Here is a 57,671-nt window from a genome sequence, read left to right as displayed (position 1 = left end):
GAGCCGACCGAGCAGGAGGCCGCGGACCTGCTGGAGATGCGGATGCTCCTGGAGCCGCTGGCCGCCGCGCGCGCCGCCCGGCGGCGCACCGACGCGCACCTCAAGGTGCTGCGCGGACTGGTCAGGCTGGGTCAGGAGCGGGCCAGGCGGGGCCAGGGAGAGGATCTGCGGTCCCTGGGAGGCTGGTTCCACGAGACGCTCGCCCAGGCCTCCGGCAGCCCCGGACTGATCGCGCTGCTCACGCAGATGCGGCACAAGATCGCGTGGATGTACGTGGTGGAGGCGCCGACCCGGCCGGTGGAGTCCTGGGCCGAGCACGGGGCGGTCGTGGACGCGGTGGCGCGCGGCGACGCCGAACGGGCCCGGGCGCTGACCGCGATGCACGCCGACCGGGCGGCGGGGGCGCACCGGCTGCGGCTCCGCCCGGCGGTGAGCACTTCGCAACCTGCCGTAAACATGTCGAGCGGCCGGCATTAACAGGAGCCGTATACAAAGGATGGGATCGCGCGAATTCGCTGTGCGGTGGCCGATCGATCCGTATCGGGGTCGATTTCACGTGCAGAATTCCGATGCGGCCGAATTCGGTGTGCGTCGGCTCCGGGCAGGCCCCTTCCCCGCCCGGCGGAATTTCTCCGGTGTCCGTTTCCCGTAGGGCGCCCGTCCGGTGGCGACCTTCGGTGGCGAAGCCGGATCGAGCCCGCCCGGCCACCCGTCGCGGTGGCGGCGGCAGGGCGGGGGCCCGCGCCGGGCCGCACCCCGGTGGGAATCCGCGGGGCGGAAGCCGGTCTCCGGCGTCGCCCGGGCGGACGGTCGTGCCGGGCGGGCCCTGTCGGGCCGAGCGGCAGAGCATGCGGGAGGGTCGCGCGGAACCCGCACGGCCCGGGCGGCGCCGGCCCGCACGCGAACGGCGACGCCGGCCGCGGTCCTTGCGGGAACGGCGCCGGCCGGAGGGGGTTCCCGCAGACCCGTCCCCGCCCTGGCGCGGCCTGCTGCGCGCAACGACGAAGCCGCGACCCCCGGACCGGGGGCCGCGGCTTCGCGCGTGAGGTCGAACCCGAAGGGTCAGACGGTCTCGGGGAGCTCCTCGAGACCCTCGGCGACCAGCTTCGCGAGGCGGTCGAGCGCGGCGTCCGCACCCTCGGCCTCGGAGGCGAGGACGATCTCCTCGCCGCCCTGGGCGCCCAGGCCCAGGACCGCCAGCATGGAGGCGGCGTTGACGGGGTCGCCGCCGGACTTCGCGATGGTCACCGGGACGCCGGAAGCGGTCGTCGCACGGACGAAGATCGAGGCGGGACGAGCGTGCAGGCCCTCGGCCCACCCGACGTTGACGCGGCGCTCTGCCATGGTGATGCCCTTCAGGTTCTTACGGTTGTCTAGACCAGTCTCTCACGACGTCCGGAATGCTCGGACCTACCATCGGCCTGAATTTTCCGCCGTTCGACCTCACCCAGCTTGCCCTGATATGACCCGTCCTGCCTCATCCGCCGCGCGAGGGCTGTACGGCCTGATCCGGCCGTAAGGTAGGCCCATGACCATCGAGTCGGACCCCTCCTACCCGGCCCACTGGGAAGCCGACGTCGTCCTCCGTGACGGCGGCACGGCCCGGATCAGGCCCATCACCACCGAGGACGCGGGCCGGCTCGTCAGCTTCTACGAGCAGGTGTCCGACGAGTCGAAGTACTACCGCTTCTTCGCCCCCTACCCCCGGCTCTCCGACCGCGACGTGCGCCGCTTCACGCACCACGACTACGTGGACCGGGTCGGCCTCGCCGCGACCATCGGCGGGGAGTTCATCGCCACCGTGCGCTACGACCGCATCGACGCCGCCGGCCGGCCCGCCTCCGGACCCGCCGACGAGGCCGAGGTCGCCTTCCTCGTCCAGGACGCCCATCAGGGCCGCGGGGTCGCCTCCACGCTCCTCGAACACATCGGCGCGGTGGCCCGGGAGCGCGGCATCCGGCGGTTCGCCGCCGAGGTGCTGCCCGCCAACACCAAGATGATCAAAGTCTTCACGGACGCCGGCTACCAGCAGAAGCGCAGCTTCGAGGACGGCTCCGTCCGCCTCACCCTCGACCTCGAACCCACCGCCGAGTCCCTCGCCGTGCAGCGCGCCCGCGAACAGCGCGCCGAGGCCCACTCGGTGCAGCGGCTGCTCGCCCCCGGCTCGGTGGCCGTCGTCGGAGTCAGCCGCTCCGGCGCGGGCGTGGGCGCGGCCGCACTGCGCAACCTGCGCGACAGCGGCTTCCACGGCCACCTCTACGCGGTCAACGAGGCCGTCACCCGTGACCTCCTCGACGGAGTGCGGGCCTATCGCACCATCGATGCCATCGGCGCCCCGGTCGACCTCGCCGTGATCGCGGTCCCGGCCGACCGGGTACCCGACGCGGTGGCGGCCTGCGGCGAGCACGGGGTGCAGGGGCTCGTCGTCCTGTCCGCCGGCTACGGGGAGAGCGGCCCGGCCGGACTCGCCCGCCAGCGCGAACTGGTCCGGCAGGTGCGCTCGTACGGCATGCGGCTGATCGGGCCGAACGCCTACGGGGTGATCAACACCGCGCCCGAGGTGGAACTCAACGCCTCCCTCACCCCCGCACCGATGCCCACGCGCGGCCGGATCGGCCTGTTCACGCAGTCCGGGGCGATCGGCATCGCCCTGCTCTCCGCGCTGCTCCGGCGCGGCGAAGGCCTGTCCTCCTTCGTCTCCGCGGGCAACCGCGCCGACGTGTCCGGGAACGACATCCTGCAGTACTGGTACGACGACGAGGCGACCGACGTCGCCCTGCTCTACCTCGAAACCCTCGGCAACCCGCGGAAGTTCACCCGCCTCGCCCGCCGCACGGCGGCCGTCAAGCCCGTGGTCGTCGCCAAGGGCGGCCGGCACAGCCCGGCCGGGCACGTCGTCCCCGGCACCCGACTGCCGGAGGCCACCGTCTCGGCCCTGCTGCGCCAGGCCGGTGTCATCCGCGTCGACACGGTCACCGAGCTGGTGGACGTCGGCCTCCTGCTGGCGGCGCAGCCGCTGCCCGCCGGGCCCCGTGTCGCGATCCTCGGCAACTCCGAATCCCTCGGGATCCTCACCTACGACGCCTGCCTCACCCAGGGCCTGCGCCCCCTGCCGCCCCTGGACCTGACGACGGCGGCCGCGCCGGCGGACTTCCGCACCGCCCTCACGGACGCGCTGCGCTCCGAGGACTGCGACGCGGTCGTGGTCACGGCCATCCCGTGGGTGAGCGAGGACGCGCCGGCGGACGATCTGGCCGGTGCGCTGCGCGAAGCGGTGGCGGCGTCCCCGGGCAAGCCCGTCGCGGTGGTGCACGTCGAGCTCGGCGAGCTCGCCCTGGCCCTGTCCGCCGTGCGCGGGGTCCCGTACACCGCGTCGTCCCGGAACTGGGGCCCCGCTCCCGACCGGACGCCCCAGGCGCCGGCCGGGCCGCTGTCCGCGGCCGGGGACAGCATCCCCAGCTACCCCGCCGCCGAACGCGCGGTCAAGGCCGTCGCCGAAGCCGTCCGGTACGGGCAGTGGCGCCGGGCCGCCGCCGAGGACGACGGGCGGGTCCCCGAGTTCGAGGACATCGACGAGGCCGGGACCGCCGACCGGCTGACCCGGCTGCTCGCCGACGTCGACCCCGGCGCCGCGGCGACCCTGACCGACGAGGACGCCCGCGAGCTGCTCGCGGGCTACGGGATCCGCGTCCTGCCCACCCTCCCTGCGCCCAGCGCCGACGCGGCGGTCCGCGCCGCCGGCGTCCTGGGCTACCCGGTGGCGCTCAAGACCACCGCCCCGCACCTGCGTCACCGCGCGGACCTGGGCGGCGTACGCCTCGACCACACGAACGAGGCCGAGCTGCGGCGCTCGTACGAGGAGCTCACCGAGGCGCTGGGCAAGCCGGCCGAGCTCCAGCCCGTGGTGCAGGCCATGGTGCCGCGCGGGGTCGACACCGTCGTCCGCTCCGTCATCGACCCCGCCGCGGGCGCCGTCCTCTCCTTCGGGCTCGCCGGCGTCGCCTCCGAGCTGCTCGGCGACACCGCGCACCGGCTGGTCCCGGCCACCGACCGGGACGCCGCCGGGCTGATCCGGTCCATCCGGACCGCACCCCTCCTGTTCGGCTGGCGAGGCAGCGACCCCGTGGACACCCCCGCCCTGGAGGAACTGCTGCTGCGACTGTCCCGCCTCGTGGACGACCACCCCGAGGTGATCGGCGTCGCGCTGGAGCCCGTCGTGGTCGCCGCCGAGGGCGTGTCCGTGCTCAGCGCCACCGTCCGGGTCGCCCACCCGCCGGCCCGCGGCGATCTCGGCCCGCGGACCCTCCCCAGTTACTGAGCGGGTACGGCGCGGCCTGAGGGCCCCGTACGGGCCTTAGGATGGACCTCATGGCGAAATCCGGTACGACGACCCAGGGGCTGCGCACGGCGATCGAGCGCAGCGGCTACTACCCGGCCCTCGTGGCCGAGGCCGTGGAGGCCGCGGTGGGCGGCGAGCCGATCTCGTCGTACCTGGTCCACCAGGAGACGACCTTCGACTCCAACGAGGTGCGCCGGCACGTCACCGTGCTGGTCCTGACGGGCAACCGCTTCATCGTCAGCCACACCGACGAGCAGGCCGCCGACGCCGGGTCCCCCTCCCCGTACGCGACCACCTCCACCGAGTCGGTCAAGCTGTCCAGCATCTCCTCCGTGGTGCTCAGCCGCGTCGTCGCCAACCCGGAGAGCTACACCCCCGGCACCCTGCCCCGCGAGGTCGTCCTGACCATCGGCTGGGGCGCGGTCTCCCGGATCGACCTGGAGCCGGCCGCCTGCGGCGACCCGAACTGCGACTCCGACCACGGCTACACCGGCAACTCCACCGCCGACGACCTCAGCCTGCGGGTCAGCGAGGCCGGCGACGGCCCGGAGGCGGTGCGCCAGACCCTGGTCTTCGCGCAGGCACTCTCCGAAGCCACAGCGGCGACGTCCGCCACCCCCGCCCGCTGATGGCGTACTCCGCGGCACAGGAGTGGCCCGAGCCGGAGCTGCTGGACCTGGCGGGCGCCCCCGTCCCGGAGTACGGCGCCGGGTCGCTCGCCGACCTGCTGCCCACGCTCGTGGCCGGCCAGGGCGTCCCCGGTTTCACCGCGGCGATCACCGAGCTGACCCCGGCCGACCGGAACTGCGTGTTCCTGGTCGACGGCATGGGCTGGGAGCAGATCAAGGCCCACCCGGACGAGGCCCCGTACCTCACCTCCCTGCTCGGCAGCTCGCGCGGCGGCACCGGCCGCCCGATCACCGCGGGCTTCCCGGCGACCACGGCCACCTCGCTCGCCTCCGTGGGCACCGGCCTGCCGCCGGCCCGCCACGGCCTGCCCGGCTACGCCGTCCGCAACCCCGCCACCGGGGAACTGATGAACCAGCTCCGCTGGCACCCGTGGACCGCGCCGAAGCCCTGGCAGCCGTACCCGACCGTCTTCCAGCAGGCCGACAAGGCCGGGGTGGCGACCGCCCAGGTGTCCTCGCCCGCCTTCCAGAGCACCCCGCTCACCAAGATCGCGCTGAGCGGTGGCACCTTCCTCGGCCGGATGACCGGCGAGGAACGGATGGACCTGGCGGCCGAGCGCCTCGCCTCCGGCGACCGCTCGCTCGTCTACACCTACTACAGCGAGCTCGACGGGGCCGGCCACCGGCACGGTGTGGACTCCGACGCCTGGCGCGGCCAGCTGATGTACGTGGACCGGCTCGTCCAGCGGCTCGCCGAGCAGCTGCCGCCGCGCACCGCCCTGTACGTGACCGCGGACCACGGCATGGTCGACGTCCCCTTCGACGAGGACTCCCGGATCGACTTCGACGAGGACTGGGAGCTGAGCGCCGGCGTCGCCCTGCTGGGTGGCGAGGGGCGGGCCCGGCACGTGTACGCGGTGCCGGGTGCGCAGGCCGACGTGCTGACCGTGTGGCGTGAGGTGCTCGGCGACCGTTTCTGGGTCGCCAGCCGCGAAGAGGCCCTGGAACTGGGCTGGTTCGGCACGCCGGGGGAGTGCGACGAGCGCGTCCTCGGGCGCATCGGCGACGTGGTGGCGGCCGCCCAGGCCGACGTCGCGATCACCGCCTCGCGCAACGAGCCGAACGAATCCGCCCTCACCGGGATGCACGGCTCGATGACCGCGGCGGAACAGTTCGTCCCGCTGCTCGAAATCCGCACCTGACCCTCGCCCCGCACCCCGTACCCCGTACCCACCGCCCCACCACCTGCCCACGACCCGAAAGGTCCGTACTTCCCATGCCCGAGCTGGTGTTCTTCTCCGGAACGATGGACTGCGGAAAGAGCACGTTGGCGCTCCAGATCGCGCACAACCGCGATGCGCGGGGTCTGCAGGGCGTGATCTTCACCCGTGACGACCGGGCGGGCGAGGGCAAGCTGTCCTCGAGGCTCGGTCTGGTGACGGAGGCGGTGGAGGCGCCGGAGGGCATGGACCTGTACGCGTACGTGGTCGCCCAGCTCTCGAAGGGCGGCAAGGCGGACTACGTGATCGTGGACGAGGCCCAGTTCCTGGAGCCCGATCAGATCGACCAGCTCGCCAGGATCGTCGACGACCTGGACATGGACGTCTTCGCCTTCGGTATCACCACCGACTTCCGTACGAAGCTCTTCCCGGGCTCGCAGCGGCTGATCGAGCTGGCGGACCGCCTGGAGCAGCTCCAGGTCGAGGCCCTGTGCTGGTGCGGAGCCCGCGCGACGCACAACGCCCGTACGGTGGGCGGGGAGATGGTCGTCGAGGGGGCGCAGGTCGTGGTCGGCGACGTGAACCGCCCGGCGGAGGAGATCGGCTACGAGGTCCTGTGCCGCCGCCACCACCGCCGCCGGATGACGAGCGCCGCCTCGCGGGCGGGGTCGCTGTCGCCGGACGTGCTGCCCGTCGCTTCCAGCTGACTGCTGGTCCGGGAGCCCCTCACCGGACCGGTGAGGGGCTCCCGACACGCCCGCCCGGGCGAGGGCCGGTGAGGGTTACACCGCGGCCCGGCGGAAGCGGCTCAGGCTCGCCCAGACCGTGCCGACCAGCAGCACCGCGAACCACATGGCCACGACCAGGTGCGGGTGCTCGCCCGGGAAGCTCGTGCTCTGCGCCGTGGGGTTGCCCCACAGGTGGCGGCAGGAGTCGGCCACCGCGCTGATCGGGTTCCACTCGACGACCGGGCGCAGCCAGCCGGGCATGGCAGCGGCCGGGAAGACCGCGTTCGACAGGAAGGTGCACACGACCAGGATCAGGGCGCCGATCGAGTCGATGGACTCGATGTTCTTGACCATCATCCCGAGCGTGATGCCGACCCAGACCATCAGGAAGATGAACCCGCCGGCCACGGCGAAACCGGCCGCGACGGAGAGCGGGTCGCCGTGCGGACGCCAGCCGATGCCGAGGCCCACCAGCGTGATCACCGCGAGGACCCCGAGGCCGACCAGCAGGTCGCCCAGCGCATGCGCCACCAGAACCGCGGCCCGCGAGATGGGCAGCGACCGGAAGCGGTCCATCAGACCCGCCCGCAGGTCCATGGCGATGCTGATCGCGGTAGGTCCGATGCCGGCCAGCGCGACCTGCACCGCGATGCCCGCCATCAGGTACTCCTGGTAGTCACCCCCCTGGGGCGCCACGATCGCTTCCTTGAAGAGGTAGCCCACCGCCAGCAGCATCACCAGCGGATTGAGCACGATCCCGACGAGCCGTCCGGGAGTGCGGCGCAGATGGCGCAGCCGCCTGCCCGCCAACGCGAACGTCTCCGTGAGGGGGTGTCCCTTCGTGACCGCGGCGACGGGCGCGGGGGCCGGGGCCGGGGCCTGGGCCGGTTCGGGAGCGGGGTCCGGGCCGGGTGAGGCCGCCGCGGGCGGATGTGTGACCAGTGTGCTCATGGGCGGGTTCCCTCGGGTGGGCCGGTCGGTCCGCAGCAGCTCCGCGTCGACGATCGCACCGACCTTCGCCTGCGGTTCCGGATGCATCAGATATTCGTGGGCGTAGGGGAGTTCATGGACCCGCACGGTTCCGGTGACGTGTCCGTCCCAGCGGCCGGCCGCGGTCACCACGTCCGCCGCGGATCGTTGCGAGGTCGCGACGAACAGCGTCATGTCGCCGTCGAAGCGGCCGGGTTCGAAGCGCTCGGCGAGTTCCACGTGGTGGCGCATCACCGTCACCAGGCGTTCGACGTCCTGCTCGGTCAGCGAGCCGAAGGCGCCGCCGTGGCGCCGCAGGACCCCGGCCACCGCTTCCGGGTCCAGGGCCTCACCGGCCTCCCGCGCCTGTTCCTCCCCGAGGTACTCCAGGAACCGGCCGAGCAGCTCGCGGCGGTCGGGCAGCGGCCCGTCGAGCGTGCGGTCGTACGGGAAGGCGTCCAGGTTGGCGAGGAAGGCGACCTCGTCGCCGTCGGCCCGTAGCCGTACGGCCAGTTCGTGCGCGAGCAGTCCGCCGAAGGACCAGCCCAGCAGGTGGTACGGGCCCTCGGGCTGCGCCTCCCGGATGCGCGCCAGGTACGACTCGGCCTGCGCCTCGACGCTCGGCGCCGGCTCGGCCCCGCTCACCTGCGGCGCCTGGAGCCCGATGATCGGCCTGCGTTCGTCGACGTACCCGGCCAGCCCGAGGTAGGGCAGGCTCGTGCCCAGCCCGCCGTGCACGCAGAACAGCGGCGGCAGCGAGCCGGTGGGCCGGATCGCGAGCACGGGTGCGAACGGGTCCTGCGGATCCTCGCCGAGCGCGCCGGTCCGCAGCTGGCGGGCCAGGTGCTCGGCGCCCGTCGTGCGCCCGTCGACCAGGGCGGCGAGCGCGGCGGCCGTCCGCCGGGTGAACACCTCGGCCACGGTGAGGTCCAGCCCGCTCTTCGCGGCCCGGGCCACCACCTGGACGGTGCCGATGCTGTTGCCGCCGAGGGAGAAGAAGTCGTCGTCGGCGCCGACCGCGTCGAGCCCGAGTACGTCGGCGAACGCCCGGACCAGGGCCTTCTCGGTCTCGGTGACGGCCTCACGGCCCGCCGGCTTGCGACGGTCGGGCGCGGGCAGCGCCTGCCGGTCGATCTTGCCGTTCACGGTCACCGGCAGTTCGGGCAGCGTGACCAGCGCGGACGGCACCATGTAGTCGGGCAGCCGCTGGGCGAGCATCCCGCGTACCTCGCCGTCCTCGGCGGTGGCGCCGGGGACGGTCACCAGATAGGCCACGAGGGTCTGGACGCCCGGCCGGTCCTCCCGGGCGACGACCACGGCCTGCGCGATCCGCGGATGCTCCAGCAGTACGCTCTCGATCTCGCCGAGCTCGATGCGGAAGCCGCGGACCTTGACCTGCTGGTCGGAGCGGCCGAGGTAGTCGAGGTTGCCGTCCCCGCGCCAGCGCACGAGGTCGCCGGTCCGGTACATACGGGAGCCGGCCGGTCCGTACGGGTCGGCGACGAACCGCTCGGCGCTCACGCCGGGCCGGTCGACATAGCCGATGGCGAGGCCCGTGCCGCCCACGTAGAGCTCACCGACGACGCCCGCCGGGACGGGGGCCAGGTTCGCGTCGAGGACGTAGACGCGGTGGCCGGCGATGGGCCGGCCGATCGGCGGGCGGCCGCCGGTGATCCGGTCGCTGGCCGTGGTGACCACGGTGTTCTCGGTCGGACCGTAGAGGTTGTGCAGCCGGGTGACCGGCGACCAGCGCTCGACGAGCTCCGGGGTCATGGCCGCCCCGCCGACCGTCATCACCAGCCCTTCGGGCAGGCGCGTCCCCTCCGGGAAGGCGTCCATGACCACGGGCGGCAGCAGGGCGATGGTGATCCGGTGCCGGGTGATGAACTCGGCCAGCGGCAGACCGGCCCTCCGGTCGTCCGGGACCTGTACCAGGGTGCCGCCGACGAGCAGGGAGACGCACAGCTCCCACACGGCCGCGTCGAAGCTGAAGGTGGCGAACTGCAGGGCCCGCGTGTCGGGGCCGACGCCGAACCGCTCCCGGTGGTCGGCCGCGAGCGCCGTCGCGGTGCCGTGCGAGACCAGCACGCCCTTGGGCAGGCCCGTGGAACCCGAGGTGTAGATGAGGTAGGCGGGATCCCGTGAGGTCAGCGGGCGGACGCGCTCGGCGTCGCCGAGCCCGGCCGCGGAGCGGCCCGCGATCAGCGTCCGGGTGCCCGGGTCGTCCAGCACGAGCCGCCGGGCCCCGCCGGAGGTCTCCGGCGGCAGGGCTCCGGAGCCGAGCACCGCGGCCGAGGTGACCAGCAGGTGCGCCCCGGAGTCGGTCAGCATGTGGGTGATGCGGTCGACGGGGTAGGCCGGGTCGACGGGCAGGTACGCGGCGCCGGACTTCAGCACCGCCAACACGCAGACCACCAGCTCGGGCGACCGGGGCAGCACCAGGGCCACGAAGCGCCCCGGACCCGCCCCGCGGGCCACGAGTTCGTGGGCGAGCCGGTTGGCGCGCTCGTCCAGCTCCCGGTAGTCGAGGGTGACTTCCTCCGAGACGAGGGCGGGATGCCCGGCCCGGCGGGCGGCCCAGGATTCGAAGAGACCGGGCATGGTGTCGTCGGACTCCACGGCGGTACGGGAACCCGTGCTCCAATCGTCCAGCAGCCGGCTCCGCTCCTGCGCGTCGAGCACGTCCAGGCGGCTGAGCGGCGCGGCGGGGGTGGTGACGGCCGCTTCGAGCAGACGCAGGAAGGAGGTGACCAGCAGCTGCGCGGTGGTGCGCCGGTACAGGTCCGTCGCGAACTCCAGGCGTCCCGCCAGGCCTTCGCCGGGGCCGCCTTCGGTGAACTCGAAGACGAGGTCGAACTTGGCCGCCGTGGAACCGGATTCGACGAACTCGGACTCCAGGCCGGGAAGCTCGAACTCCGGCCGGGCGGTGTTCTGGAAGGCCAGCATCACCTGGAACAGGGGCTGCCGCGACAGCGACCGGACCGGGCTCAGCGCGTCCACCAGCCGCTCGAAGGGCAGGTCCTGGTGTTGGAACGCGCCCAGGTCGGCCTCGCGGACGCGGTGCAGCAGTTGCTGGAAGGTGGGGTCACCGCTGATGTCGGTGCGCAGGACGAGGGTGTTGACGAAGAAGCCGACCAGGTCGTGCAGCGCCTCGTCGGTGCGGCCCGCGATGGGCGAACCGAGCGGGATGTCGGTGCCGGCGCCCAGCTTGCCGAGGGTGGCGGCGAGGGCGGCCTGGACGACCATGAACGGGCTGACGCCCGAGACGCGGGCCAGCCGGACGATCCGCTCGTGGAGCCCGGCGGGGACGGTGAACGGCACGACGTCGCCCGCGTAGCTCGCGATCGGCGGCCTCGGGTGGTCGCTCGGCAGGGCCAGTTCCTCCGGAAGGCCGCGCAGCGCCTCGGTCCAGTACGCCAGCTGCCGGCCGAGCAGGCTGTCCGGGTCGTCCTCGGAGCCCAGCACCCGCTCCTGCCAGAGGGAGAAGTCGGCGTACTGGACGGGTGGTGCGGCCCGGTCCGGGATCTCGCCCGCGGTCCGGGCGCGGTAGGCGCGGGCGACGTCCTCGGCCAGCACCGGGACGGACCAGCCGTCGAAGGCGATGTGGTGCACGACCAGCAGCAGCACGTGGTCCCGCTCGCCGAGCGAGAAGAGCCGGGCGCGCAGCGGCAGGTCGCGGGTCAGGTCGAAGGGGTGGTCGGCCTCGGCGTCGAGCAGCGCGCCCAGCGCCTTCTCACCGCCCGGTACCGGAACGGCGTCCAGCGCCGGCCGTGCCTCGTCCGCCTCCCGTACGACCTGGCCCGGCTCCTCGCCGATGGCCGGGAAGACGGTCCGCAGCACCTCGTGGCGCTCGCTCACGTCACCCAGCGCGTCCCGCAGGGCATCGCGGTCGAGCTCACCGCGCAGCCGGACCGCCAGGGAGATGTGGTAGCCGCCGGCCTCGGGGGCCAGCCGGTTGAGGAACCACATACGGCGCTGCTGGTGCGACAGCGGCAGGAAGCCGGGCCGGGGCCCGGCACGCAGCGGGGTGCGGGCGGCGGGCGAGGTGATCAGGTGGGCCGCGAGCGCCGCCGGGGTCGGGCACTCGAACAGGGCCCGCACGGACAGGTCGGCTCCCAAGGCCCCGCGCACCCGGCTCACCAGCCGGGTGGCCAGCAGGGAGTGCCCGCCGAGGGCGAAGAAGTCGTCGCCCACGCCGACTTCGGGCAGTCCCAGGACGTCGGCGAACAGCTCGCGCAGGATGTCCTCGGCGGGGCCGTCGGCCTCCCGGCCCACGGCCCGCTCGACCTCGGGCGCGGGCAGCGCCTTGCGGTCGACCTTCCCGCTGGGGGTCAGCGGGAAGGTGTCGAGCAGCACGCACACCGAGGGGACCATGTACTCGGGAAGGGCGCCCCTGACCTTTTCCCGGACGGCCGCGCCGTCCAGGGCCGGCGCGCTCCCGTCGGCGTCCGCCTCCGGTACCAGGTAGGCGACGAGCCGGGTGTCACCGGGGCCGACCTCGCGGGCGGCGACCACGGCCCGGGCGACCTCGGGGAGTTCGGTCAGCACGGTCTCGATCTCGCCGAGCTCGATGCGGTAGCCGCGCACCTTCACCTGGTGGTCGACCCGGCCGATGTAGTCGAGCTGCCCGTCGGAGCCCCAGCGGACTAGGTCACCCGTACGGTACATCCGGGTTCCGGCGGGTCCGTAGGGGTCGGCGACGAACCGTTCCGACGTCAGCGAGGCACGGCCCAGATAGCCGTGGGCCAGGCCGGTGCCGGCGATGTACAGCTCGCCGACGACTCCGCGCGAGACCGGCCGCAGAGCCTGGTCCAGGACGTACACCTGGGTGTTCGCGATGGGCCGGCCGATGGACGGGGCGCCCGGGCGGGTGCCGTCGAGGACGGAGGCGGTGGACCAGATGGTGGTCTCGGTGGGGCCGTACACGTTGAGGACGGTGCCGGCGGCCTCCACCAGAGCGGCGGCCAGCGGCTCGCCGAGAGCCTCGCCGCCGGTCAGCAGGCGAAGGCCCGCCAGGCATGCGGGGGCGGTGGCCACCAGCGCCTGCCAGTGGCTCGGCGTGGCCTGTACGACGGTGGCGCCACCCGCGGTGATGGCCGCCGCGAGAGCCGCCGGGTCCTGGACGGTGGCCCGGTCCGCGAGGACGAGGCCGGCGCCGGTGAGCAGCGGTACGAACAGCTCCAGCATGGCGATGTCGAACCCGAAGGTCGTGACGGCGAGGAAGCGGTCCCGCTCGGTGACGGCCACGCGGCGGGCCATGTCGTCGACGAGGTTGACGAAGGCGCCGTGCGGGACGACGACCCCCTTGGGGCGGCCTGTCGAACCGGAGGTGTAGATCACGTACGCCGGGAGGTCCGGGCTCAGGCTTCCGCCGCGTTCGGCGTCGGAGATCGGTCCGGCGGGCTGCCCGAGCAGCTCGGCCGCGGTGTCCGCGTCGTCGAGCAGCACGGTGGCACCCGTCCACCGCAGGGCCTTCGCCGTGTCCGCGGTGCTCAGCAGCACGGTGGGTGCCGCGTCGTCGAGCATGAGGCCGATGCGCTCGGCGGGATGACCGGGATCGACGGCCAGGTAGGCGGCGCCGGTCTTGAGCACGGCCAGCGCGGCGACCACCAGGTCGGCGGAGCGCGGCAGGGCGAGCGCCACCAGGCGGCCGGTCCGGGTGCCACGGCTGATCAGCAGACGGGCGAGGCGGTCGGCGCGGTCCTCCAGGGCGGCTGCCGTCAGGAAGTCGTCCGCGTACTCCACGGCGACCCGGCCGGGATCCGCCGCGGCGCGCCGGGCGATCAGCGCCGGGAGCAGCCCGGCCGGCGCGGGCGAGGCGGTCCGGTTGTAGGTCCGCAGGACCAGCTCCCGTTCCGCCGGCTCGATCAGTTCGAGCCGGCCGAGCGGGAGGTCCGCGGCGGCCGGCACCCGGGTGAGCAGGCCGGCGAGGCGGCGGACCAGCAGGTCGGCCTCCTCGGGCCCGAAGAGGTCCGGACGGTACTGGACCGTCAGCTCCAGTTCGACCCCGGGCAGCGCGACCAGGCCGAGAGGGAACTCGGTGGCGTTGCGGATCTCGGAGCGGCGCAGCACCAGGCCGGTCAGGGCGGTGAAGGCGGCGGCGTCGGTCCTGGGGTAGTTCTGGAACATCACGGCGGTGTCGAACAGGCCGCCCACACCGACGAGTTCCTGTACCTCGGCCAGGCCGAGGTGGCGGTGGGGGAGGAGCTCGCTCTGCCGGTCCTGGAAGCCGGCGAGCAACTCGGCCACGGTGCGGGAGGGGTCCAGGCGGACCCGGGCGGGCAGCGTGTTGGCGAACATGCCGACCATCGCCTCGACGCCGGGCAGTTCGGCCGGGCGCCCGGAGTCGACCATGCCGAACACCACGTCGGTGCGGCCGGTCAGGTGGCCGACGAGCATGCCCCAGCAGCCCTGGACCACCGTGCCCAGGGTCAGCTCGCGGGAGCGGGCCCATTCGGTGAGGCGCGCGGTCTCCTCGGGACCGAGGGCGGTGCTCACCGACCGGGGGAGCGACGGGGTGCCGGACGGGTCCGGCAGGGCGACATGGGTGGGCTCGTCCACCCCGGCCAGGGCGGAGCGCCATGCCTCGCGGGCCGCGTCCCGGTCCTGCCGCCCGAGCCAGGCGAGGTAGTCGCGGTAGTGCGGCGCGGGAAGGGAACCGGAGGCCGCCTCCCCGGTCGCGTACCGGGTGAACAGGTCGTCCAGCATGATCGGCATCGACCAGCCGTCGAGGACGATGTGGTGGACCGTCAGCAGCAGCCGGAAGCGGTGGCCGCCCAGGCGGACGAGGGTGCAGCGCAGCAGCGGCGGCCGATCGAGACGGAAGGGACGGACCCGGTCCGCCTCGGTGGTGCGCGCCAGCTCGGCCGCCTGTTCGGCCGCCTGCTCGTCCCCGGCGAGGGCGGAGAGGTCCACGATCTCCCACGGCACGTCGACGCCGTGCGGGACGACCTGGACCGGTTCGCCGTTGCGGCGGGTCCGGAAGCACGCCCGCAGACCGGCGTGGTCCTCCAGCAGCCCGCCCACCGCGGCCCGCATCCGGTCCTCGTCCAGAGGTCCGTCCAGATCGGCCACCAACTGCAGCACATGGAGGTCGAGGCCCTGTTCCACGAAGTCCGCGTGGAACAGGAAGCCCTGTTGCAGCGGTGCGAGCGGCAGGAACTCGCTCTTCCGCGAGGATTTCACCGTGTGCTCTCTCATGACTCCAGCTCAGTGTCGAGTTCGTCCATCTCGTCGTCGCTCAGGGCCAGGAGCGGCGCCTGCGGGTCGGCGGCGGCGGGCCGGTGCGCCGGTACGCCGGCCCGGTCGGCGGCGGCGACGACGGCCGCGAGGGCGAGGGGGGTCCGGTGCCCGAAGACGTCCCGGGGAGTGATCGTGATGCCGTGGGCGCGGGCCCGGCCCACGACCCGGATGGAGCTGATGGAGTCCCCGCCGAGGGCGAAGAAGTTGTCGTCGATACCGACGGACCCGACTCCGAGCACCTCGGCGAACACCGAGCACAGCGCCCGCTCGACCGGATCGCGGCCCTCCCGACGGGTCCCGGAGGCCGCCGTGTCGGCCGCTCCGGCCGGGTGGGGAAGAGCCTTGCGGTCCACCTTCCCGTGGGCCGTCAGCGGCAGGACGGGCAGGAAGACCCAGGCGGACGGGACCATGTACGCCGGCAGCACTTCCGCGAGCGCGGCCCGGGTTCCCTCGAGGTCCTCGGCGCCCGGTGCCACGACGTAGGCGACGAGACGGGTGGCCCGGGACGGGTCCGTGAGCGTGACCACCACGGCGTCGGACACCTGCGGCAGCGTGCGCAGGGCCGCCTCGATCTCACCGAGCTCGATCCGATGGCCCCGCACCTTGACCTGGTGGTCGCGACGCTCCACGAACTCCAGCTGCCCGTCCGGCCGACGCACCACGCGGTCGCCGGTGCGGTACATCCGGGCGCCCGGGACCCCGCTGAAGGGATCGGCGACGAAGGAGGCGAAGGTCTTGCCCGGGCTGGCGAGGTAGCCGCGGCCGACGCCGGCCCCACCGACGTACAGCTCGCCGACGGTGCCCGCCGGTACCGGGCGGAGCTCGTCACCCAGGACATGCAGGAAGGTGTTGCGGACGGCCCCGCCGATCGGTACGCGGGCACCGGGCCGGTCCTCGGCGCGGAGCACCGCATGGGTCACATCGTCCGAGCACTCGGTGGGGCCGTACGCGTTGACCAGCGGGACCGCGGGGAAGTGGCTCCACCAGCGGTCGCACAGATCGGCGGGGAGCGCCTCCCCGGTGACCACCAGACGCCGCAGACGCCCGGGGACGGCGGCGGGGCCCGTCGCGTCCCACGTGTCGAGGGCGGCACGGAGCAGGGACGGAACGACCTCCAGGATCGAGACGTCCTCCGCCGAGACGACGCCGAACAGCGCGTCCGGGTCGGCGGCGACCTCGCGCGGGACCACCCGGACGGTGGCGCCGACGACGAGCGGGGCCAGCATCTGCCAGACCGACACGTCGAAGGTGACGGGGGCGTTCTGCACGACCCGGTCGCCGGCGCCCAGCGCGAGGTCCTCGACCTTGGCCAGGAGGTGGTTCTCCATGCCGCGGCGGTGGACCATGGCGCCCTTGGGCTTGCCCGTGGACCCCGACGTGAAGATCACGTAGCCGAGGTCGTCCGGCAGGCCGAGAGGCTGTGCCGGAGCGTCCGGGGCCTGCGGTGACCGCCCGGTCTCCTCGTACCCGACGGCCGTCTCCAGGATGCTCAGGCCGTCCCCGGCCAGGTCCAGCACCTCGGCGGCCAGGTTCGCGCAGCCCGGGCCCACCAACAGGCACCGGGCCCCGGAGTCCGCGACCAGGGAGGCGATGCGGGCCACCGGAGCGCCGACGTCCAGCGGGACCCAGGCCGCTCCGGCCTGCAGGATCCCCAGCACCGAGCCGACGAAGGCCGTGCCCGGCTCGGCCAGCACCGCGACGAGGGAGCCGGGGCCCACTCCGGCCGAGGTCAGCCGCCCGGCCAGCTCGTCCGACCAGCGGACGAGGGAGGCGTAGGAGAACTCGTGCTCCCCGTCCGCGACGGCGACGGCGGTGGGGGAGATCCGCGCGAACTCGCGTACCCGTTCCACCACACCGCCGGGGATGCCGACGTCGCCGGCGCTCGCGGTGTCGTTCCACTTGCGCAGCAGCGCGCTCTCGTCCTCGGTCAGGACATCCAGCCGGGCCAGGGCCCGGTCCGGTGCGGCGGCGAGGTCCAGGAGCAGCGCGCGGAAGCGCCGCGCGAGCGTCGCCACCTCGTCACGCGTCAGGAGGTCGGGCGCGTGGTCGAAGCGGACCTCGAACTCCCGGCCGGGCAGGACGACCATGCTGAGCGGGTAGTGGCGGGCGTCGCGGGCCGTGACGTCCGCGATCCGCAGACTTCCACGGCCGGCCGGGACACCGCCGGCCACCTCGTCCATGGGGAAGTTCTCGAAGACGAGGGCGGTGTCGAAGGGTTCACCGTAGGCGGCCAGTGCCGGACTGCCGCCGAGCATCTCGGCGAGCCCGAGGTGGTCGAAGTCGCGCAGGGCGGACTGCGTGTCCTGCAGGCGCAGCAGGAACGGGCCGACGGGCTCGGCCGGGTCGAGGACCACCCGTACCGGCAGCGTGTTGAGGAAGGGGCCGACGATGCTCTCCACGCCGGGCAGGGCGGCCGGCCGGGTGGACACGGTCGAGCCGAACAACACGTCGGAGCGGCCGGTGAGCCGGCCGAGCAGCACGGCCCAACCGCCCTGGAAGAGCGTGTTGGTGGTCAGGCCCTGGCGCGCGGCGAAGCCGGAGAGCACGGCGGTCTCCTCGGCGGTCAGCCGCAGCGACACGGACTCCGGCGGGGCCGGCCGCCGGTCGGGGGCCGCCCCGCACAGCAGGGTCGGCTCCTCCAGTCCGGCGAGCGAGGCGGCCCACGCCGCCTTGGCCGCGTCGCGGTCCTGGCCGGCGAGCCAGGCGAGGTACGTACGGAAGGGAACGGCGGGCGGCAGGCCCTCGGCGGCGCCCTCGCCCTCGTAGCAGGCGAGCAGTTCGCGTACCAGGACGGGCATGGACCAGCCGTCCACCAGGATGTGGTGCAGGGTCCAGACGAGGCGGTGACGCTCCTCGTCCAGCCGCACGAGGGACCAGCGCATCAGCGGCGGGCGGGTCATGTCGAAGCGTTCGAGCCGGTCGTGGTCGGCGAGCCGGTCCACTTCGTCCCGCTGCTCGGCGGCTGCGAGCCCGGACAGGTCCACGCGGCGCAGCGGTACCCGGACTCCCGCGCGCAGGACGGAGACCGGATCGCCCGAGTCCCGGTGGTGGAAGGCTCCGCCGAGGCCGGGATGCCGGTCCAGGAGGGCCGCCAGCGCACGCTCCAGGGCGTCCGTGTCCACCGGGCCGATCAGGTCGGCCGCGACCTGCAGGGTGTACAGGTCGGTCGCCCGCTCGTCGAACTCCGCCTGGAACAGCATGCCGCGCTGCATCGCCGTGAGCGGCAGCACGTCCGTGACCGCGGTGTGCTCCGGAGCCTGCCCGGCGTGCTCGATCTCGTCGATCTCCTCCTGGCCCAGTGCCACCAGGGGCAGGTCGGAGGGCGTGTGGCCGCCGGCTCCGGGCAGGTCCAGGTGGGTCACGAGGGCGCACAGGGCCGCGAACCAGGACTCGGCGAGCTCACGGACCTCGGCCTCGTCGAGGATCTCGTCCGCCCACAGCCAGTCGGCGACCAGCCGCGGGCCGTCGGCGTGGTCCTCGGTCACCGGGGTGACCGACAGGGCGTGGCGCAGCGGGGTGTCCGGGTGGAATCCGGTGGAGATCACCGAGGAGCCGCCGGCGAGGGTCCAGGGTCCTTCCGTCCCGTCGACGCGGAACCGGCCGAGGTAGTTGAAGCCGAGGCTCGGGGTGGGCGCCGCGGCCAGCGGTCGGGCGGTGCGCGCGTTGAGGTGGCGCAGCAGGCCGTAGCCGATCCCGCGGTCCGGTACGGCGCGCAGCTGTTCCTTGACCCGCTTGACGGCGGTGGCGAGCGCCGGACCCGAGGCCCGGGCCTCCTCCCGGTCCAAGGACCCGAGGTCGAGACGGACGGGGAAGACGGTGGTGAACCAGCCGACCGTGCGGGAGAGATCGACGTCGTCGGTGATCTGTTCCCGGCCGTGTCCTTCGAGTTCGATCAGGAGGGGGCGCGCGGCGTCCGGCGCGCAGCGGCCGCGCCAGTCGGCCGCGGCCAGGGCCAGCGCGCCGAGCAGGACGTCGTTGATCTCGCCGTGGAAGGCGGCGGGAACCGTGGTCAGCAGGGCCGCGGTCCGGTCGGCGGGCAGTTCGAGCCGCAGCCGCCGGGCGGTGGCGTAGGTGTCCCGGGACGGGTCGAGCGGGCGGCTGCCGAGGACGGAGGGCTCCTCCTCGCGCTGGGCCTGCCAGTAGGGCAGTTCGGCGATCCGCCCGGACACGCGGGACTGCTCGGCGAGGGTGGCGGCCCAGCGGCGGTAGGAGGTCGCGACCGGCTCCGGGTCGGGCACGCGGCCGGCCGCGACCGCGGTCCAGGCGGCTTCCAGGTCGCCCGTCAGGATGCGCCAGGAGACGCCGTCGACGACGGCGTGGTGGGCGAGCAGCAGCAGGTGCGAGACGGGGGCGGGGCCGCCGTGGAGCAGCACGGCCTGGAGCATGACCCCGTCGGCGGGGGAGAGCCTGGTGCGGGCGGAGTCGGCCGCGGCGCAGGCCAGCCGGTCCAGCAGGGTGGGGTCGTCGGCGGCGCCGGCGGCGTCCACGGTGGTGATCAGCCGGCCGGCGGGCACCGAGCCGGGCTCGGCGGTGTGCAGGGACCAGATGCCGGGAGCGGGCTCGGTCACCGTCATACGCAGGGCGTCGTGCCGGTCGAGCAGCGCCTGCAGCGCGGGGGCGAGGGTGTCGGCGGTCATCGCGGAGGGCACCCGGAGCAGCACGTGCTGGTTGAACTGCCCGGCCGGACCGCCGATTTCACCGAGGTCCTCGGCCAGCTGGGCGATGATCGGGGTCGGTTCGACCTCACCGACGCCGTCCTCGGCGGCCGTCGGGCCGGCGGGAGCCGCCGGCCCGGCCGTAGCGGTGGAGGTCGCCACGAGGCCGGCGAGGGCGGCCGGGGTCTTGAGGGCGAAGATGTCGCGGGGGGTGAGCACGACGCCCCTGGCCCGGGCGCGGCTGACCACTTGGATGGAGCTGATGGAGTCCCCGCCCAGGGCGAAGAAGCCGTCGTCCGCGCCGACCGTGTCGAGGCCCAGGACCTGGGCGAAGACCTCGCGGAGCAGCTGCTCGGCGGGGTTGCGGGGGTGCGGGCCGCGCCGCCCGATCGGGCCGGACGGGACCGGTGCCGGTGCCGGTCCAGGAACCGGGGCCGGGGCCGGCGCGGCGCTGTCCGGCGTGGGCAGGGCGCGACGGTCGACCTTGCCGTGCGCGGTCAGCGGCAGCGCCGGAAGCGGGATCCAGCCGGTCGGGACCATGTACGAGGGCAGCAGCTCGGCCAGCGCGTCCCGGACGGCCGCCGGCTCCGCACCGGGAGCGACCAGGTAGGCCACCAGACGTGCGGTGCCGTCGGCTCCCTCGGAAGCGGTGACGGCGACATCGGTCACGTGCGGCAGGGAACGCAGCGCGGCTTCGATCTCACCCAGTTCGACACGGTGACCGCGGATCTTCACCTGGTGGTCGCGCCGTTCCAGGAACTCCAACTGCCCGTCCGGGCGCTGGACCACGTGGTCGCCGGTGCGGTACATGCGGCTGCCCGGTACGGGTGCGAACGGGTCGGCCACGAAGGTGGCGGCGGTCTTGACCGGGTCCAGGAGATAGCCGCGCCCGACGCCCTCGCCCGCGACGTGCAGCTCGCCGATGGCCCCGGGGGGCACGGGCCGCAGGTCGTCGCCGAGGACGTAGAGCCGGGTGTTGCGAACGGGGACGCCGATGGGTACGCGGACGCCGACCGGGGAGCCGGCGCGCAGGACGGCGTGCGTCACGTCGTCCGAGCATTCGGTGGGCCCGTACGCGTTGACCATCGGGACCGCCGGGTAGCGCTGCCACCAGCGCGTGCAGAGGTCCGGCGGGAGGGCCTCGCCGGTCACCACGAGCCGGCGCAGGTGCCGGGCGGCCGGCGTTGCGGGGGCGGTGTCCCAGTTGTCGAGAGCCGCCCGCAGCAGCGTGGGGACGACCTCCAGGACGGTGACGTGGTCGTCGGTGGCGGTGGCGAACAGGGCATCGGGGTCGGCGGCGACCTCGCGGGGGACCAAGTGGACGGTGCCGCCGACGGCGAGCGGGGCCAGCATCTGCCAGACCGACACGTCGAAGGTGACGGGGGCGTTCTGCACGACCCGGTCGGCGGAGGTCAGTTCCAGGTCGTCGATCTTGGCGCCGAGGTGGTTGAGCATGCCGCGGCGGTGGACCATGGCGCCCTTGGGCTTGCCCGTGGACCCCGACGTGAAGATCACGTAGGCGAGGTCGTCCGGAAGGCCGAGCGGTGCGCGCAGTCCGTCCAGCGGCACCGGGTGCGGGGTCAGGCCGCCGGGCAGCGGGTGGATCCGTACGCCACCGTCGCCGAGCTCCGCCGCCAGGCCCCGCAGACCGGGCCCGACCAGGAGGTGGCCGATCCGGGCGTCGGTGATCAGGCCGTCGATGCGGGCGACCGGCGCGTGCACGTCGAGGGGGACCCAGGCCGCACCCGCGCCCAGGACGCCCAGGACGGCTCCGACGAAGGCGGCGCTCGGCTCGGCGAGGATGCCCACCAGGGTCCCGGGACCGACTCCGGCCGAGGCCAGTGTCTCGGCGAGCTCGTCCGCCCAGATCGCCAGCGAGGAGTACGAGGCCTGGGTGGTGCCGTCGGTGATCGCGAGGGCGGCGGGCGTGGACGTGGCGAACTCCCGCAGGAGTTCCACCACGCCCCCCTTCAGCGTCGCGCCGTGGGGGCCGGTGCCGGAGGCCAGGAGGGCGTCGCGCTCCTGCGCGGTGACGAGGTCGAGGCGGCCCAGCGGCGTCGCCGGAGCGGCGGCCGCCAGGCTCTGCATGAACGCCCCGAAACGGCGGAGGTGGCCCATCACCTCGGGCTCGGAGTACCGCTCGGGGTTGCCGTTCATGTGCAGTTCGAGGCTGCCGTCGGCGCCGTCCAGCACCGTGATCATGAGGTCGTCGACGATGCCCGTGGAGAGGTTGTGCAACCGGGCCTCGCAGGGACCGAGCCGGAACTCCGGTGTCTGCGGCAGCACGTTGATGAAGGGGCCGAAGGGGCGCCGGTCCGCCCGCATGCCGAGGGCGCGGCGGATGCGCTCGGCCGGGTAGCGCTGGTGGCGCAGGGAGCGGGCGACCGCCTTCGAGGTGTTGCCCAGCAGCTCGGCCACCGTGGTCGCGGGTCCGACGCGGGCCGGGAGCGGCAGGTAGTTGGCCACCATGCCGGGCACGTTGCGCGCGGTGGCGGTCAGCCGAGCCGTCATGGGGAGGGTCAGGAGCACCTCGTCACGGCCGGCGGCCTTGCCCACGTACGCCGCGGCCGCGGCGATGGCGAAGGTGGGCCAGGTCACCGCGGCGGCGGAGGCCGCGGCGCGCAGGCTCTCGGCGGTGGCCGGGTCGAGTTCATGGCTGCGGCGCAGGAAGCCGGTGCCGGGGACCGGGTCGCCGGCGGCGAGGGTGACCGGTTGTGCCGCGCCGTCGAGGTGGGCCTCCCAGAAGCGCCGGTCGCGTTCCACGGCGGACGACTCCAGATAGGCGGCCTCCTCCCGCAGGAGCAGGTCCAGCGGGGGCAGCGGGTTCCCCGGCGGCTCTTCCTCGCCCGAGCTCAGCGCTCCGTAGACCTCGCTGAGGCGCCGGTAGACCGCCAGCCGGCTGTAACCGTCGGACAGCAGGTGGTGCATGGCCAGGTAGAGCAGGGTGCGGTCCTTCGACACCCGGAACAGGGCCGTGCGGAAGAGCAGCCCGCCGGCCGGCTCGAACGGCCGGTGCAGGTCCTCGTCCATCAGCCGCAGCGCCTCGGCCACCGGATCCGGGCTCCCGCCGAGATCCAGGACCCTCAGCGGGAGCTCGTCCAGCGGCTCGATGCGCTGCACCGGCAGTCCGTCCACGTCGTAGAAGCGCGCCCGGGTGCACTCCGCCTCGTCCAGCACCATCCGCAACGCGCGCCGGAGCAGCGGCTCGTCGAGCGGTCCGCCGACATCCAGGTAGTCGGCCATGTTGTACGCGAGCCGACCGCTCGACAGCTGCTCGTCGAACCAGATGCCTTTCTGGGCCCCCGTCAGGGGCAGATCCGGAAGGGTGGGCGAAGTCATGACGGTCTCCATGAGTGCTGCGGACGAGGTGTGCCGGTGAGGACGCCCGCCCGTCGGTGCAGGACGTGCGGCGAAGGGCCCGGTGGCCGGGGCGGAGTCGGAGGCGGGTTCAGAGGTGCTCGGCCGCCACCGCCTCCTGGAGGGCCCCGGGACCGTAGAGGTCGCTCACCCACTGGTCCTGGTAGACGGTGTCCAGGTAGCGCTCGCCCAGGTCGGGGGCGATGGCCACGGCCGAGACGTCCGCCGCGAGGGGGTGCTCGCCGAGCCATGCGGTGGCCCCGCTGACGACGGTCCCGGTGGAGCCGCCGAACAGGAAGCCGCGCCGGGCCAGCTGCCGGCAGGACCGGACGGTCTCGATCTCCGGAACGATGACCACGTCGTCCACATAGGACTCGTCGAGCAGTTGGGGCTTCACGCCCGTACCGAGACCGGGGATCATGCGGGTCTGCGACGGCCCCCCGAAGGTGACCGAGCCGACGGCGTCGATCGCGACGATCCGCACGGAAGGCTTGTTCTCCCGCATGTAGCGCGCACATCCCATGAGCGTCCCGGTGGTGCCGGCGCCGACGAACAGGATGCCGAGGTCGGGGAAGGCCTTGAGGATCTCCGGGCCGGTCAGCTGGTAGTGGGCCATCCAGTTGTTGGGGTTCGCGTACTGGTTGAGCCACACGGAGTCACTCGTCTCCGCGCACAGTTCACGGACCCGCTGGATACGCGCCCCCAGCAGACCGTCCACCGGATGCGGCTCGGTGACCACGTGCACCTCGCTGCCCAGCAACTGCATCAGCTGGCGTGCGGCGAGGGTGCAGCGGGAGTCGGTGACGCAGATGAAGCGGTAACCCCGGCTGCACGCGACGATGCTCAGCGCCACGCCCAGGTTCCCCGAGGAGCTCTCCACGATGGTCGAGCCCGGGCGGAGGTCTCCCGCGCGTTCCGCGGCGGCGACCATCGCACGCGCCGCTTTGAGCTTGACGGAGCCGGCGAAATTGAATCCCTCGCACTTCAGGATCAGACGTTCGCCGACAATGGATTCAAGGTCGACATAGAGGTCGTCGGCATTGAATTCATACGGGGCAGATATGACTTGAATGGGACACTCTCCACGTCGATGTGTCCGGCGGAGGTCGTGAACCAGGCCGGCTCGCCTGCTGCTGAGATGTCTTCATCGGCCATGGGTGGTCAAATGCCCTTCCGGCGGCGGACTCCGAAAGCTTGTCAAACGCCGCTGACATTCGGTTGACCAGGCGCTGACCGTTTGTTGCGCCTTGCCCGTCGCAACCGGGCATTGCTAGCTTGTGGCCCGAAGGCCCGCCCCGACCGGGCCGGGGCCGACGGGGACCACTGGGGGAAATGACATGCGTCTGGTGCTCGCAGAGGACCAGTTCCTGCTCCGCGAGGGACTGACGCGGCTATTGGAGCTGAACGAATTCGAGATCGTGGCCGCGGTGGGTACCGGCCCCGAACTCATCAAGGCGCTCGCCGAACACGAGCCGGACGTCGCGCTCGTCGACATCCGGATGCCGCCCACGCACACCGACGAGGGACTGCGGGCCGTTCTCGACGCCAGGCGCCGGCGGCCCGGCCAGCCCTCCCTCCTGCTGTCGCAGTACGTCGACCAGCTCTACGCGCAGGAGCTCCTCGCCGACGGTGAGGGCGGGGTCGGCTACCTGCTCAAGGACCGGGTCTTCAACAGCGCCCAGTTCATCGAGGCCTTGCATCAGGTCGCCGCGGGAGGAACGGTCATGGACCCGGACGTGGTGTCCCGGATGATGAGCCACAACTCCCAGGACCAGCAGATCTCCCGGTTGACCGACCGCGAGCGCGAGGTCCTCGGGTACATGGCCGAGGGCCGGTCCAACGCGGCCGTCGCGACCGCGATGGTGATCACGGAGAAGGCGGTGGCCAAGCACGTCAACAGCATCCTGGCCAAGCTGGACCTGCCGCCGTCGAAGGACGACAACCGCCGGGTCATGGCCGTACTGACGTACCTGAACCGGACCTGACCCGCCGCGCGCGACCCCGGGGGCGTTCACCCGCCGACCCTCCCCGACCTCAGCCCCTGGAACAGGTTGAGGTGCTGGATGTTCCGGGTCCCCTCCATGAACTCGACCCCGCGGGCGTCGCGGACCAGTTTGTCGAGGAGCGGATGGCTCGGACGGGCGGCGGGGCCGAGCAGGTCGCAGGCGGCCAGCGTCGTCTCCTCCGCCAGCGCGCAGGCCCGGGCCTTCGCCGCGGAGGCGAGGTAGCCGTCTCCGGTCGCGTCCACGGCCGCCGCCGCCCGGTGCACCAGCGCCCTGGTGGCGTCGATCCGCCGGCCCAGCACCTCGATGCGGTCCCGGTCCTCGCCGAGCGCCCCGGCGTAGTGCTCCCGTACGTAGGCGTGGGCCGCGCCCGCGATGCCCAGGGCGAGCGCCGCGACCGAGGGCCGCAGCTCGTTGAACACCTGGAGGGAGGCCCAGATGCCGCGCCGGGCCGGCGACAGGTGCCGGCCGAGGACACGATCGCGGGCGACACGCACCCCGGTCAGGGAGACGGCCCCGATCTGGGCGCCGTGGATCCCCAGACTGTCCAGCGGCTCGGCGTGGTAGCCCTCGCTCTCCGTGTCCACCAGGACGGCGGTCACCCCGAGCGGGCCGGGCCGGGTACGGGCGAACACGGCCGCGTACCGGGCACGGGCGGCATTGCCGACGTACCGCTTCGTACCGGTCAGCCGCAGCTCGCCGGCCTCCTCCCGCAGGGCGGTGCCGAGCGCGGAGGCGTCCGATCCCCGTTCGGGCTCGGTCAGTGCGAAGCAGGTCCAGGTCGGGGCGGCGTTCATCCGGCCGAAGAACCACTCCTGCTGCTCCTGGTCGCCGAGCTTGGCCACCAGGACACCCGACATGGACGGCCCCGGCGCGGCCAGGGTCATGCCGATGTCGCCGGCGGCGAACTCCTCCAGGACCACGGCCCGTTCCAGGCCGTTCGTGCCGTCGAACCGGTACGGACCCACGGTCGGCGCCTCGGCCGCGAACGCGGGGGGCACCCCGAAGGTGCTCAGGCAGCGCACTCCCGGCAGATCGAGACAGTCCTTGATCAGCTCGGGATCCCGGTCCAACTCCAGCGCGGCGGCGCGGAAGTCGGCCGCCCACTCACGGGCCTGGCCGCGCAGGGCGGTCAGCCTGCCGTCCAGTACGCTCACCGGTCCTCCTTCGCGGGGTCGTGGACGTCGGCCAGCAGCTCGGAGGCGTCGGCCACCGCGCCCGGCCCGTCCGCGAGGTAGCCGTAGGCGCCCAGCAGCCGCAGCAGCGACCGCCCGTTGCGGGTGATCTGGCCGTGCACGTCCCGCAGGAACGGCCCCCGCACCGGAGCACCGGAATCCAGCAGGGCGGACAGCTCCAGCTGCTGCGCGAGCGCCTCCGCCAGCTGCCCCTTGACCATCTGCTGCATCAGGACGGTGCTGTCGCCGCTGGGCCGGGCGGCCAGGTGCTCGACGCACGCGTCGCGCAGGCCCTCGGCCACGCCGAGCCGGAGCCGCAGCAGATCCGGCCCGTCGACGGCGCCGCCCCCGCCCGCGGGGGCGGTCGGCAGCTCATGGACGACCACGACCGGGCCACCGGGAAGCCGGTAGCGGCGCAGGACGACGCGGTCGGCCGCCCAGTCCTCGGGGAGCAGCGCGAAACCGGACCGTCCGCGGGGCGCCTGGCCCGCGCCCCGCCCGCCCAGGAGCAGGCGCAGGGCCGGCGCGAAGCCTTCCCGGCGCGCCACGTCCTGGACGGACGGTGTCGGCGCCACGGCGACGGACACCGCTCCGTGCTCCGTCGCGGTCATGCGGCCGCCACCGGATCGACTCTGCAGGCCGACAGGTCGCCCAGGACCGGGTCGTATTCGACGAGCAGCGCCGCGCTCCCGCCGGCCGCCGGCAGCTGTTCGGCCAGCGCGCCCAGCAGGGACGTGCAGGGGTAGCCCTGCGGCGCCCGCCGTAGCGAGCCCGGGGCCACCGGCAGCTCCCAGGCCGGGTCGATCCCCGGACCCGCCACCACCTCGGCGGTGCCCTCCGGGTCGAGCTCCCGGATCAGCTCGGCCAGCCGCCCGGGCACCTCCTGCGGGCTGAGCCCGGGGGCCTGGCGCACCCGGCAGTTGTCGCCGGAGGCCTCCAGGACCAGGACGACCGCGCCGTCCCCGGCCAGGCCGCGCGGCCCGGAACGCGGCACGTCGTACGGCATGAGCTGCTGGTCGAAGGCGAGGACCAGCACCCGCCGGAACCCGTACCGGCGGGCGTAGCTCCGGGCGAGCGCGAGCGTGCTGAACGGGGCCGTCGGCCCCTGGTCGGCGACCCCCAGGAGCAGCGGCCGGCCGGGCAGGCGCTCCGTCAGTGTGGGCGCGGTCAGCACGGTCGGCAGGAGGTCCGGTGTCGAGTAGGCCAGGATCACGAGGTCGGTCTCGGGCTGCTCGCCCAGTTCGGCGAGGAGCGCGGCACCCATGTCCTCGAACGTGTTGCCCACCGCGGTGTCGAGGAGCTCCTCGTGGAGGGCCACCCCGGCGTGCCCGGTGTGGGTTGGGAAGAACCGTCGCTCGGCGTCCTGGCCGAGCGCGGTGACTCCGGCGCCGAAGTTCCGGTGGACGGCCCGGGTCACCGAGAGCCCCGTGGAAGGGGCCGGCCGCGTCCCGGCTCCGGCCTGCGGCTCCGCTGCGAGGGGCATGATCAGCGGCCGAGTTCGGTGGTGATGAAGTCGGCGAGCGACCGCACCGTGGCGAAGTGGCTCATCTCGAGCTCGTCGGTGTCGAACTCCCCGTCGAGCAGCTCCTCCAGGCGCAGCAGCAGGTCGAGCACGCCGGTCGAGTCCAGGCCCAGGGTCGCGAAGAGCTCCGTATCGGGGGCGAGGTCGCCCAGGTCGCGCTGGAGGACGGCCTCGAGGGCCTCGGTGATCGCGTTGATGACCTGCGGGCCGGCCGTGGTCTCGATGATCTCGGTCATGTGGATAGCGCCCTTTCGCGGCGTCGGTGCGGTGGTCGGGGAAGGCGGAGGGAGGCGGAGGGAGGTGGAGGGAGGTGGAGGGAGGCGGCCGGGCTAGGAAGCGGCCGGCGGCAGCTCGATCAGGCGCTGCTTGGCCAAGAGGTCCTCGGCGCTGTCGGCCGAACGCACCAGGTGCGCGCGGCCGTCGTGGACGAGGACCTCGGCCGGGTAGCCGTGGCTCAGGAAGTTCACGGGCGAAGCGGTCGGGCCGTAGGCCCCGGACCGCTCGACGCCGATGAGGTCGCCCTCGCGCAGCGGCGGGAGGCTGACCTTCTTGCCCAGGGTGTCGTTGGGCGTGCACAGGGGACCGGTGATGTTCCAGGTCTCCGTGGCGGGCTCGTCGTAGCGGTTGAGCACCCGGATGGGGAAGTTGCGCTTGACGAAGGAACCGATGCCCACGGCGGCCATGTGGTGGTTGGTGCCCCCGTCCGCGACGGCGAAGTTCTCGCCGAGCGAGCTCTTCGTGTAGCGCACGCGGGTCACGTACGTCCCGCTCTCGGCCACCAAGTAGCGGCCCAGCTCCATGACCAGCCGGGTCTGCGGGTGGGTCCGCGCGAAGGCGTCGAGGACCGGATTGACGGCCTCCGCCAGCACCCCGAGGTCCAGGTCGCGTTCGCCCTCGAAGTAGGAGACGCCCAGGCCGCCGCCGACGTCGACCAGTTCCAGGTCGAAGGCGTGGTGGTCCGCGATGCGCACGGCCAGTTCGAGGATGCGGCGGGTGTTCTCCACGATCGCGTCCTCGCTGAGGATGCGCGTGCCCATGTACGCCTGTACGCCCATGAGCCGGACGTGGTCGTACTGCTTGCCGAGCGGTCCGGCGGCGAGCAGCTGAGCCTCGTCGATGCCGAACTGGCGGGGCTTGCCGCCCATGGTGAGGCCGGACCCCTTGACCGCGAAGCTGGGGTTGACGCGCAGGGCCACCGGGGCCACCACACCCAGCTCCGAGGCGAGTTCCTCGATCAGGTCCAGCTCGGGGAGCGACTCGCAGATGATCGCGTAGATGCCCTGGGTGAGGCACTCCGTCAGCTCGGCGCGGCTCTTGCCCGGACCGAGGAACATGATGTCGCGGGGCTGTACGCCGGCCCTGCGGGCGGTGAGCAGCTCGGCCATCGAGGAGACCTCCGCCCGGGCGCCGTGCGCGTGGAGCAGCGCGCAGACCGAGACGTTGGGGTTGGACTTGAGCGAGAAGAAGATCTCCAGGCGGGGGTGCAGCAGCTCGCGCAGGGTGGTGATCCGCGAGCGCAGGGCCTCGCCGTCGTAGAGGTACAGGGGCGTGCCGAACTCGGCGGCGAGCTCGGTGATCCCGAGCCCCTGCACCCGGAACTCGGCTGACTCGTCTGTCATGTGTGACCTTTTCACTAAGGGGTGTCCTGGACCCGGGAGGCGTCGAGCGCCCCGCCCGGTCCGAGCCGCTCCGTGACGGCTGCGTCCAGCGCGGCGAGCTGCTCCGTCGAGTCGCCCGTGATCAGGCCGTAGAGGCGGCCGTTGAACGGGGTGCCGGAGGCCGCACCGGCGTTGACGGTGGCGTAGTTGTTGACGACCAGTCCGCTGCCGCCCGGACGGTCCAGGAGCAGACCGGCGAGCACGTGCCGCAAGGTGTCGAAGGGCAGCGCGCGGTCGAGGACCAGGGGGTAGTGGCGGGCGAGGGCCAGCTGACCCTCGCCGAGCAGCTGCTCCTGCAGCCGGGCCTGGTACGTCGACATGTTGTTGCGGGCGTTGATCTCGATGACGGGGTACACCCCGCCGTCGGGGTCGAGCATGGCGTCCACGCCGACCACGCCGAAGAAGCCGTCGTCGGCGAGCCGGCGGCCGAGGAGCCCGGTGGTCCGGTCGATCACCTCGTGCTGCTCCGCCGTCAGCCGCGGCGGGAAGCGGTGCCCCTTGTGGACGCCGCCCTCGGTGATGGCTTCCTTGACGAAATCGAGGCGCACGGTACCGTCCCGCGCGATGGTGAACTGGTAGTTCAGGTCGGTGGCCTTGGCCACCTTCTCCTCCAGGACGAAGGCGATGCTCTGTGCGCCCGCCTTGCGCGCCGAGTTCGCGATCATGCGTTCGAGCCGCTCCAGCCGACGGGTGCTCTCGATCTCCGAGATGCCCTTGCCGGAGACCCCGAAGGCCTCCTTGACGAGGATCGTGGTGCCCGAGTCGAGCAGTTCGGCGGCGGCGACGACGGCGGTGCGCAGTTCGTCGAGGCTCTCGCAGGCCCAGCCGCGCGGCTGGCGCAGTCCCAGCTCGTCGGCGACGCGGCTGCTGTAGACCTTGCTGTTGACCGACTTGCACAGGTCGGCGGCGGGCGCGGCGAGGGCGATGCCGGCCTTCCCGGCGAGGTCCTCCTCCCACTCCGAGACGCCGTGCGGGGACAACAGGGCGCCCTGCGCGCCGAGCTCGGCCAGGACGGCCAGCAGCCGGGAGTCGGCCAGGGCGTCCTGGGTGACGGTGTTCCCGGGGTCCTGACCGCGCACCACGTGCACGGTGGGGAGGCCGAGACCCAACTCGCGGAGGTAGGCCAGGTAGCCGGGGTCGGGATCGGTCTTGAGGACGACGTGGTCGTCGACGTCGCCGAGCAGCAGCGCGAACTCGTCCATGCGGTTGACCACGGCGGTGTTGCCGGCGGAGGACACCCGGGGCAGCCCGATCTCACCGCGGGCCCACTGCTCCTCGACCTCGAAGTTGCCCAGGAAGACCAGGGAGCCCGCAGGGTCCCCGGCCACCGCGGTCTTCAGCCGCCGGTTGAATTCCGTGCCGGTCACCGCAGGCCTCTCTCTCGCTGTGCGTTCACGTCAGTGCTCCAGGACCATCGCGGCGAAGCTCGCGCCGAGCCCGACCGAGACCATGAGGTAGCGATCGCCGGGGTCGAGCCTTCCGAGCTCGGTCACGGTCGCGTAGTTGATGAAGGGGTCCGCGCCGAAGCAGTGCCCGGTCTGCGGGATGTTGTCCAGGAAGATCCGCTCCACCGGTACACCGAGCCGGTCGCTGAGCCTGACCCAGGCGATCCGGTTGACGTTGTGGGGGAGCACGAGGCTGATGTCGTCGGCCGTGAGGGAGGCCTGGTCCAGCGCGCTGCCGACGACCTCCATGAGCACGTCGGCGTACATCTCCCGGAACCGGACGAAGGCCTCGTCCGGCATGACCAGGCCGGGGTCGCCCACCGACACGGTCCGCGTGGCGAAGCCCAGTACCCGGTCGCCGGTGCCGTGGGCGGAGACCAGCACCGCCGCGGTTCCCTCGCCGGTGATGCCCATGCCGCCGAGGACCTGCGAGACCTGGCCGTGCGCCTTCTCCCCGACGAGGACCAAGGCCAAAGCCTCGGGGTCCTCCTCCTCCGCCAGCAGCATGCCCGCCACGTCGACGGCGAGCAGGCCCGAGGCGCAGGCCTGTTCGGTCAGGGCGAAGGTCTTGGCGCGGCGCAGGCCGGCCTCGCGGCGCACCTCGTGCAGCGGGCTCAGCGGGTAGGGCGAGGTGAACCGCTGGGTCCGGGGCCGGATCACGTAGCGGACCCGGTCCTCCTGGCCCTGCAGCAGGGACAGCTTCCGGACGGCGGTCAGCAGGCTCTCGGTCTCGGACTCCGTGTCGTCCCAGCAGATCTCCGACAGGCCGAAGCCTCGTCCGTAGCGGCGCAGTTCCGTGTCGGTCAGGCCCAGGGCCTCCTGGCGGCTCGTGATGGAAACCCGGGTGGGCCAGTGGGCCGATACTTCGGTCAGTGAGGTCACGGCTGGCCGGCTCCTCTCAGCGCAGTCATGGAAGAACAGGTCGGCGCCGAGCGCTGAACGCGGACCACCGTTGTCGCAACCGGCCGTGCGATCCCCGCGCATACCTGATCCCCCGGGCCTTGAGCTCCAGGGGACGCTGATCAAGTTAGTGGGCCGAATTGACACGCTGCTGACCGAGCGCTGACGGGAAACGATCGGCTGGGATCGAACGCTTTCCGTGCGGGGCGCTGCGGCATCGCCACGGGATGTTCACACGAACTTCTCTACTGACAACGGGACATGGTCGGCTACTCTGCGACAGCTCTCCGCATGGCGCAGCCCGGGTCCGTGTGCACTCCGCGATTCCGGGGCTGGTCCTTCAGAGCGGGTGCGCCGGCCGGTCGTCGGGCGACCGACCCTCGCCGCGGCCCGTGTCATGGCGCCGGAGCCCATTCCAGAATTCTCAGAGGTGAGGAAAACTCATGTCCCAGGAGAGCCTGCTCTTTCTCAGCCGACCGGCCGTACGCGCCTGCCTGGACAAATTGGACCCGGTCGAGGTCGCCGCGGACGTCCTGCGGATTCAGGCCGCCGGGCGCGCCGAGATCCCGGCCGAGGGCTACCTGCCCTGGACCAACGGCGACGGTGCCTACAGCCGCGCCATCGCGATGCTGGGCGCCCTGCACCGGGAGGAGGGCCCGGTCTACGGCATGAAGCTCATCAACGCCGCGGTGAACAACCCCTCCAAGGGGATCGAGCGGGCCGGCGGGCTGAGCTTCGTCTTCGATCCCGAGACCGCCCGTCCCGTGCTGATGGCGGAGGCCGGCTACCTGAGCGCCGTCCGTACCGCCGCGTACACGATGGTCAGCCTGCGGACGGTCGGGCCGCAGGACTGGGACGGCATCACGCTCATCGGCACGGGAGCCTTGGCCCGCGCGCACCTGGACCTGCTCGTGGGCGCCTTCCCGGAGGTGCGCAGGGTGGTCGTCTTCGACCTGTCCGCCGCGCGCGCGGCGGAGTTGGTGACCTGGGCGGGCGAGGAGCATCCGCAGCTCACGGTCACGGTCGCGGCCACGGCGGCCGAGGCCATCGGGGCCACGCCCGTCACGGTCACGCTGACCACGAGCAGCGAACCGTACCTGCGTGCCGCCCTGTTCGCCCCGGGGAGCTTCGTCGCGCACGTCTCCCTCGGCGACCTGACCGAGGAGGTCTTCCTCGGCGCGCAGGCCGTCTACGGGGACGACCTCGACCTGATCGAGGAGAACCCGCGGCGGATCCTCGGCAGTCTGCTGCAGGAGGGGAAGGTGACCCGGCCGGACACGGCGGGTGCCCCCGAGCGCGGAGCGGGCCGGTCCGTCGAGGGGACGCTGGGCCAGGTGCTGCTCGGTCAGATTCCGGCCATCCGGCCGACGGACGGCTACGTGGTGAGCAATCCGTTCGGCATGTCCATCCTCGACGTCGGGCTGATCGACGCGGTCCACCGCACGGCGCTGGAACTGGGTGTGGGGCAGCGGCTCGACCTGCTGTGATGCCGCCGGGGGCGCCCGCTCTCGGGCGCCCCTCGGGGTCGGCCGGCCCGCACGGCGAGGGAAGCCCCCTCGCTTTTGGCGGTTTTCGGCCAAGCGGGGGAGTGGATTCAAGCAGGGTGCTTCTTTATCCAAATGCGGGAAGTCGCACCCGCGTCGGGCGTGTTAGGTTGCAGCCCGGGGAATTGAGGCGTGGGAACCGGAACGGACATATCGCGACCGGCCGGACGCGGTGAAGTCCGGTATCCGTTCCTGGCGCAAGCGGTGTCCGGGGGGACTTCTTGCGCACAACCTTGCGGTTTCGTACATCTCGCAGCATCATCTGCCCCCTCCGTGAATCCCCCGGATTCCCTCCGGTGCTCGCCCTCGGGTGAGTTCCGGAATAGGGAATGAACATCGACCATTCAGTGATCGAAGCTGTGGGACGGGGACCAGTGATAACTTACCGACCGGTAGATGTGCGATTCTCGATAGAGCTGCTCGGATCGACGCAGGTCACGGTGGGGAACCAAACGCGTGGCCTGGGGGCGAATCGCGTGCGAACACTCCTGGCGGTTCTGGCATTCACACCCGGAGAGGTCGTATCGGTCGACCTCCTGATGGAGGAGCTGGCCACCGACCAGGACTCCAAGAACCCGAAGAACGCCCTCCAGGCCAACATGCGCCGGCTCCGGACCTCCCTCGAGGAGATGACCGGTGTGCCCGGCAACCTGCTGGTGCGGACCTCGGCCAACAGCTACCTCCTCGACGTCCCCCGGGACGCCGTCGACGCGCACCGGTTCGACGACCTGGCCACCCGTGGTTCCGCACTCCTGCACGAGTCGCCCCACGAGGCGGCGCTGCTCCTGGACGAGGCGCTCCGTCTCTGGCGCGGCCAGGCGCTCGCCGATGTCGCGGGTGGACTCACCTGCATCGCCCACGCGAACCGCCTCGCCGGGCGCCGGCTGGGCGCGCTGGAGGACCTCTACGAGGCGAGGCTCAGCATCGGCCGGGAGGCCGCCGTCGTCAGTGCCCTGGAGCAGCTGGCGTGTGAACACCCCGAGCGGGAGCGGATGTCCGAGCTGCTGATGCTCGCGCTCTACCGCGTGGGCCGGCAGGGCGACGCGCTGGCCGTCTTCCAGCGGGTGCGGTCCTGGCTGAACACCGAACTGGGCCTGGAGCCCAGGAAGAGGATGAGACGGATCCAGGAGGCCATCCTCATGCAGGATCCGGCGATCGACACGGGCATGGTCTTCGCCGACCGATGACCGACCGATGACCGACCGGGACCATCAGGGCGCGTCCAGCGGATCGTCGAGGTACCGCTCGGTCAGGTCGATGCGCCCAGGGGTCTCCAGGGCGAGGGCCGCCGCGTAGCCGCGGCCCGGACGCAGATCGGACATGGCGATGGCCGGCGGGCCGAACTCGGCCTCCCAGTGCCTCAGTTCGGCCGGGCGGTCCGGCCCGGACACGGTGATGCCGCGCAAGGAGGACGAGAGCCCCCGGCCGACGGCCTTGAGGACCGCCTCCTTGCGCGTCCAGTACACGTGGTAGGCCGCCGGTCTGTCCCGCGGCGGTACAGCCTCCAGATCGAGCAGCTCCCGGGCGGACAGCACGCGCGGCGCCAGCCGTGCGATCTGCCGGCCGACGATCCGTTCCACGTCGACCCCCGGCTCCGCGTGCTCGGCCAGTGCCACCACCACGCGTCCGCCGGAGTGGGAGAGCGAGAACTTCACCGCCGCGCCGGGGACCCACGGCTTGCCGTGCGGGCCGCCGCAGTGACGGCAGCGCCGGTCGAACCGTACGAGATCCGGGGCGACACCGGTGGCGCGGCCCATCGCGGTCCGGACCAGGGCGCGCGCCGTGGCGAACCGCGCCCGGTCGGCGGGCTCCGCGAACCGCTCGTACCGGGCCCGCTCCTCGGCCGACATGAGTCCGCGGATCTCGGCCCGGTCGAGCGCCGGCGCCCACAGCACGAGGCACGCGACCGACGCCCGCTTCGGCATGCGCTACGCCGCCTGGTGGCCGGTCAGCGTCAGGAACACCTCGTCCAGCGAAGGCCGCCGCTGGGCGAAGTCGGACACCGGGATGCCTGCCTGGTGCAGCGCGGCCGCGGCACTGGCGACGCCGGCCAGCCCGTCCTTGAGCCGGACGCCGAGGACACCCTTCTGGTCGTCCCGGGTCAACTCTCCGGTCAGCGCCCCGCTCAGCGCCGTCAGGGCCGCGGGAAGGTCGGCGGGATCGGCGACGGTGATCTCCAGGCGCTCCTCACCGACCCTGCGCTTGAGTTCGTCGGCGGATCCCTCGGCGACCACCGTCCCCCGATCGATCACCGCGATGCGGTCGGCGAGCTCGTCGGCCTCCTCGAGGTACTGCGTGGTCAGCAGGACCGTGACGCCCTCCGCCACGAGCTCCCGTACGACGGCCCACAGGTCGAGGCGGCTCTTCGGGTCGAGACCGGTCGTCGGCTCGTCCAGGAAGATGACCTCCGGGCTGCCCACCAGGGTGCTCGCCAGGTCCAGCCGGCGCCGCATGCCGCCCGAGTACTCGCGCAGCGGCTTGTCGCCCGCGTCGCTCAGCTGGAACCGGGACAGCATCTCCTCGGCCCTGGCACGGGCGGCCGGGGCGCCGAGGTGGAGCAGCCGGCCGAGCAGGACCAGATTCTCCCGCCCGGACAGCTCCTCGTCCACGGCGGCGTACTGGCCCGAGAGCCCGATCCTCCGGCGCACTTCACGGGGGTCCTTCGACACGTCGAAGCCGCACACCCTGGCCCGCCCGCCGTCGCCCCGCAGCAGTGTGCTGAGGATGCGGACGGTCGTCGTCTTGCCGGCTCCGTTGGGCCCGAGGAGCCCGAGCACGGTGCCCGCGGGGACGTGGAGGTCGATCCCCTTGAGGACCTGCTGGTCCTTGTAGTTCTTGCGGAGGCCCTCGGCCTCGATCGCCGTCGGCGCGTGAGCCGCCACGGGATCAGGCCCCGTGCTCGACGAGGCTCAGCGGGCGAAGGTCGGTCCAGTTCTCCTCCACGTAGCGCACGGCGTCCTCGCGCGGAGCGTCACTCAGCACCGGACGCCAGCCTGCGGGGACTTCGGCGAAGGACGGCCACAGGCTGTGCTGGTTCTCGTCGTTGACCAGCACGTGGAAGGTGCCTTCAGGATCGTCGAATGGGTTGCTCATCTACGTTCGTCCTGTCTGTTCGTCATGGTCAACTTCCTTGACCACTATGCTTGATGGGCACTGACGAGAAGCTGACGGACGGCTGATCGCGGGTGCGGGGCGCAGACCGTGAGGTCCGCGCCCCGCACCACCCGGCCCGGCCGGGTGGTCCGCCGTGTCCGGATCAGACGCGGGCGTCCTCGTCGAGCCTCTCCTCGGCGCGCTGCGCCTTCGGCAGGCGGCTGGAGGGGCCGGTCCGCGAGGGCCACCAGTTGGCCCGGCCGAGGAGCGTCATCGCGGCGGGCAGGACGTAGATCCGGATGATCGTCGCGTCGATGACGATGGCCACCGCCAGACCGATGCCGATCTGCTTCATCTCGATGAAGGTCAGCGTGCCGAAGGTGGCGAACACCGCGACCATCACCGCCGCCGCGCCGGTCACGACGCCGGCCGTGCGGGTGATCCCGTCCACGACCGCGTTCTTCGTGGTCATGCCGGCGACCACGCTCTCCCTGATCCGGCTGACCACGAAGACGTGGTAGTCGAGCGAGAGCCCGGAAAGGATCACGAACAGCAGGATCGGCACCCAGGACACGACGTGCCCGGTCGAGGTGAAGTCCAGCAGGTCCTCGGCCCAGTTCCGCTGGAAGACCAGGCAGAGGAAGCCGAACGAGGCGGCGACGGACAGCAGGTTCAGCACCACGGTGGTCATGGCCACGACCAGCGAACGGAAGGCGAGCAGGATGATCAGGAAGGTCAGCGCGAAGACGCCCCCCATCACCAGCGGCAGCCGGCTGTTGAGGTTGGAGGTGTAGTCCATGTCCTCGGCCTGCGCACCGCCCACGGCGTACTCGACACCCGACAGGCCCCGCAGGGCGTCCGGTACGAGGTCGGCGCGGAGGCGGGTGACGGAGTCACGGGCCGCTCCGGTGCCCGGGGCGGTCGGGGTGCCGGCCTCCAGGACCGCACCGCGGCCGTCCTCGGAGTACCGGATCCGGGGCGCGCTGTCCTTGGCGAACAGCGGGTCCTGCTGGATCGACTCGGACAGCTGGGTCAGCCGGGTGCGCAGCTGGTCGCTTCCGCCGGCCGGGACCCGTACGGCGACGGTGTCGGTGTTCGCGGTGGAGGGGAACGCGTCGACCAGGCGGTCGTAGGTCTGCATGGTGCTCAGCGAGCGGGGGAAGTCGTCGACCTGCGTGGCCTTCAGGTTCATGCCGAGGGCGGGCAGGGCCAGTGCCACCAGCGCGCCGACGGCGACGACGAGGGAGACCAGCGGGTGCCGGGTGGCCGGGCGGAGCAGGAAGCCCCAGACGCGGGGGGTGCCGTTGCGCTGCGAGAGCCGCCAGACGAGCGGGACGCGGGGACGGTCGACGGCCCGGCCGAGCTTGACCAGCAGGGCGGGAAGGACGGTGACCGCGGAGATCATCGCGACGGCGACCACGATGATCGCACCGGTGGCCATGGAGGCCAGCATCACGTCACCGGAGAGGTAGAGGCCCGCGGCGGAGACGATCACCGCGATGCCGGAGACCATCACGGAGTGCCCGGAGGTGGCGGCCGCGATGCTGACCGCGGAGGCCGGGTTGTATCCGTTGGCGCACTCCTCCCGGTAACGGCGCAGGTAGAAGAGGCAGTAGTCGACACCGACCGCGAGGCCCATCAGGACGATGACGTCCGCGACCATGCCCGGATCCGGCACGAGGTGGGAGGCCAGGGCCCACAGACCCATCGTCGAGGCGACGGCCATCAGGCCGAGCAGGACCGGAACACCGGCCATCACGATCGCGCCGAAGATGAGGAGCAGGATCGCCAGCGTCACGGGGACGCTGATCGTGGTCGCCTTCTGGACGTCCTTGGCGAGCCAGTCCTGGAAGTCGTGCTTGATGGAGGCGTCGCCGGCCTCCTCGATGAGGAGGTCGGGGTGCTGCTTCTGGGCGTCGGCGGTCGCCGTCAGGAGCGGGGTCACCCGGTCCGCGGCGGTGTCGGCGTCACCCTTCATCGCGACCTGGAGCAGCAGAACCCTGCCGTCCGTCGAGCCGATCGGTTCGCTCACGGAGGCGACCTCGGGGAGGGCCGTCAGCCGCCCGCGCAGCTCGGTGGCGGCGGCGGTCTGCGCGCCGGTCGCCTGGCCGGCGCGAGTGCCGATCAGGATGTTCTCCGAGGCGGGGTGGCGCAGTCCGTTCTCCTCGACGAGCCGGGCCGCTTCGGCGGACTGGCCGACCAGCAGATCCTGGTTGGTGGCTTCCTTGGTCTCGACGACAGTGCCGATGGAGAAAGCGCCCACGACCGCGACGAGCCACAGGAGGATGGCCGTCCACGGATGGGTGGCGCCCCAGCGTCCCATCCGGGAGGCGAAGTGACGATTGCTGACCGGCATGTCGGGATGTCCTTCGATCGGTGGTAAGAGCGGCGTTCGCATGTCGTTCCCTGGTGCTGGTGCTGGTGCTGGTGCTGGAGTCGGTGGTCAGTTCGCCGCGGCGTCGGCCGCGGAGTCCCGGGTGAGTTCGCAGGCGATCTCGAAGGCGGCGGAAGTGGGGCCGCCCAGCGGGCTGGTGACCACGAGGAGGCCGTCGAAGGCGGCCAGCCGGCGCTCGACCCCGGCCAGGCCGGAGCCGTTACGGGTGTCGGCGCCGCCGACACCGTCGTCGTGGACGGCGACGCGCAGGCTCCGGTCGGAGTAGCGGATGTCGACGGTGGCCTCGGAGGCCCTGGCGTGCTTGGTCACGTTGCTGAGCAGTTCGGCGACGGCGAAGTACGCGGCGGACTCCACCGGGGCCGGCAGCCGGCCGGGAACCGAGCCGGTGACGTGGATCCGCATCGGGAGTTCGAGGGTGAGGGTGCGGACGGCGTCCACGAGACCGCGGTCGGCGAGGACCGGCGGGTGCACGCCGTGGACCAGGTCGCGGAGTTCGTTCAGAGCCTTGGTCGAGTTCTCCTTGGCCTCGGCGAGGAGGGCACGGACGGCCTCGGGGTTCCGCTCGATCAGCGACTCGGCGGCGGACAGGGTCATGCCCAGGGCCACCAGGCGTACCTGGGCGCCGTCGTGCAGATCCCGCTCGATGCGGCGCAGCTCGGTGGCGTTCATGTCCATGGCGTCGGAACGGGTGCTGGCCAGGTGCTCGACCCGGTTGCTCAGCGCGGCACGGGTGGAGCCCAGCATCAGTCGCACCCAGCGGCCGTGCAGCGGCAGCATCAGGCGCGGCAGCAGGGCCAGCCCCGCCGCGACCTCCACGAGGCCGAGCGCGGCCGCCAGGATCGCCGTGCTCTGGCTGTCCACGGGGATGAACGTGAACCAGATGCTGTTCCAGGACTCCGGCAGGCTGTCCCACACGAACGGCAGGCTCAGGCCCCAGATCCCGCCCAGTACGGCCGCCGCGGGAAGCAGCGCCAACAGGGGGCCGACCAGCGGGTTGACCAGGGTCCAGAGCAGGTCCCGCCAGGTGGCGCTGTCACCGAGCATCCGATGGGCCCGCTTCCACACCGGACCGGGCGCTCCGGCCGGCTCGGGAAGGTACGAGGCCTCCACCCGGACACCGGACCATTCCCCGGCCAGCCGGCGCTGGGTCCGGGCATCCTTGCGAACCGCGTTCAGCGCACCCGGCAGGAGCGGGATCCCGATCCCGACGAAGCAGAGGCACAGGACCAGCGACACCCACAGGAGCAACAGCCCCTCGTAGAGCGCCAGTCCCGTCAGCGCCACGCCCCGCAGGATCATCGCCGCGGAACCACCGAGGTTCCGGCCCGTCTTCTCGATCTCGCCCGTCCGTGCACTCATGTCCTGCCTCACTTCGCGCTTGCCGCCGTTTCGCTGTGTTCTCAGCATGGCGATCGTCCGAACGGATCTCAGGGGTGCTAGTACCCCTCTTGCCGATCGGCCCGGCGGCCCGCCCCCACGGGCCGTCCGGGCATGCCGTCCGCACGCCCGGACGGCCCGAGGGGGCGGGCAGGGCTGCCCCGTATCGTGAGGGCATGAGGATGTCCCGGAGCACCGCGGTGAGCGTCGACGCGATGCTCGACGACTTGCGTACGCTCGTCCAGGTCGAGTCCCCCTCGCGTGACCTCGATGCCCTGAGCGCGTCGGCCCGCGCGGTGGCGGCCGTCATCGAGAGCCGGTTGGGCGGGCGGGCCGTTCTGGTGGACAGCCCGGCGGGACCGCATGTGCACTGGTCGGGCGGCGGCGAACCCCGAGTGCTGATCCTCGGTCACCATGACACGGTCTTCCCGCTGGGCACGCTGGAGCGCCGCCCGTTCCGGGTGGAGGGCGGGCACGCGACGGGCCCTGGAGTCTTCGACATGCTCGGCGGTCTGGTGCAGGCCGTCCACGGCCTGGCGGCCCTGGAGTACCTGTCGGGGGTGGAGGTTCTGGTGACCGCCGACGAGGAGGTCGGATCCGGTTCCTCCCGGGCCCTGATCGAGGAGCGGGCCCGTGCCTGCGGCGCGGTGCTCGTGTTCGAGGGCGCGGCCGACGGCGGGCGCCTGAAGACGGGGCGCAAGGGGTGCGGCACCTTCGAGGTACGGGTCGTGGGGCGGGCGGCACACGCCGGGTTGGAGCCGGAGGCCGGGGTGAACGCGCTGGTCGAGGCGGCGTACCAGGTACTGGACATCGCGGCGCTGAACCGGCCGGAGCTCGGGACGACGGTGACGCCGACCGTGGCTTCGGCGGGAACCTCGGACAACGTCGTTCCGGCGGAGGCGACGGTGTGGGTCGACGTCCGCGTCGAGTCGGCCCAGGAGAAGGAACGCGTCGAGGCGGCCATGGCGGCACTGGCTCCGCATCTGGACGAGGCGGAGATCGTGGTCCGGGGGGCCGTGGGCCGGCCCCCCATGCCGGAGTCGGCGTCGGCGGAGTTGTTCGCGATGGCGCGGCGCCTGCTGCCGGGCATCGAGGGCATGGCGGTCGGCGGCGGCAGCGACGGCAACTTCACCGGCGCGTCGGGGGTGCCCACGCTCGACGGCCTGGGAGCGGTCGGGGGCGGCGCGCACGCCGACCACGAGTACCTGGTGGTCGACGCGATGGCGGAGCGGGCGCAGCTCGTCACCGGACTGGTGAACGCGATCCGCGACGGCGCGACCCGCTGATCCTGTCGTCGGGTACGAGCCCTGCGCCACGCGCCGACCCACGCGGGCACGGGCCGGCGATCCCTCCCGTCACTCCGGGCCGGCGCGGCCCGCGGGCGGCCGGCGGGAGCCGGTCGGGCGGTGCGTGCCTGGCACCTGTGGTGGATCCGGGGCGGACGTCCGGTCCGGTCCGCGCGAAGCCCGGTTCCAGCGCATCCGGGACCAGGGGAGCGCGAGTTCGGCCCGGTCCGTGACCTGGTGCGGCGTCAGGGATGCGACGGCGGCCGCCTCGTGGTGGCGGGCGTACACGCTGTCCACGTACCGGTGGCCGGTGTCGGCGGCGATGAACACGACCGTACGCTCCGGGGCCCGGGACCGTTCCCAGCGGGCGGCGAGGTAGCCGGCCCCGGTGGACAGGCCGGCGAACACCGCGTGCCGTCGCAGCAGGTCGACGCTCCCGGCCAGGGCGGCGTCGAAGGAGATCCAGTGGAGCGTGTCGTACGACGCGTGGTCGACGTTCCCGAACGGGATGGAACTGCCGATCCCGGCGATGATGATCTCGGGATCGGCGACGTGCTCGGAGCCGAAGGTGACACTGCCGAAGGGCTGCACGCCGACGAGTTCGACGTCGGGGGAGTCCTCCCGGAGATAGCGGGCGAGGGCCCCGGTGGAGGCGCCCGAGCCGACGCCGCCGACCAGGGTCAGGCCGCCCCGGCCCCCGCCGCGCCCGTCCGTCGACCGCCGGATCCGCTCCGCCACCGCCCGGTAGCCCAGGTAGTGGATGTCGTCGTGGTACTGCCGCATCCAGTGGTACTCCGGGTGCTCCGCGAGGATCTCGTGGATGCGCTCGACCCGCCGCTTCTGGTCCAGCTTCAGGTCCTCGCAGGGCTCCATCCGCTCCAGCGTCGCCCCGAGCACGGCCAGTTGGGCGCGGAGCGTGGCGTCGACGGTCGTCGAACCGACGATGTGACAGCGCATCCCGTGGCGGTGGCAGGCCAGCGCGAGGGCGTAGGCGTAGATCCCGCTGGAGCTGTCCAGCAGGGTGTCCCCGCGCCGCACCGCCCCCGTGTCGAGCAGGTGGCGGACCGCGGCGAGGGCGGAGACGACCTTCATCGTCTCAAAGCGCAGGCAGACGAGCCGGTCGTCGAGGCGTATCAGGTCGGGGCGGCCGATGGCCTCCGCGATGTGCTGGTCCACCGGTGAACTCCTCGGTCGGGAGGGAAGGGAAGGTCGTGAAGACACGGGTCGCGGCGATGCCGTTGCTGTCCAGGGCCCGCAGGCAGCCGCGGATCCGGTCGCGCAGGCCCGGGGCCGCGGGGTCGAGGAGCAGACCGGCCACCGCGCCGCTGTGCGCGATCTGGACCCCCAGGGCCCCGAGCCGCCGTCCGATGTCGGTGAGCGTGTCGAACTCCGGGTGACCCAGGAGCTGTTGGCCCAGCCGCGCGCCGGCGCTCGCGACCTGGCCCAGCAGGGCCGCGTCCCCCGTGGCCACGGCCCGCCGCAACAGGGTGCGCAGCCGCTCGAAGCCGCGCACGTCACTGTCGTCGTACGTGGGGACGGGCAGGGCGAGGGTGTCCACCGGCGCGCCCCCGCCCAGGACGCACCCCACGACGACCAGCGGCGGCAGGCGGGGGCCGAGGACCTCCAGCACCCGCCCCTCACGCTGGGCGAAGAGTACCGGGCGGGCGTCGAGCATCAGCGGGTCGCAGGCCAGTTCGGCGCGCACCGCCAGCCGGGCGACGGCGTCGGGCGCCAACCGCACCCCGTAGGAGTCCGCGACCGCGCGGACGACGGCGATGACATCGCTGGTGGAGCTGCCCATGCCGAGGCCGACCGGGATGTCACCGGTGATCCGCAACTCCCCTCCGCAGGGCGGCTCCCGGAGCCGCGACGCGCACTCCGCGACGGCGAGGGCCGCCGCGCGGGCGGCCTTCGTACGGTCGCCCGGGCGGACGGTGAGTCGCTCCGGCGGGGTTCCGGGACGCCGGGTGAACTCGGCCCGGCTGCCCATCCCGGTCATCGGCAGGGTGACCAGGCCGGCGCACCGGCGCCCGGTGGCGTCGCGGAAGACGCCCTGGAGGAGCTCGCCGTGGTGGCAGGAGGCCCGGCCGGTGCCGCGTCGGATGCCCGGCGCGCTCACGCCCGCCCCGCCGTCCGGTAGCGGTACAGGGTCGTCGGGTCGGCGCTGAACTGGGAGAAGGGGAAGGGCTCGGCGGACAGCGCGGTGACCCCGGAGCCGAGGAAGGCCCGGGCCACCGCGCTGCCGCTCTGCGCGTAGACGATCAGCGGGACGCCCCGGGTGCGGCAGCGGTCGAGGACGGTGTCGAAGGAGCCGTTGCCGAGGGTCATACCGGTGGCGACCACGGCGTCGGCGCGTTCCAGCACCTCGTGCATGTCGGTGGTGACGGGATCGCCCCACCGGGTGGCTTCGAGGTTGAAGTCGCACGGCAGCGGTACCCCGCCCCGCTCGCGGATCGCCGCGACCAGCGGGTTCACCACCCCGATGAGGCCGACCCGGGCGCCCGCGTCGATGTCCAGCAGCCCGGCGACGGCCGCGTCGCGGGCCAGGGCGCGTACCTCGGGGGTGCCGGCGGGGAGGGTGATCGGCTCGGCTCCGGCGTCGCGGTGGGGGAGCTGCCCGGCCAGGTACGCGTCGAGGGCGGCGATCCGCAGCGGGCGGGGAGCCTCGCGCAGCAGGAGGTCGAGTCGGGCGCCCGAGGCGTCGCGGCAGATCGCCGGATCGATCTCGCCGGCCTCGAAGGCGCAGCCGCCGAAGGCGCCGCCGAGCCGCACCAGGACGTACTGGTTGAGGTAGGTGGTGTCGCCGCCGGCCAGCCGGGTGCCGTGGTGGATCCAGAACGCGCTGGTCGCCACGAGTGCGCTGGGCGAGGGGCCGTGTTCGCCGGCCAGTACGGCCGCGATCAGGGCGTCGACGGTCGATGCGGGCGTGGGCGCGGGCGCGGGCGCGGTGGTCGGGAGGCTCGTCATGACGTTCCTTGTCGTAGTGCGGGTGCAGTTGTGGGCGCGGGTGCGGGTGAGGGGGCGCGCAGGGGGCCGCGGTAGGACACCGAGCGCCGCCCCCGGGCGTCGGTGGTCAGTTCGGCGTCGACCTCGAATATCTGGGCCAGGTGCTCGGTGGTGAGGACGGCGGCGGGCGCGCCGGAGGCGATCAGCCGGCCCTGGTGCATGAGCAGCAGCCGGTCGCAGTGGCGGGCGGCCAGGGTGAGGTCGTGCAGGGCGACCAGGACCGTCTGCCCGGTGCCGGCGAGCAGTTCCATCAGCTCCCACTGGTGTTTGACGTCCAAGTGGTTGGTGGGTTCGTCGAGGAGCAGGCCGTAGGGCTGCTGGGCGAAGGCGCGGGCGATGTGGGCGCGCCGGCGTTCGCCGCCCGACAGGCCCTTCCAGGAGCGCTCGGCGAGCCCGGTGAGGCCGACGCGGTCCAGCGCGGCCGCGACGACCGCCCGGTCGGTGGCGTCCGGGCCGTGCCACCGGTCGCGGAAGGGGGTCCGCCCCAGCCCCACGACGTCGGCGACGCGCAGGTCGGTGTCGAACCCGGAGTCCTGCTCCACGAAGGCGACCTCGCGGGCGATCCGGCGGGCGCTCCAGTCCCGTATCGACCGGCCGTCGTAGCGCACCGTGCCCGCGTCGGGCACGCGCAGGCCGGCCAGGCAGCGCAGCAGCGAGGACTTGCCCGAGCCGTTGGGGCCGAGCAGCCCGACCGTCTCGCCGGGCGCGATGTCCAGGTCGACCCCGCGGACGACGGGTCGGCCCGAGACCGACCAGCTCAGTCCTTCGGCGGCGATCCTCACCACTCACCCCTCCTGCGCAGGACGAGGAGGAACAGCGGTACGCCGAGCAGCGCGGTGATCACGCCGACCGGTATCTCGCGCGGTGCGAAGGCGACCCGCGCCAAGGCGTCGGTCCACACCAGGAACACCGCGCCCGCGAGCGCCGCGTGGGGGAGCAGCACCCGGTGCAGCGGACCGACCAGCAGGCGCACCCCGTGCGGGACGATCAGCCCGACGAACCCGATGGCGCCGACGGTGGCCACCGCCACCGAGGTCAGTACGGCGGTCACCACCAGCAGCAGCATCCGGGTGCGCCGTACGCCGATCCCGAGCGAGGCGGCGGTGTCCGTGCCGAACACGAGGCCGTCGAGGGCGTTCGCGCACAGTCGGGCGGCGACGAGCCCCAGCGGGGTGACGATCGCGCAGACCGTGACGGCGTCCCAGCGGGCCGGGGCCATCGAGCCCAGCAGCCAGTGGGTGAGGGCCCGCGTGGTGTCGGCGTCGGCCGAGGCCATCAGGACGAGCGAGGTCAGGGCGGCGAAGAGCTGTCCGACGACCACACCGATCAAGGCGATGCGTCCCGAGTCCAGGCCCGTCCGGTGCAGCAGCGCCAGCAGCAGGCCGAAGGAGAGCAGGGCGCCGACGAGGGCGCCGCCGGTGATCCCGAGGGCTCCGGCGGCCGGCCCGGACAGCGGCAGGACGGCCACGACGACGGCCCCGGCCGAGGCGCCCGAGGACACGCCGAGCAGGTACGGGTCGGCCAGTGCGTTGCGGGTGACGGCCTGCAGCACGGTGCCGCACACCGCGAGCGAGGCGCCGACCAGGGCCGCCATGAGTACGCGCGGCAGCCGCAGGTCCCAGACGAGCGAGTCCAGCAGCGGCGGCAGCGGTTCGACGGCCAGGCCCAGCCGGGCCCCGAGCACCCGGCCGAGGTCGCCCCACCCCAGCTGCGCGCTGCCGATGCGGGTGCTCGCCGCCACCGAGGCGACCAGGACGAGCACTCCGGCGAGGAACAGCCCCGCTCGGGCCGGCCCGCCGGACCGCCCGGGCCCAAGGGGTGACGTACTCACCCGGAGCTCGCGGGCGGCGGGAAGCAGCAGGTCCACCGCCGCCGGGTCAGCGGACATACCCGAGGTCCTTCATCCCCGCCGCCAGCAGCCCCAAGGCGTGCACGGAGCGTACGGAGGGGTCCAGTTCGATCCCCGGCACCTCGATGATCCGGTTCTCGCGGACGGCCGCCAGTTCGGAGACCACCGGGTCCCCGGCCATCGCGGCGCGCTTCTCGGCGGCGCTGTCGCCGGGCCGGCCGCGCTCGCTCAGATCGCCGATCACGATGAAGTCCGGGTCCCGTTGCGCGATTTCCTCCCAGGAGACCTCCGGCCAGTCCTCGGCCACGTCGTCGAAGGCGTTCGTCGCCCCGACGATCCGGCTCATCTCACCGGGCAGACCGGTCCCGCCGGCCACGTAGGGCATGCCGTTGAAGACGGAGTAGAGGTAGACGACGGTGGGTCGTCCTCCGTTCCGGGCGATGGCACCGCGGGCCTTCTCGCCCGCCTCGGCGACGGCGGCTCGCTGCTCCTGGACGAGCCGGCCGGCCCGCTCTTCGCCGCCGAAGGCCTTGCCGAGCTGCTCGTAGTCGGAGAAGAGCAGTTCGAAGGGGGTCTTTCCGGGCTCGCCGTGCTGCGGGCAGTCCACCGCGCTGACGAAGGTGGGGACCCCCACGGCGGCCAGTTCCTCGCGGGTGCCGGCGCGGTCCTTCGTGTAGAGGTCGGCCGAGCCCGCCACCACGAAGTCGGGCGTGGCCGCGCGCAGTTGCTCACCCGTGGCGATCTTGGGAGCGATGACGGGGACCTTGGCGTAGGCCTCCTGGTAGCGCGCGGGGATCTTCGTCTTGAGATTGGCCGTCCCGGCCATCCGGTCCTGGAGCCCCAGTTCCAGCAGGGTCTCGGTCGAGGTCTGGTCCAGGGCGACGGCGCGCCGCGGGGGCCGGTCGAAGGCGAGTCGGCGCCCGCAACTGTCGAACGCTGCCGTCCGGGCGGCGGGTTCGCCCCTGGGCGCGTGGTCGTCGGCGGGGGCCGAACAGCCGGTGGTGGCGAGGGGTAGGGCGAGGGCGAGGGCGAGAGGGATGCCGATCCGGGCGCGGTGGCGCATGGGTTCTCCGGTCTGGGAGGGACGTGGGTGTGGTCGTGCACCGGGCAGGAGTGCCGCGTTCGAAGGGTACTGTAATGGTTATCGTTTTCATTAACACCCTCGGGTCGAGGTTCGCCGAACCACGACCCGGCCCCTGCCGACGAACGAGGAGCCCCCACCGTGGCGACCACACCCGTGCCCGCGACACCCAAGACCGTCCCGCCGCCCGGCCGTTCCGTCCTGCGCGACGTCGCTTTCCTGCGCTTGTGGGCGGGCGCCACCGCCTCCGGACTCGCGACCTGGGCGCTGCCCTTCGTCCTGGGGCTCGCCGTCCTGCACCGAGAACTCGGCGCGCCCGGCCTGGGCCTGGTCCTCGCGGCCCGCACCGCCGGCTTCCTCGCCGCCGTCGCCGTCGGCGGGGTACTGGCCGATCGTCACTCACGCCGGGCCGTCGTGCTCTGGTCCGCCCTCGCGGCAGCGGCCGCCACCCCGCTCCTCGCCCTCGGACTCGGCCGCTCGCTCCTGCTGATGAGCCTGGCCGCCGCCCTCGCGGGCGCGGGCCAGGGAGCCTGCCGCCCCGCCTTCCAGGCGCTCACCGCCGAGGTCGTCGCCGCCGACCGCAGGCAACAGGCCAATGCCGCCATGACCATGGCGGTACGGACCTCCACCCTGGCGGCCCCCACCCTGACGGCGCTGCTCGCGGCGTTCGTCGACGTGGGAACGCTGCTGCTGGGCATCGGCCTGCTCTGGCTGGTCGCCGCCCTGCTACCCGGCCGCGGCGCCCCGATCGCCGGATCGGCGGCCCCCGCACCCCGCGCCTCCCTGCGCGCCGAGTTCGTCGACGGCATACGCGAGGCCCGCCGCCACCCCTGGTTCCTCGCCGGACTGGGCGCCCTGACCGCCGTGATCGCGCTCGGCTACTCCGCCACCGGCGTAGCCCTGCCCCTCGTCAGCCGCGACCGCTACGGCACCGGGTGGGTCATGGCCGCGGCCATGACCGCCTACACCCTCGGCGCGCTCGGCGGGGCCCTGGTCACCGCCCGCCGGCGGCCCCGCTCCCAGGGCTGGAGCGCCTTCGCCGGCCTCGCCCTCTACGGCTTCGCGCCGCTGAGCCTGATGCTGCCGGTCCACCCGGCCGTGGTGATCGCCGCCTACGTCGTGGCGGGCATCGGGATCGAACTGTTCAACGTGCCCTGGTTCACGGCCACCCAGCGCGAAGTCGCCCCGGACAAGCTCGCCCGTGTCTCCTCGTTGGACTTCCTGCTGTCCTACGGCCTCGCCCCGGTCGGCCTCGCCCTGATCGCCCCGGCCATCGGCGCCTTCGGCGTCACCCCGGTCCTCGCCGTGTGCGCCGCGGCCTGCTTCCTCGTACCCGCCGCGGCCGCCCTCGCGCCCACCGCCCGGCACTTCGGGCGGACTCCGGACCCGAGGGCGCGCTGAGTTCAGCGCCGCGAGCGCACCAGGGCGAAGACCGCGCCCTCCGGGTCCGCGACCGTGGCCTGCCGCCCGCGCGGCCCCTCGCGGGGCGCGTCGACGACGCGTCCGCCGAGCTCGACCACCCGAGCGGCCGCCACGTCGGTGTCCTCCACCTCGAAGTACGCCATCCAGTGCGGCCCCCGGTCGTGCGGCAGCGAGCGGCCGACACCGTGCACGGCGGCCACCGGTCGCCCTTCCAGCTGCAGCGTCTGGTAGTCGAAGTCGTCGGAGGCCGTGGCGTGCGTCTGCGCCTCGTGGCCGAAGACGTGCTCGTAGAACTTCCCGACCGTCGAGGTGTCCTGGGTGACCAGCTCGTTCCACACGGGAGTGCCCGGACCGTGGTACGGCCGGGTGCCCATGAGGCTCTGCGCCTGCCACAGCCCGAAGATCGCGCCCAGCGGGTCGGAGCAGATCGCCACCCGCCCCGCGATTCCCGCGTCCAGCGGACCCACCGCGACCGTGCCGCCGCAGGCGCGCACCGACTCGGCGGTCGCGTCGGCGTCGTCCGTGGCGAGGTACGTCGTCCAGGCCACCGGAAGATGCCGGTCCGGCGGCATCTCGCCGATCCCGGCCACCTCGTGGCCGTCCAGCACCGCGCGGACGTACGGGCCGAGCTGCTCGGGTCCGGGTTCGTACTCCCAGCCGAACAGGTCGGCGTAGAAGTCCTCGGTGGTCCCGAGGCCGTGCACCATGAGGCTCACCCAGCACGGGGTACCGGGCGTGCGCCGGGTTGGTTCCGCTGCCTCGGTCATGTCAGCCGTCTCCTCCGTCGTGGCGCTTACCGGTGCTGATGCTTCCACTCCCGGCGGCTCGGCGCGCCCCGACCGGGCCGCATAAATGCGGGCCGGCGCGGAGTTGACCGGATCGGTGCGGCCCTCCGACGACGGCCCTGTCACACCGGTGGCGGGTGGGGAGGAAGATGGCCGACATGACTGCGAAATCTGTGATCCTCGCCGCCGCCGAACTGAGGAACGAGCTGACGGGCCCCCGCCCGCCGGTGCTGCTGGACGTCCGTTGGCAGCTCGGCGGCCCCGACCAGCGGCCCGCCTACGAGGCAGGACACCTGCCCGGCGCGGTGTACGTCGACCTCGACCGGGAACTGGCAGGTCCGCCCGGGGCGGGCGGCCGCCACCCGCTGCCGGACCCGGAGGCCTTCGGGCAGGCGATGCGACGGGCGGGCGTTCCGGCGGACGGGCCCGTCGTCGTGTACGACGGCGGACTGGGCTGGGCGGCGGCCCGCGCGTGGTGGTTGCTGCGCTGGACGGGTCACCCGAACGTGCGGGTCCTCGACGGCGGCTTGACCGCTTGGACGGCGGCCGGGGGCGAGGTGACGGCCGATCGGGTGACTCCCGCCGAGGGCGATTTCAAGCCAACTCCGGGGGCTGTCGGACTGCTGGACGCCGACGCGGCGGCCCTGCGCGCGCGGGCGGGGGTGCTCCTGGACGCACGCGCGGGGGAGCGCTACCGGGGCGAGGTCGAGCCGATCGACCCCGTCGGCGGGCACATCCCGGGCGCGCTGTCGGCCCCGACCACCGAGAACGTCGGTCCCGACGGGCGGTTCCTGCCGGCGGACGTCCTGCGCGCCCGGTTCGCGGCGCTCGGCGCGTCCGAGGGGGCGGAGGTGGGCGTGTACTGCGGCTCGGGGGTCTCCGGAGCGCACGAGGTGCTGGCCCTGGAGGTGGCGGGCATCGAGTCCGACCTCTACGCGGGCAGTTGGTCCGAGTGGTCCGGCGACCCGGCCCGCCCGGTCGCCACGGGCCCCGACCCTCAGTAGGCCGAGCCGCCGCCGGGTCCTGCCCGGCGGCGGTACTCCCGCTGTTCCTGCTGCTCCCGCTACTCCTGCTTCTTGCGGCGGGTGCCGAAGACGATCTCGTCCCAGCTCGGTACGGCCGCCCGGCGCCCGGGGCGGACCCCGTCGGCCTCGGCCTGGCGGTCGGTGGTACCCGTCAGGCGGTCCCGGTGGCCGGCCACCGTGCGCGGCATCAGGACGTCGGCGTACGCGGCGCCCGCGCCCGCCGAGGCGGCCGGGGCCGGCGGCTCCTCCGCCTCCGGTTCGGTGTCGTCCGGGGTCTCGGTGCGGTCCGGGACCACCATGTCACCGCGGAAGCTCGGGACCGCCTCCAGCAGGCTGGTGAGGGTGTCCCGCTCCTCCTCCGGTTCCGGTGCGGGCGCGGGTCGGGGCTCGATCCGCTCCAGCTGCCGGTCCAGGGCGCGGTCCAGCGGCCGGTCGCGCGGCAGCCGCGCGATCCTCGGCACGAACGGGAAGCTCGGCTCCGGCGCCGCCGGCAGGTCCTCGGACTCGCCGATCAGGGAGCGGGCCTCGTCGTCCACGGCCACGACCAGTCGGCGCGGCGGGTCGTAGGTCCAGCTCGCCGAGTGCGGCTCGCTCGCGACCCGGTAGACGAGCAGGACCTCCCAGGTGCCGTCGTCACGGCGCCAGGAGTCCCACTGGACGGACTCCTTCTCGGCCCCGCGCAGGCTCAGACGTTCCTGGACAGCCTCGCCGAGCTGCGGACCGGTGTTCTCCCCGGGGCGGCGCACGGGGGTCTTGCGGGCGCGCTCGGCCATGAACGCGCGCTCGGCGAGCACCGGGCCCTCGAAGCGGCGTACGCGGTCGACGGGGATGCCGGCGAGTTGAGCGACCTCCTCCGCGGAGGCACCGGCCCGTATGCGGGCCTGGATGTCGCGGGGGCGGAGGTGGCTCTCCACCTCGATCTCGATCTGGTTCAGACGCGCGCGATCGTTGCGGACGGCGGCCCGGAGCCGCTCGTCGATCGGAAGCGTGTACTCCGTGCTGTCCGCAGCCTTGAGCACCAGTCGTGTGCCGTCATTGGAGACGGCCACGACACGCAGTTCGGGCATGGGGACCTCCCGGGTGGTGCCTGCCGACGTCACGTGCGTCGCTGCTTCCGCTAGTCGAGTGTGGCCTGCCCGGGTGCAGCCTGCCACAACCTTGCCGAGTTAAACCGGCGTGTCGGGCATGCGCCCTTGATCGCCGTTATGGCACGGTTACCTGTTGGGCACGCACAGTGACCGAACGGTTACTGTGCGCAGCAGGCGCCCGTGCAATACCGCGGCATCACCGGTCTTTGAGTGCCGTGTTCCATCCGTCGGCCCCCTCTCCCGAGTCCGGACATCCGAAAGGAAGGACGGCCCCAGGGCTCGCCACAGTACTCCATTCGGGCCACCTGGGTGGACCGCCGCGCCGCCGAACTTTCCCCGGACGGCGGGAGTTGGCCTGCCCTCGATCGGGTCCGACCTGCACCCGTGGTCCGTTTTCGGGTGTCTTGCTTCACATAATCACCAGAAACGGAACTATCTGCTTCGCTCAGCGGTCGGTAACTCCTGACAGAGGAGAAGCGCGAGAGGCAGGACGCACCGGGTATGGCGATGGGTCAGGAAGCGACGCGGGACGCCGAGGACGAGCCGGAGAAGAAGAGGCTCGACCTGAGCGCGGCCCAGGTCGCCGGTTCCTCCCTCGCCACCGTCGCGGCGGCCCTGCTCGCCTCCAAGATGGGCGTCTACGGGACCATCCTCGGCGCCGGTGTGGTCAGTGTCGTCGCCACCGCGGGCGGGCCGGTCATCCAGCACCTCTTCCGACACACCGGCGACCGGCTGCGCGGCGGCGCCCGGTCCAGGGTCCGTCAGGCGCCCCCGCCCCGCGAGGAGTCGAAGGCGGCGGACAGCGCGGCCGCGGAGGTCGCCGACGAGGAGTTCGGCGAGGCCACCGTGCACGGCACGCGGATCCGGGGGTGGAGGCGCACCGCGGTCGCCTCCGGCGCGGCCTTCGCCATCGCCATCGGCGGACTCGGCACCTACGAGGCGATGGCCGGCACCTCCGTCAGCGACGGCGGCGGCACGCTCTTCTCCGGCGGCACCCGCAAGGTGGGCCAGGACCGGCCGACCCCGCCCCGCCAGGAACCGGGCGGCGAGGGGAAGGGCGACGAGGAGAAGGGCGGGAGGACACCCGGGCCGGGAACCTCCCCGAGCCCCTCGCCCTCGCTCTCGCCCGGCGGCCGGGGTCCGAGCTCCGGACCGAGCCCCTCCGGCTCGCCGGACCCGGGCACCTCCACGAGCCCGACGCCCGGCGCCTCCCCGTCGAAGGAAGCTCCGAGTTCATCCCCGCCCCCCACGCCGCCGGCCCCGACGCCCAGCCCGGACGCGTCGGTTCCGGCGGCGCGGCAGAGCGCGCCCTGACACCGGACCGGCTTCAGTCCCCCAGGACGCGCCGCAGATAGTCGTTGCCGAAGACCCGGTCGGGGTCGAGGCGGTCGCGCAGCGCGACGAACTCGCCGAAGCGCGGGTAGGCCTGCGCGAAGTACCCGGCGTCCCGCGTGTGCACCTTGCCCCAGTGCGGACGCCCGCCGTGCGCGGTGAAGATGGCCTCGGCCGCCGTGAAGTAGGCGTGGTACGGGGTGCTCTTGTACATGTGCACCGCGATGTACGCCGTTTCACGCCCGGAGGCCGTCGACAGGGTGATGTCGTCCGCCGGGGCCGTGCGCACCTCCACGGGGAAGCTGATCCGCAGCCCCGAACGGTCGACCATCGCCCGCAGCTCCCGCAGCGCCTCGACCACCTCACCGCGCGGAAGGGCGTACTCCATCTCCACGAAGCGCACCCGGCGCGGACTGGTGAACACCTTGTACGGGATGTCCGTATAGGTGCGCGCGGACAGGGCGCGGCTGGCCACGCGGGCGATGGAGGGGATGGTGGCCGGGACCGCGCGGCCCAGCGAGTTGACGGCCTGGAAGAGGCCGTTGGAGAGCAACTCGTCCTCGATCCAGGCGCTCACCGGTCCGGGCGGGGCGGCGGGGCCCTGGCTGCGGTTGTTCCGCTTGGTGTTGCAGTTGCCGGTGTGCGGGAACCAGTAGAACTCGAAGTGCTCGTTCTCCGCGAAGTGCTCCTCGAACTCCGCCGTCACCCGGTCGAAGCCCATCGGCTCCTCCCGGGCGGTCAGGAAGAACATCGGCTCCACGGCGAAGGTGATCGCGGTGACGATGCCGAGCGCGCCGATGCCGAGCCGGGCCGCGGCGAAGACCTCGGGATTCTCCTTCTCGGAGCAGGTCAGCAGTCGGCCGTCGGCCGTGACCAGCTCCAGGGCGCGGATCTGCGCGGCGATGGACGCCGAGTCGCGGCCGGTGCCGTGGGTACCGGTGCTGGTGGCGCCGGAGACCGTCTGCTCCATGATGTCGCCCATGTTGGTGAGCGACAGGCCCGCCGCGGCCAGGGCCTGGTTCATGTCCTTCATGACCGTGCCCGCCGCCACCGTGACCGTGCCCGCCGCCCGGTCGATCGACCGGATCCCGGTCAGGGCCTGCGGCCGTACGAGCACCCCGTCGGTGGCGGCGGCCGCGGTGAAGGAGTGGCCGGTGCCGACCGCCTTCACCCGCAACCCGTCCTCGGCGGCCCGGCGGACCGTCTCCTGGAGCTCCCCGACCGAGGTCGGTGTCACCGTACGGGCCGGTGTGGCGGTGACGTTGCCCGCCCAGTTATGCCACGCGGTCCGTTCCCTGCTGTTCTGCCTTGCTGTCGCCGTCCCCATCGATTGCTGGCACCTCCCCTTGCGCCGGCCTCGTCAGCCGGCGGTATCCCGCGAACGCAACCGCCGCCGCGGCCACCCCCGCCGAGATGGAGACGACGTACCCGGTCCGCGCCCCGGCCGCGTCGACGACCCAGCCGGTCACGGAGGACCCGAGCGCGATTCCGACCGCGAGGCCGGTGCTGATCCAGGTCATGCCCTCGGTCAGCTTCGCGTGTGGCACGTGCGCCTCGATCAGGGCCATCGTGGTGATCATCGTGGGAGCGATGGCGAGGCCCGAGACGAAGAGCGCCACGGCCAGAAACGGAAGGTTCCCGGCCAGTAGGAGGGGGATCATACTCACGGCCATCGCACATACGCCCAGTACCCACCGCAGTTCCGTCCGGCCCTTGAGGTGGAGCAGGCCGAAGACGATGCCCGCGAGGCAGGATCCGGCCGCCCAGATGGCCAGGATGAAGCTTGCGGCGGACTTGTGGCCCTGCTCCTCGGCGAAGGCCAGCGTGGACACGTCGATGGAACCGAAGATCGCGCCGGTCGCCACGAACGTGGCCGTCAGGACCTGGAGGCCGGGGGAGCGCAGGGCCGACGCGCGGTCGCCGTCCTGCGCGCGCGGGTGCGGCGCGGGCTCGGTGGACCGCTGCGCGGTGAGCAGCCACACGCCGACCAGCAGGCAGACGGCGGCGATCAGCGGACCGGCCTCGGGGAACCAGGTGGTGGACAGTCCGATGGCGAGGATCGGGCCGAAGATGAAGCACACCTCGTCGACGACGGACTCGAAGGAGTAGGCGGTGTGCAGTTCGCGCGGGGAGTCGCGGTAGATGACCGTCCACCGGGCGCGGACCATCGATCCGACGCTGGGCACGCAGCCCGCCACGGCCGCACAGACGAAGAGGGTCCAGTCGGGCCAGCCGTTCGCGGCGGCCACCAGCAGCAGCGCCACCGCGGCCACGGAGATCAAGGTGGCGGGGCGGAGCACCGCCCGCTGCCCGTGCTGGTCCACCAGTCGGGACACCTGCGGGCCGATCACGGCCGCGGCGAGGGCGAGGGTGCCGGTCAGGGCGCTCGCCATGGCGTAGCGGCCGGTGATCTCGGAGATCATCGTCAGGATGCCGACGCCGACCATGGATATCGGCAGGCGGCCGACCAGGCCGGCGGCGCTGAAGCCTTTGGTGCCGGGGGCCCCGAAGATCGCGCGGTAGGGACTGGGCAAGGGGGCCCTCCGTAAGGGACGTGATCGGCCCGTACAGGTTACGACGGCCGACCGGGCACCGCACGGGAGAGTTTCCGCGAACCGGAACTTAGGTTCACCTTACCTGTGTCGGTGTCCACCTCGCGGACAGGGCGGTTCTCTCCGGAGCGGGCCGGGTGGCAGGATTCGAGGCATGTCAGACCAGCTCCCCCCGCCCGCCGGCGGGCCCGCCGCCCCCTACGACGCCCTCCTGCTGCTGTCCTTCGGCGGCCCCGAGGGACCCGACGACGTCGTGCCCTTCCTGGAGAACGTCACGCGCGGGCGCGGTATCCCCCGCGAGCGGCTCAAGGAGGTCGGACAGCACTACTTCGGGTTCGGCGGGGTCAGCCCCATCAACGGGCAGAACCGCGAACTGCTGGACGCGTTGCGCAAGGACTTCGCGGGGCACGGGCTGGACCTGCCGGTCTACTGGGGCAACCGGAACTGGGCCCCGTACCTCACCGATGTCATGCGGGAGATGGTCGCCGACGGGCGCCGCCGCATCGCCGTGCTCGCGACCAGCGCGTACGCCTCGTACTCGGGCTGCCGGCAGTACCGGGAGAACCTCGCCGACGCGCTGGCCACCCTCGCCGAGGAGGGCGTGGAGCTGCCGCGCGTCGACAAGCTGCGGCACTACTTCAACCACCCGGGCTTCGTGGAGCCCATGATCGACGGGGTGGTGGCCTCGCTCGCCGAGCTGCCCGAGGAGGTCCGCTCCGGCGCCCACCTCGCCTTCACCACCCACTCCATCCCGACCGCCGCCGCGGACACCTCCGGCCCGGTGGCGGACCACACCGAGAACGGCGAGGGCGGGGCGTACGTCAAGCAGCACCTCGACGTCGCCCGGGTGATCGCGGACGAGGTCGCCGCACGCACCGGCGTCGCGCACTCCTGGGAGCTCGTCTACCAGTCCCGCAGCGGCGCCCCGCACATCCCGTGGCTGGAGCCGGACATCTGCGACCACCTGGAGGCGCAGCACGCCGCCGGCGCGCCCGCCGTCGTCATGGTGCCCATCGGCTTCGTCTCCGACCACATGGAAGTCCTCTACGACCTGGACACCGAGGCCACCGCGAAGGCGGCCGAGCTGGGTCTGCCCGTGCGCCGCTCGGCGACCGTCGGAGCCGACCCGCGCTTCGCCGGCGCGGTGCGGGAGCTGCTGCTGGAGCGCGCCGCCAAGGAGCGCGGGGAGCCGGCGGCGCAGTGCTGGGTCGGCACGCTGGGGCAGAGTCATGACCTGTGCGCGGTGGGCTGCTGCCCGGCGCGGGGCCCCCGGCCGGCGGCCGCGGGCGTGGACAGTCCGTACGCGTAGGAAGTGGGACCGTGATCTCTGACGAGCTGAAGGCCGAACTGCTGGACGTGGGTCTGGAGGCCGCCCGACGGGCCGGAGCTCTGCTGCGCGACGGCCGCCCGGCCGACCTGGCCGTGGCGGCGACGAAGAGCAGCCCCATCGACGTGGTGACCGAGATGGACATCGCGGCGGAGAAGCTGATCACCGGCATCCTCGCCGAGCGGCGGCCCGAGGACGGGCTGCTGGGCGAGGAGGGGGCGGACAGCCCGGGGACGAGCGGGGTGCGCTGGGTCGTCGACCCGCTCGACGGCACCGTGAACTACCTCTACGGGCTCCCGAGCTGGGGCGTGTCCATCGCGGCCGAGTACGGCGGCGAGACCGTGGTGGGCGTCGTGGCGGCCCCGATGCGCGGGGAGACCTACCACGCGGTCCTCGGCGGCGGCGCGTGGCTGGGTACGACGCCCCTGGCCTGCCGGCCGGCGGCGCCGCTGGACCAGGCGCTGCTCGGGACCGGCTTCGCGTACGTGCAGACCCGGCGGGTCCACCAGGCCGAGGTCGCGGCGCGGATCATCCCGCTGGCGCGGGACATCCGGCGGGGTGGGTCGGCGGCGCTGGACCTGTGCGACGTGGCCGCCGGGCGGCTGGACGGGTACTACGAGCGGGGACTGAACCCCTGGGACCTGGCAGCCGGCGACCTGATCGCCCG

40 protein-coding genes (2 of these 40 only partly in view) are annotated in these 57,671 nt (G+C 73.1%); 14 read left to right on the top strand and 26 right to left on the bottom strand.

The features are described from left to right. Window positions 1–477 carry the 3' portion of a GntR family transcriptional regulator gene (locus BCL76_RS04450; RefSeq protein WP_109778167.1) on the top strand. 201 nt of this gene lie to the left of the window's left edge, so the window shows 477 of its 678 coding nt (coding positions 202–678); its start codon lies off the left edge, out of view; the stop codon is at window positions 475–477. 585 nt (window positions 478–1,062) lie between these two features. On the opposite strand, the gene BCL76_RS04445 is transcribed toward BCL76_RS04450, so the two are convergent. Next, window positions 1,063–1,344 carry an HPr family phosphocarrier protein gene (locus BCL76_RS04445; protein WP_030012489.1) on the bottom strand — a complete coding sequence of 94 codons (282 nt, stop codon included), beginning with the start codon at window positions 1,342–1,344 and terminating at the stop codon, window positions 1,063–1,065. 184 nt (window positions 1,345–1,528) lie between these two features. Here BCL76_RS04445 and BCL76_RS04440 point away from each other — a divergent pair, with 184 nt between their 5' ends. The 4 genes from BCL76_RS04440 (at window position 1,529) to BCL76_RS04425 (ending at window position 6,895) form a co-directional block, all read left to right on the top strand. Then, window positions 1,529–4,318 (top strand): bifunctional acetate--CoA ligase family protein/GNAT family N-acetyltransferase, encoded by a 2,790-nt coding sequence (locus tag BCL76_RS04440; protein WP_109778166.1) that lies wholly within the window; start codon window positions 1,529–1,531, stop codon window positions 4,316–4,318. 50 nt (window positions 4,319–4,368) lie between these two features. Beyond that, on the top strand, window positions 4,369–4,968 hold the full coding sequence (locus BCL76_RS04435) for a DUF5998 family protein (RefSeq protein WP_030713230.1): 600 nt from the start codon (window positions 4,369–4,371) through the stop codon (window positions 4,966–4,968). Then, the gene (locus tag BCL76_RS04430; protein ID WP_109778165.1) at window positions 4,968–6,170 is read left to right on the top strand and encodes an alkaline phosphatase family protein; all 1,203 of its coding nucleotides are present in this window, start codon (window positions 4,968–4,970) and stop codon (window positions 6,168–6,170) included. Before BCL76_RS04435 ends, BCL76_RS04430 begins: the two co-directional genes overlap by 1 nt. A 74-nt stretch (window positions 6,171–6,244) precedes the next feature. Continuing rightward, complete coding sequence (locus BCL76_RS04425) at window positions 6,245–6,895, top strand: thymidine kinase (protein ID WP_109778164.1); 651 nt, start codon at window positions 6,245–6,247, stop codon at window positions 6,893–6,895. 75 nt (window positions 6,896–6,970) lie between these two features. Here BCL76_RS04425 and BCL76_RS04420 read toward each other — a convergent pair whose 3' ends face one another. From BCL76_RS04420 to sbnA, 3 genes are all read right to left on the bottom strand, one after another. Continuing rightward, window positions 6,971–15,085, bottom strand: a complete 8,115-nt coding sequence (locus BCL76_RS04420; protein ID WP_109778163.1) for a non-ribosomal peptide synthetase — start codon at window positions 15,083–15,085, stop codon at window positions 6,971–6,973. Continuing rightward, window positions 15,082–23,121: a non-ribosomal peptide synthetase gene (locus tag BCL76_RS04415; RefSeq protein ID WP_109778162.1), complete on the bottom strand. Its 8,040-nt coding sequence runs from the start codon at window positions 23,119–23,121 to the stop codon at window positions 15,082–15,084. Before BCL76_RS04415 ends, BCL76_RS04420 begins: the two co-directional genes overlap by 4 nt. Window positions 23,122–23,230: 109 nt before the next feature. Next, window positions 23,231–24,211 carry a 2,3-diaminopropionate biosynthesis protein SbnA gene (sbnA, locus tag BCL76_RS04410; protein WP_109778161.1) on the bottom strand — a complete coding sequence of 327 codons (981 nt, stop codon included), beginning with the start codon at window positions 24,209–24,211 and terminating at the stop codon, window positions 23,231–23,233. A 265-nt stretch (window positions 24,212–24,476) separates the two neighbouring features. Here sbnA and BCL76_RS04405 point away from each other — a divergent pair, with 265 nt between their 5' ends. Then, entirely contained in the window at window positions 24,477–25,124 is a 648-nt protein-coding gene (locus BCL76_RS04405) for a response regulator transcription factor (protein ID WP_109778160.1), read from the top strand. A 26-nt stretch (window positions 25,125–25,150) separates the two neighbouring features. Here the strand turns inward: BCL76_RS04405 and BCL76_RS04400 are convergent, their stop codons facing one another. From BCL76_RS04400 to BCL76_RS04370, 7 genes are all read right to left on the bottom strand, one after another. Then, window positions 25,151–26,299 carry an acyl-CoA dehydrogenase family protein gene (locus BCL76_RS04400; RefSeq protein ID WP_109778159.1) on the bottom strand — a complete coding sequence of 383 codons (1,149 nt, stop codon included), beginning with the start codon at window positions 26,297–26,299 and terminating at the stop codon, window positions 25,151–25,153. After that, a complete protein-coding gene (locus BCL76_RS04395; RefSeq protein WP_109778158.1) occupies window positions 26,296–26,928 on the bottom strand; it encodes a hypothetical protein in 633 nt (210 codons plus the stop codon). Before BCL76_RS04395 ends, BCL76_RS04400 begins: the two co-directional genes overlap by 4 nt. Beyond that, window positions 26,925–27,800 carry a hypothetical protein gene (locus BCL76_RS04390; protein ID WP_109778157.1) on the bottom strand — a complete coding sequence of 292 codons (876 nt, stop codon included), beginning with the start codon at window positions 27,798–27,800 and terminating at the stop codon, window positions 26,925–26,927. The genes BCL76_RS04395 and BCL76_RS04390 overlap by 4 nt, the downstream gene beginning before the upstream one ends. 2 nt (window positions 27,801–27,802) lie before the next feature. Beyond that, window positions 27,803–28,075: a phosphopantetheine-binding protein gene (locus tag BCL76_RS04385; RefSeq protein WP_109778156.1), complete on the bottom strand. Its 273-nt coding sequence runs from the start codon at window positions 28,073–28,075 to the stop codon at window positions 27,803–27,805. Window positions 28,076–28,168: 93 nt separating this feature from the next. Continuing rightward, entirely contained in the window at window positions 28,169–29,458 is a 1,290-nt protein-coding gene (lysA, locus tag BCL76_RS04380; protein WP_109778155.1) for a diaminopimelate decarboxylase, read from the bottom strand. Between the two features lie 14 nt (window positions 29,459–29,472). Continuing rightward, entirely contained in the window at window positions 29,473–30,864 is a 1,392-nt protein-coding gene (locus BCL76_RS04375; RefSeq protein WP_109778154.1) for an ATP-grasp domain-containing protein, read from the bottom strand. Window positions 30,865–30,894: 30 nt separating this feature from the next. Continuing rightward, entirely contained in the window at window positions 30,895–31,824 is a 930-nt protein-coding gene (locus BCL76_RS04370; RefSeq protein ID WP_109778153.1) for a 3-oxoacyl-[acyl-carrier-protein] synthase III C-terminal domain-containing protein, read from the bottom strand. A 461-nt stretch (window positions 31,825–32,285) separates the two neighbouring features. On the opposite strand from BCL76_RS04370, the gene BCL76_RS04365 reads away from it, so the two are divergent. Together BCL76_RS04365 and BCL76_RS04360 are read left to right on the top strand one after the other, a co-directional pair. Beyond that, window positions 32,286–33,329, top strand: a complete 1,044-nt coding sequence (locus tag BCL76_RS04365; RefSeq protein ID WP_109778152.1) for an ornithine cyclodeaminase — start codon at window positions 32,286–32,288, stop codon at window positions 33,327–33,329. Window positions 33,330–33,862: 533 nt separating this feature from the next. After that, window positions 33,863–34,573 carry an AfsR/SARP family transcriptional regulator gene (locus tag BCL76_RS04360; protein ID WP_258309293.1) on the top strand — a complete coding sequence of 237 codons (711 nt, stop codon included), beginning with the start codon at window positions 33,863–33,865 and terminating at the stop codon, window positions 34,571–34,573. Between the two features lie 24 nt (window positions 34,574–34,597). On the opposite strand, the gene BCL76_RS04355 is transcribed toward BCL76_RS04360, so the two are convergent. The 5 genes from BCL76_RS04355 to BCL76_RS04335 all read right to left on the bottom strand — a co-directional run bounded on the left by BCL76_RS04355 (window position 34,598) and on the right by BCL76_RS04335 (window position 40,233). Continuing rightward, window positions 34,598–35,311, bottom strand: coding sequence for a 4'-phosphopantetheinyl transferase family protein (locus BCL76_RS04355; protein WP_109778150.1), 714 nt, complete (start codon window positions 35,309–35,311; stop codon window positions 34,598–34,600). A 3-nt stretch (window positions 35,312–35,314) separates the two neighbouring features. Further along, complete coding sequence (locus BCL76_RS04350; RefSeq protein ID WP_109778149.1) at window positions 35,315–36,268, bottom strand: ATP-binding cassette domain-containing protein; 954 nt, start codon at window positions 36,266–36,268, stop codon at window positions 35,315–35,317. Window positions 36,269–36,272: 4 nt separating this feature from the next. Next, window positions 36,273–36,479, bottom strand: coding sequence for an MbtH family protein (locus tag BCL76_RS04345; protein ID WP_109778148.1), 207 nt, complete (start codon window positions 36,477–36,479; stop codon window positions 36,273–36,275). Window positions 36,480–36,642: 163 nt separating this feature from the next. Further along, a complete protein-coding gene (locus tag BCL76_RS04340) occupies window positions 36,643–38,835 on the bottom strand; it encodes an MMPL family transporter (protein WP_109778147.1) in 2,193 nt (730 codons plus the stop codon). Window positions 38,836–38,922: 87 nt separating this feature from the next. Further along, a complete protein-coding gene (locus BCL76_RS04335; protein WP_181382424.1) occupies window positions 38,923–40,233 on the bottom strand; it encodes a sensor histidine kinase in 1,311 nt (436 codons plus the stop codon). Window positions 40,234–40,427: 194 nt separating this feature from the next. Here BCL76_RS04335 and BCL76_RS04330 point away from each other — a divergent pair, with 194 nt between their 5' ends. After that, entirely contained in the window at window positions 40,428–41,537 is a 1,110-nt protein-coding gene (locus tag BCL76_RS04330) for a M20 family metallopeptidase (RefSeq protein ID WP_375137878.1), read from the top strand. A gap of 69 nt (window positions 41,538–41,606) precedes the next feature. On the opposite strand, the gene BCL76_RS04325 is transcribed toward BCL76_RS04330, so the two are convergent. From BCL76_RS04325 to BCL76_RS04300, 6 genes are read right to left on the bottom strand one after another with little or no spacing between them, the layout of a single operon-like run. Then, window positions 41,607–42,713, bottom strand: coding sequence for a pyridoxal-phosphate dependent enzyme (locus BCL76_RS04325; RefSeq protein ID WP_109778145.1), 1,107 nt, complete (start codon window positions 42,711–42,713; stop codon window positions 41,607–41,609). Next, window positions 42,634–43,656 (bottom strand): GHMP family kinase ATP-binding protein, encoded by a 1,023-nt coding sequence (locus tag BCL76_RS04320; protein WP_109778144.1) that lies wholly within the window; start codon window positions 43,654–43,656, stop codon window positions 42,634–42,636. Before BCL76_RS04320 ends, BCL76_RS04325 begins: the two co-directional genes overlap by 80 nt. Further along, window positions 43,653–44,504, bottom strand: a complete 852-nt coding sequence (locus tag BCL76_RS04315) for a Rossmann-like domain-containing protein (RefSeq protein ID WP_109778143.1) — start codon at window positions 44,502–44,504, stop codon at window positions 43,653–43,655. The genes BCL76_RS04320 and BCL76_RS04315 overlap by 4 nt, the downstream gene beginning before the upstream one ends. Next, entirely contained in the window at window positions 44,501–45,325 is an 825-nt protein-coding gene (locus BCL76_RS04310) for an ABC transporter ATP-binding protein (RefSeq protein ID WP_109778343.1), read from the bottom strand. Before BCL76_RS04310 ends, BCL76_RS04315 begins: the two co-directional genes overlap by 4 nt. Then, a complete protein-coding gene (locus tag BCL76_RS04305) occupies window positions 45,322–46,431 on the bottom strand; it encodes a FecCD family ABC transporter permease (RefSeq protein ID WP_109778142.1) in 1,110 nt (369 codons plus the stop codon). Before BCL76_RS04305 ends, BCL76_RS04310 begins: the two co-directional genes overlap by 4 nt. Further along, window positions 46,421–47,455 (bottom strand): ABC transporter substrate-binding protein, encoded by a 1,035-nt coding sequence (locus BCL76_RS04300; RefSeq protein ID WP_109778141.1) that lies wholly within the window; start codon window positions 47,453–47,455, stop codon window positions 46,421–46,423. Before BCL76_RS04300 ends, BCL76_RS04305 begins: the two co-directional genes overlap by 11 nt. A gap of 159 nt (window positions 47,456–47,614) precedes the next feature. On the opposite strand from BCL76_RS04300, the gene BCL76_RS04295 reads away from it, so the two are divergent. Continuing rightward, the gene (locus tag BCL76_RS04295; protein ID WP_109778140.1) at window positions 47,615–48,874 is read left to right on the top strand and encodes an MFS transporter; all 1,260 of its coding nucleotides are present in this window, start codon (window positions 47,615–47,617) and stop codon (window positions 48,872–48,874) included. A 2-nt stretch (window positions 48,875–48,876) separates the two neighbouring features. Here BCL76_RS04295 and BCL76_RS04290 read toward each other — a convergent pair whose 3' ends face one another. Next, a complete protein-coding gene (locus BCL76_RS04290; protein ID WP_109778139.1) occupies window positions 48,877–49,662 on the bottom strand; it encodes a VOC family protein in 786 nt (261 codons plus the stop codon). Window positions 49,663–49,838: 176 nt separating this feature from the next. Here BCL76_RS04290 and BCL76_RS04285 point away from each other — a divergent pair, with 176 nt between their 5' ends. Next, the gene (locus BCL76_RS04285) at window positions 49,839–50,684 is read left to right on the top strand and encodes a sulfurtransferase (protein ID WP_109778342.1); all 846 of its coding nucleotides are present in this window, start codon (window positions 49,839–49,841) and stop codon (window positions 50,682–50,684) included. Between the two features lie 59 nt (window positions 50,685–50,743). On the opposite strand, the gene sepH is transcribed toward BCL76_RS04285, so the two are convergent. Further along, window positions 50,744–51,772, bottom strand: coding sequence for a septation protein SepH (sepH, locus tag BCL76_RS04280; RefSeq protein WP_030765891.1), 1,029 nt, complete (start codon window positions 51,770–51,772; stop codon window positions 50,744–50,746). 522 nt (window positions 51,773–52,294) lie between these two features. On the opposite strand from sepH, the gene BCL76_RS04275 reads away from it, so the two are divergent. Beyond that, complete coding sequence (locus tag BCL76_RS04275) at window positions 52,295–53,107, top strand: hypothetical protein (RefSeq protein WP_181382422.1); 813 nt, start codon at window positions 52,295–52,297, stop codon at window positions 53,105–53,107. 13 nt (window positions 53,108–53,120) lie between these two features. On the opposite strand, the gene BCL76_RS04270 is transcribed toward BCL76_RS04275, so the two are convergent. Then, the gene (locus tag BCL76_RS04270) at window positions 53,121–54,452 is read right to left on the bottom strand and encodes a D-arabinono-1,4-lactone oxidase (RefSeq protein WP_109778138.1); all 1,332 of its coding nucleotides are present in this window, start codon (window positions 54,450–54,452) and stop codon (window positions 53,121–53,123) included. Continuing rightward, a complete protein-coding gene (locus tag BCL76_RS04265; protein WP_109778137.1) occupies window positions 54,400–55,659 on the bottom strand; it encodes an MFS transporter in 1,260 nt (419 codons plus the stop codon). Before BCL76_RS04265 ends, BCL76_RS04270 begins: the two co-directional genes overlap by 53 nt. 172 nt (window positions 55,660–55,831) lie before the next feature. Here BCL76_RS04265 and BCL76_RS04260 point away from each other — a divergent pair, with 172 nt between their 5' ends. Together BCL76_RS04260 and BCL76_RS04255 are read left to right on the top strand one after the other, a co-directional pair. Next, a complete protein-coding gene (locus tag BCL76_RS04260; protein WP_109778136.1) occupies window positions 55,832–56,986 on the top strand; it encodes a ferrochelatase in 1,155 nt (384 codons plus the stop codon). Window positions 56,987–56,997: 11 nt separating this feature from the next. After that, window positions 56,998–57,671, top strand: the 5' portion of a protein-coding gene (locus tag BCL76_RS04255; RefSeq protein WP_375137877.1) for an inositol monophosphatase family protein. Its footprint extends 130 nt past the window's final position; 674 of the gene's 804 nt are visible here — the first part of the coding sequence; the start codon lies at window positions 56,998–57,000; its stop codon lies off the right edge, out of view.

The organism is Streptomyces sp. CG 926 (assembly GCF_003148825.1).
Taxonomy (GTDB): Bacteria; Actinomycetota; Actinomycetes; order Streptomycetales; family Streptomycetaceae; genus Streptomyces.
The sequence above is the reverse complement of the archived record's forward strand: the minus strand, read 5'-3'. Positions and strand labels throughout refer to the sequence as shown.

Excerpts from the sequence above, each read along its gene's own strand:
- BCL76_RS04445 (WP_030012489.1), bottom strand. The coding sequence starts at position 1,344 with ATGGCAGAGCGCCGCGTCAACGTCGGGTGGGCCGAGGGCCTGCACGCT.
- BCL76_RS04440 (WP_109778166.1), top strand. The coding sequence starts at position 1,529 with ATGACCATCGAGTCGGACCCCTCCTACCCGGCCCACTGGGAAGCCGAC.
- BCL76_RS04435 (WP_030713230.1), top strand. The coding sequence starts at position 4,369 with ATGGCGAAATCCGGTACGACGACCCAGGGGCTGCGCACGGCGATCGAG.
- BCL76_RS04430 (WP_109778165.1), top strand. The coding sequence starts at position 4,968 with ATGGCGTACTCCGCGGCACAGGAGTGGCCCGAGCCGGAGCTGCTGGAC.
- BCL76_RS04425 (WP_109778164.1), top strand. The coding sequence starts at position 6,245 with ATGCCCGAGCTGGTGTTCTTCTCCGGAACGATGGACTGCGGAAAGAGC.
- BCL76_RS04420 (WP_109778163.1), bottom strand. The coding sequence starts at position 15,085 with ATGAGAGAGCACACGGTGAAATCCTCGCGGAAGAGCGAGTTCCTGCCG.
- BCL76_RS04415 (WP_109778162.1), bottom strand. The coding sequence starts at position 23,121 with ATGACTTCGCCCACCCTTCCGGATCTGCCCCTGACGGGGGCCCAGAAA.
- BCL76_RS04405 (WP_109778160.1), top strand. The coding sequence starts at position 24,477 with ATGCGTCTGGTGCTCGCAGAGGACCAGTTCCTGCTCCGCGAGGGACTG.
- BCL76_RS04395 (WP_109778158.1), bottom strand. The coding sequence starts at position 26,928 with ATGACCGCGACGGAGCACGGAGCGGTGTCCGTCGCCGTGGCGCCGACA.
- BCL76_RS04390 (WP_109778157.1), bottom strand. The coding sequence starts at position 27,800 with ATGCCCCTCGCAGCGGAGCCGCAGGCCGGAGCCGGGACGCGGCCGGCC.
- BCL76_RS04385 (WP_109778156.1), bottom strand. The coding sequence starts at position 28,075 with ATGACCGAGATCATCGAGACCACGGCCGGCCCGCAGGTCATCAACGCG.
- lysA (WP_109778155.1), bottom strand. The coding sequence starts at position 29,458 with ATGACAGACGAGTCAGCCGAGTTCCGGGTGCAGGGGCTCGGGATCACC.
- BCL76_RS04365 (WP_109778152.1), top strand. The coding sequence starts at position 32,286 with ATGTCCCAGGAGAGCCTGCTCTTTCTCAGCCGACCGGCCGTACGCGCC.
- BCL76_RS04355 (WP_109778150.1), bottom strand. The coding sequence starts at position 35,311 with ATGCCGAAGCGGGCGTCGGTCGCGTGCCTCGTGCTGTGGGCGCCGGCG.
- BCL76_RS04345 (WP_109778148.1), bottom strand. The coding sequence starts at position 36,479 with ATGAGCAACCCATTCGACGATCCTGAAGGCACCTTCCACGTGCTGGTC.
- BCL76_RS04340 (WP_109778147.1), bottom strand. The coding sequence starts at position 38,835 with ATGCCGGTCAGCAATCGTCACTTCGCCTCCCGGATGGGACGCTGGGGC.
- BCL76_RS04335 (WP_181382424.1), bottom strand. The coding sequence starts at position 40,233 with ATGAGTGCACGGACGGGCGAGATCGAGAAGACGGGCCGGAACCTCGGT.
- BCL76_RS04330 (WP_375137878.1), top strand. The coding sequence starts at position 40,428 with ATGAGGATGTCCCGGAGCACCGCGGTGAGCGTCGACGCGATGCTCGAC.
- BCL76_RS04315 (WP_109778143.1), bottom strand. The coding sequence starts at position 44,504 with ATGACGAGCCTCCCGACCACCGCGCCCGCGCCCGCGCCCACGCCCGCA.
- BCL76_RS04305 (WP_109778142.1), bottom strand. The coding sequence starts at position 46,431 with ATGTCCGCTGACCCGGCGGCGGTGGACCTGCTGCTTCCCGCCGCCCGC.
- BCL76_RS04300 (WP_109778141.1), bottom strand. The coding sequence starts at position 47,455 with ATGCGCCACCGCGCCCGGATCGGCATCCCTCTCGCCCTCGCCCTCGCC.
- BCL76_RS04290 (WP_109778139.1), bottom strand. The coding sequence starts at position 49,662 with ATGACCGAGGCAGCGGAACCAACCCGGCGCACGCCCGGTACCCCGTGC.
- BCL76_RS04285 (WP_109778342.1), top strand. The coding sequence starts at position 49,839 with ATGACTGCGAAATCTGTGATCCTCGCCGCCGCCGAACTGAGGAACGAG.
- sepH (WP_030765891.1), bottom strand. The coding sequence starts at position 51,772 with ATGCCCGAACTGCGTGTCGTGGCCGTCTCCAATGACGGCACACGACTG.
- BCL76_RS04275 (WP_181382422.1), top strand. The coding sequence starts at position 52,295 with ATGGCGATGGGTCAGGAAGCGACGCGGGACGCCGAGGACGAGCCGGAG.
- BCL76_RS04270 (WP_109778138.1), bottom strand. The coding sequence starts at position 54,452 with ATGGGGACGGCGACAGCAAGGCAGAACAGCAGGGAACGGACCGCGTGG.
- BCL76_RS04260 (WP_109778136.1), top strand. The coding sequence starts at position 55,832 with ATGTCAGACCAGCTCCCCCCGCCCGCCGGCGGGCCCGCCGCCCCCTAC.